Source organism: Marivita sp. S6314, assembly GCF_023015985.1.
Lineage (GTDB): Bacteria > Pseudomonadota > Alphaproteobacteria > Rhodobacterales > Rhodobacteraceae > Marivita.
The window spans coordinates 57,672-114,023 of sequence record NZ_JALKAO010000004.1; the positions used below are offsets into that span (position 1 = coordinate 57,672).

General features: G+C 60.9%; 56 protein-coding genes (2 of these 56 running past the window's edge). 30 read left to right on the plus strand and 26 right to left on the minus strand.

What is annotated here, in order from left to right; all coding sequences use genetic code 11:
* Positions 1-1,357: the 3' portion of a M20 family metallopeptidase gene (locus tag MWU54_RS12490; RefSeq protein WP_247084231.1), read on the plus strand. Its footprint begins 35 nt before the window's first position; 1,357 of the gene's 1,392 nt are visible here — the last part of the coding sequence; its start codon lies beyond the left edge, outside the window; the stop codon is at positions 1,355-1,357.
* 225 nt (positions 1,358-1,582) lie between these two features.
* Here the strand turns inward: MWU54_RS12490 and MWU54_RS12495 are convergent, their stop codons facing one another.
* Positions 1,583-2,416 (minus strand): arginine deiminase family protein, encoded by an 834-nt coding sequence (locus MWU54_RS12495; RefSeq protein ID WP_247084233.1) that lies wholly within the window; start codon positions 2,414-2,416, stop codon positions 1,583-1,585.
* Positions 2,417-2,460: 44 nt separating this feature from the next.
* Positions 2,461-3,081, minus strand: a complete 621-nt coding sequence (locus MWU54_RS12500; RefSeq protein ID WP_247084235.1) for an isochorismatase family protein — start codon at positions 3,079-3,081, stop codon at positions 2,461-2,463.
* Positions 3,082-3,161: 80 nt separating this feature from the next.
* Between MWU54_RS12500 and MWU54_RS12505 the strand changes: the two genes are divergently transcribed.
* From MWU54_RS12505 to MWU54_RS12535, 7 genes are all read left to right on the plus strand, one after another.
* Positions 3,162-3,761, plus strand: a complete 600-nt coding sequence (locus MWU54_RS12505) for a TetR/AcrR family transcriptional regulator (RefSeq protein WP_247084237.1) — start codon at positions 3,162-3,164, stop codon at positions 3,759-3,761.
* Between the two features lie 211 nt (positions 3,762-3,972).
* Complete coding sequence (locus MWU54_RS12510; RefSeq protein ID WP_247084239.1) at positions 3,973-4,770, plus strand: alpha/beta hydrolase; 798 nt, start codon at positions 3,973-3,975, stop codon at positions 4,768-4,770.
* Between the two features lie 5 nt (positions 4,771-4,775).
* On the plus strand, positions 4,776-5,915 hold the full coding sequence (locus MWU54_RS12515; protein ID WP_247084241.1) for an FAD-dependent monooxygenase: 1,140 nt from the start codon (positions 4,776-4,778) through the stop codon (positions 5,913-5,915).
* Positions 5,916-5,956: 41 nt separating this feature from the next.
* A complete protein-coding gene (locus MWU54_RS12520) occupies positions 5,957-7,054 on the plus strand; it encodes a hypothetical protein (RefSeq protein WP_247084243.1) in 1,098 nt (365 codons plus the stop codon).
* 6 nt (positions 7,055-7,060) lie between these two features.
* Positions 7,061-7,810 carry an ABC transporter permease subunit gene (locus MWU54_RS12525; protein WP_247084245.1) on the plus strand — a complete coding sequence of 250 codons (750 nt, stop codon included), beginning with the start codon at positions 7,061-7,063 and terminating at the stop codon, positions 7,808-7,810.
* Positions 7,807-8,580, plus strand: a complete 774-nt coding sequence (locus tag MWU54_RS12530) for an ABC transporter ATP-binding protein (RefSeq protein WP_247084247.1) — start codon at positions 7,807-7,809, stop codon at positions 8,578-8,580. Before MWU54_RS12525 ends, MWU54_RS12530 begins: the two co-directional genes overlap by 4 nt.
* Positions 8,581-8,630: 50 nt before the next feature.
* Complete coding sequence (locus tag MWU54_RS12535; protein WP_247084257.1) at positions 8,631-9,602, plus strand: PhnD/SsuA/transferrin family substrate-binding protein; 972 nt, start codon at positions 8,631-8,633, stop codon at positions 9,600-9,602.
* Positions 9,603-9,744: 142 nt separating this feature from the next.
* Here the strand turns inward: MWU54_RS12535 and MWU54_RS12540 are convergent, their stop codons facing one another.
* From MWU54_RS12540 to MWU54_RS12560, 5 genes are read right to left on the minus strand one after another with little or no spacing between them, the layout of a single operon-like run.
* Positions 9,745-10,419, minus strand: coding sequence for a flavin reductase family protein (locus MWU54_RS12540; protein WP_247084259.1), 675 nt, complete (start codon positions 10,417-10,419; stop codon positions 9,745-9,747).
* Positions 10,420-10,455: 36 nt separating this feature from the next.
* Positions 10,456-11,424 (minus strand): nitronate monooxygenase, encoded by a 969-nt coding sequence (locus MWU54_RS12545; protein ID WP_247084261.1) that lies wholly within the window; start codon positions 11,422-11,424, stop codon positions 10,456-10,458.
* Positions 11,425-11,440: 16 nt separating this feature from the next.
* Positions 11,441-12,640 (minus strand): CoA transferase, encoded by a 1,200-nt coding sequence (locus tag MWU54_RS12550; RefSeq protein WP_247084263.1) that lies wholly within the window; start codon positions 12,638-12,640, stop codon positions 11,441-11,443.
* Between the two features lie 53 nt (positions 12,641-12,693).
* A complete protein-coding gene (locus MWU54_RS12555) occupies positions 12,694-13,476 on the minus strand; it encodes an alpha/beta hydrolase (RefSeq protein ID WP_247084265.1) in 783 nt (260 codons plus the stop codon).
* 1 nt (position 13,477) lies between these two features.
* Complete coding sequence (locus MWU54_RS12560) at positions 13,478-14,188, minus strand: alpha/beta hydrolase (protein ID WP_247084267.1); 711 nt, start codon at positions 14,186-14,188, stop codon at positions 13,478-13,480.
* 526 nt (positions 14,189-14,714) lie between these two features.
* Here MWU54_RS12560 and MWU54_RS12565 point away from each other — a divergent pair.
* The 8 genes from MWU54_RS12565 (at position 14,715) to MWU54_RS12600 (ending at position 23,426) form a co-directional block, all read left to right on the plus strand.
* Positions 14,715-16,208 carry a carotenoid oxygenase family protein gene (locus MWU54_RS12565; RefSeq protein ID WP_247084269.1) on the plus strand — a complete coding sequence of 498 codons (1,494 nt, stop codon included), beginning with the start codon at positions 14,715-14,717 and terminating at the stop codon, positions 16,206-16,208.
* Positions 16,209-16,311: 103 nt separating this feature from the next.
* On the plus strand, positions 16,312-17,718 hold the full coding sequence (locus MWU54_RS12570; protein ID WP_247084271.1) for an aldehyde dehydrogenase family protein: 1,407 nt from the start codon (positions 16,312-16,314) through the stop codon (positions 17,716-17,718).
* Positions 17,711-18,502: an SDR family NAD(P)-dependent oxidoreductase gene (locus tag MWU54_RS12575; RefSeq protein WP_247084273.1), complete on the plus strand. Its 792-nt coding sequence runs from the start codon at positions 17,711-17,713 to the stop codon at positions 18,500-18,502. Before MWU54_RS12570 ends, MWU54_RS12575 begins: the two co-directional genes overlap by 8 nt.
* Before the next feature lie 35 nt (positions 18,503-18,537).
* Positions 18,538-19,494: a tripartite tricarboxylate transporter substrate binding protein gene (locus tag MWU54_RS12580; protein WP_247084276.1), complete on the plus strand. Its 957-nt coding sequence runs from the start codon at positions 18,538-18,540 to the stop codon at positions 19,492-19,494.
* 72 nt (positions 19,495-19,566) lie between these two features.
* Positions 19,567-20,019: a hypothetical protein gene (locus MWU54_RS12585; RefSeq protein WP_247084278.1), complete on the plus strand. Its 453-nt coding sequence runs from the start codon at positions 19,567-19,569 to the stop codon at positions 20,017-20,019.
* 11 nt (positions 20,020-20,030) lie between these two features.
* A complete protein-coding gene (locus MWU54_RS12590; RefSeq protein WP_247084280.1) occupies positions 20,031-21,542 on the plus strand; it encodes a tripartite tricarboxylate transporter permease in 1,512 nt (503 codons plus the stop codon).
* Positions 21,539-22,168, plus strand: a complete 630-nt coding sequence (locus tag MWU54_RS12595) for a PadR family transcriptional regulator (RefSeq protein WP_247084282.1) — start codon at positions 21,539-21,541, stop codon at positions 22,166-22,168. Before MWU54_RS12590 ends, MWU54_RS12595 begins: the two co-directional genes overlap by 4 nt.
* Positions 22,161-23,426: a cytochrome P450 gene (locus MWU54_RS12600; protein ID WP_247084284.1), complete on the plus strand. Its 1,266-nt coding sequence runs from the start codon at positions 22,161-22,163 to the stop codon at positions 23,424-23,426. Before MWU54_RS12595 ends, MWU54_RS12600 begins: the two co-directional genes overlap by 8 nt.
* 14 nt (positions 23,427-23,440) lie before the next feature.
* On the opposite strand, the gene MWU54_RS12605 is transcribed toward MWU54_RS12600, so the two are convergent.
* The 8 genes from MWU54_RS12605 to MWU54_RS12640 are packed head-to-tail and all read right to left on the minus strand — an operon-like array spanning position 23,441 to position 32,500.
* Positions 23,441-24,340, minus strand: a complete 900-nt coding sequence (locus MWU54_RS12605) for an alpha/beta hydrolase (protein ID WP_247084286.1) — start codon at positions 24,338-24,340, stop codon at positions 23,441-23,443.
* 22 nt (positions 24,341-24,362) lie between these two features.
* Positions 24,363-25,805 carry an aldehyde dehydrogenase family protein gene (locus MWU54_RS12610; RefSeq protein ID WP_247084288.1) on the minus strand — a complete coding sequence of 481 codons (1,443 nt, stop codon included), beginning with the start codon at positions 25,803-25,805 and terminating at the stop codon, positions 24,363-24,365.
* Entirely contained in the window at positions 25,802-27,913 is a 2,112-nt protein-coding gene (locus MWU54_RS12615) for an acetate--CoA ligase family protein (RefSeq protein WP_247084290.1), read from the minus strand. The genes MWU54_RS12610 and MWU54_RS12615 overlap by 4 nt, the downstream gene beginning before the upstream one ends.
* Before the next feature lie 36 nt (positions 27,914-27,949).
* Positions 27,950-28,369 carry an OB-fold domain-containing protein gene (locus tag MWU54_RS12620; protein ID WP_247084297.1) on the minus strand — a complete coding sequence of 140 codons (420 nt, stop codon included), beginning with the start codon at positions 28,367-28,369 and terminating at the stop codon, positions 27,950-27,952.
* Between the two features lie 3 nt (positions 28,370-28,372).
* The gene (locus MWU54_RS12625; protein ID WP_247084299.1) at positions 28,373-29,545 is read right to left on the minus strand and encodes a thiolase family protein; all 1,173 of its coding nucleotides are present in this window, start codon (positions 29,543-29,545) and stop codon (positions 28,373-28,375) included.
* A 3-nt stretch (positions 29,546-29,548) separates the two neighbouring features.
* A complete protein-coding gene (locus MWU54_RS12630) occupies positions 29,549-30,325 on the minus strand; it encodes a crotonase/enoyl-CoA hydratase family protein (protein ID WP_247084301.1) in 777 nt (258 codons plus the stop codon).
* 32 nt (positions 30,326-30,357) lie between these two features.
* Positions 30,358-31,356 (minus strand): acyl-CoA dehydrogenase family protein, encoded by a 999-nt coding sequence (locus MWU54_RS12635; protein ID WP_247084303.1) that lies wholly within the window; start codon positions 31,354-31,356, stop codon positions 30,358-30,360.
* A 7-nt stretch (positions 31,357-31,363) separates the two neighbouring features.
* Positions 31,364-32,500 (minus strand): acyl-CoA dehydrogenase family protein, encoded by a 1,137-nt coding sequence (locus MWU54_RS12640; protein WP_247084305.1) that lies wholly within the window; start codon positions 32,498-32,500, stop codon positions 31,364-31,366.
* 174 nt (positions 32,501-32,674) lie between these two features.
* Here MWU54_RS12640 and MWU54_RS12645 point away from each other — a divergent pair, with 174 nt between their 5' ends.
* From MWU54_RS12645 to MWU54_RS12665, 5 genes are all read left to right on the plus strand, one after another.
* Positions 32,675-33,460: an IclR family transcriptional regulator gene (locus MWU54_RS12645; RefSeq protein ID WP_247084306.1), complete on the plus strand. Its 786-nt coding sequence runs from the start codon at positions 32,675-32,677 to the stop codon at positions 33,458-33,460.
* Positions 33,461-34,049: 589 nt separating this feature from the next.
* Positions 34,050-35,039, plus strand: a complete 990-nt coding sequence (dusA, locus tag MWU54_RS12650; protein WP_247084313.1) for a tRNA dihydrouridine(20/20a) synthase DusA — start codon at positions 34,050-34,052, stop codon at positions 35,037-35,039.
* Entirely contained in the window at positions 35,002-35,820 is an 819-nt protein-coding gene (locus MWU54_RS12655) for a hypothetical protein (protein ID WP_247084315.1), read from the plus strand. The genes dusA and MWU54_RS12655 overlap by 38 nt, the downstream gene beginning before the upstream one ends.
* A gap of 220 nt (positions 35,821-36,040) precedes the next feature.
* Positions 36,041-37,372, plus strand: a complete 1,332-nt coding sequence (locus tag MWU54_RS12660; RefSeq protein WP_247084317.1) for a calcium-binding protein — start codon at positions 36,041-36,043, stop codon at positions 37,370-37,372.
* A 100-nt stretch (positions 37,373-37,472) separates the two neighbouring features.
* Positions 37,473-37,979 (plus strand): hypothetical protein, encoded by a 507-nt coding sequence (locus tag MWU54_RS12665; protein WP_247084319.1) that lies wholly within the window; start codon positions 37,473-37,475, stop codon positions 37,977-37,979.
* Between the two features lie 286 nt (positions 37,980-38,265).
* Here MWU54_RS12665 and MWU54_RS12670 read toward each other — a convergent pair whose 3' ends face one another.
* The 3 genes from MWU54_RS12670 to ccmI are packed head-to-tail and all read right to left on the minus strand — an operon-like array spanning position 38,266 to position 40,214.
* Positions 38,266-38,499: a DUF1289 domain-containing protein gene (locus MWU54_RS12670; protein WP_247084321.1), complete on the minus strand. Its 234-nt coding sequence runs from the start codon at positions 38,497-38,499 to the stop codon at positions 38,266-38,268.
* Between the two features lie 7 nt (positions 38,500-38,506).
* Positions 38,507-38,980, minus strand: coding sequence for a Holliday junction resolvase RuvX (gene ruvX / locus MWU54_RS12675; RefSeq protein WP_247084331.1), 474 nt, complete (start codon positions 38,978-38,980; stop codon positions 38,507-38,509).
* A gap of 4 nt (positions 38,981-38,984) precedes the next feature.
* On the minus strand, positions 38,985-40,214 hold the full coding sequence (gene ccmI, locus MWU54_RS12680) for a c-type cytochrome biogenesis protein CcmI (RefSeq protein ID WP_247084343.1): 1,230 nt from the start codon (positions 40,212-40,214) through the stop codon (positions 38,985-38,987).
* Positions 40,215-40,396: 182 nt separating this feature from the next.
* Here ccmI and MWU54_RS12685 point away from each other — a divergent pair, with 182 nt between their 5' ends.
* From MWU54_RS12685 to rarD, 7 genes are all read left to right on the plus strand, one after another.
* The gene (locus MWU54_RS12685) at positions 40,397-41,641 is read left to right on the plus strand and encodes a sarcosine oxidase subunit beta family protein (protein WP_247084344.1); all 1,245 of its coding nucleotides are present in this window, start codon (positions 40,397-40,399) and stop codon (positions 41,639-41,641) included.
* 148 nt (positions 41,642-41,789) lie between these two features.
* Complete coding sequence (locus MWU54_RS12690) at positions 41,790-42,119, plus strand: sarcosine oxidase subunit delta (protein WP_247084346.1); 330 nt, start codon at positions 41,790-41,792, stop codon at positions 42,117-42,119.
* Between the two features lie 64 nt (positions 42,120-42,183).
* Positions 42,184-45,198, plus strand: coding sequence for a sarcosine oxidase subunit alpha family protein (locus MWU54_RS12695; RefSeq protein WP_247084348.1), 3,015 nt, complete (start codon positions 42,184-42,186; stop codon positions 45,196-45,198).
* A complete protein-coding gene (locus MWU54_RS12700; protein WP_247084350.1) occupies positions 45,191-45,757 on the plus strand; it encodes a sarcosine oxidase subunit gamma family protein in 567 nt (188 codons plus the stop codon). The genes MWU54_RS12695 and MWU54_RS12700 overlap by 8 nt, the downstream gene beginning before the upstream one ends.
* A gap of 151 nt (positions 45,758-45,908) precedes the next feature.
* Positions 45,909-46,328: a hypothetical protein gene (locus MWU54_RS12705; RefSeq protein ID WP_247084352.1), complete on the plus strand. Its 420-nt coding sequence runs from the start codon at positions 45,909-45,911 to the stop codon at positions 46,326-46,328.
* Positions 46,329-46,466: 138 nt separating this feature from the next.
* Positions 46,467-47,075, plus strand: coding sequence for a superoxide dismutase (locus MWU54_RS12710; protein WP_247084354.1), 609 nt, complete (start codon positions 46,467-46,469; stop codon positions 47,073-47,075).
* Positions 47,076-47,253: 178 nt separating this feature from the next.
* Entirely contained in the window at positions 47,254-48,189 is a 936-nt protein-coding gene (rarD, locus tag MWU54_RS12715) for an EamA family transporter RarD (protein ID WP_247084356.1), read from the plus strand.
* Here the strand turns inward: rarD and MWU54_RS12720 are convergent.
* Complete coding sequence (locus MWU54_RS12720) at positions 48,111-48,662, minus strand: TIGR00730 family Rossman fold protein (protein WP_247084358.1); 552 nt, start codon at positions 48,660-48,662, stop codon at positions 48,111-48,113. The genes rarD and MWU54_RS12720 overlap by 79 nt on opposite strands.
* A gap of 111 nt (positions 48,663-48,773) precedes the next feature.
* On the opposite strand from MWU54_RS12720, the gene MWU54_RS12725 reads away from it, so the two are divergent.
* Positions 48,774-50,279, plus strand: coding sequence for a LysM peptidoglycan-binding domain-containing protein (locus MWU54_RS12725; RefSeq protein WP_247084360.1), 1,506 nt, complete (start codon positions 48,774-48,776; stop codon positions 50,277-50,279).
* A 168-nt stretch (positions 50,280-50,447) separates the two neighbouring features.
* Positions 50,448-51,032 carry an HNH endonuclease gene (locus MWU54_RS12730; protein WP_247084362.1) on the plus strand — a complete coding sequence of 195 codons (585 nt, stop codon included), beginning with the start codon at positions 50,448-50,450 and terminating at the stop codon, positions 51,030-51,032.
* A gap of 69 nt (positions 51,033-51,101) precedes the next feature.
* On the opposite strand, the gene MWU54_RS12735 is transcribed toward MWU54_RS12730, so the two are convergent.
* The 7 genes in view from MWU54_RS12735 to MWU54_RS12765 are tightly spaced (each overlapping or abutting the next) and all read right to left on the minus strand, a layout consistent with a single transcriptional unit that may run on beyond the window.
* Positions 51,102-51,869 (minus strand): TIM barrel protein, encoded by a 768-nt coding sequence (locus MWU54_RS12735; RefSeq protein ID WP_247084364.1) that lies wholly within the window; start codon positions 51,867-51,869, stop codon positions 51,102-51,104.
* Positions 51,866-52,516: an aldolase gene (locus tag MWU54_RS12740; RefSeq protein WP_247084366.1), complete on the minus strand. Its 651-nt coding sequence runs from the start codon at positions 52,514-52,516 to the stop codon at positions 51,866-51,868. The genes MWU54_RS12735 and MWU54_RS12740 overlap by 4 nt, the downstream gene beginning before the upstream one ends.
* The gene (gene otnK, locus MWU54_RS12745; protein WP_247084369.1) at positions 52,513-53,787 is read right to left on the minus strand and encodes a 3-oxo-tetronate kinase; all 1,275 of its coding nucleotides are present in this window, start codon (positions 53,785-53,787) and stop codon (positions 52,513-52,515) included. Before otnK ends, MWU54_RS12740 begins: the two co-directional genes overlap by 4 nt.
* Positions 53,784-54,494 (minus strand): RraA family protein, encoded by a 711-nt coding sequence (locus tag MWU54_RS12750; RefSeq protein ID WP_247084371.1) that lies wholly within the window; start codon positions 54,492-54,494, stop codon positions 53,784-53,786. Before MWU54_RS12750 ends, otnK begins: the two co-directional genes overlap by 4 nt.
* Complete coding sequence (locus MWU54_RS12755) at positions 54,475-55,188, minus strand: alpha/beta hydrolase (RefSeq protein WP_247084373.1); 714 nt, start codon at positions 55,186-55,188, stop codon at positions 54,475-54,477. Before MWU54_RS12755 ends, MWU54_RS12750 begins: the two co-directional genes overlap by 20 nt.
* Positions 55,178-55,966 (minus strand): aldolase/citrate lyase family protein, encoded by a 789-nt coding sequence (locus MWU54_RS12760; protein WP_247084376.1) that lies wholly within the window; start codon positions 55,964-55,966, stop codon positions 55,178-55,180. The genes MWU54_RS12755 and MWU54_RS12760 overlap by 11 nt, the downstream gene beginning before the upstream one ends.
* Positions 55,966-56,352 carry the final stretch of a hypothetical protein gene (locus MWU54_RS12765; protein WP_247084378.1) on the minus strand. The gene runs 738 nt beyond the window's last position, so only the last 387 of its 1,125 coding nucleotides appear in the window; its start codon lies off the right edge, out of view; the stop codon is at positions 55,966-55,968. The genes MWU54_RS12760 and MWU54_RS12765 overlap by 1 nt, the downstream gene beginning before the upstream one ends.

Here is a 56,352-nt window from a genome sequence, read left to right on the forward strand (position 1 = left end):
CTATTTCGACGCCGGCCAGTTCGTGTCCGATTTGGCCGAGCTTGTTGCGCATGAGACCGAAAGCCAGACGCCGGAACAGGCAAAGGCGCTTCCGCGTTACTTGGCAAAAGCGCTCGTTCCACGGCTTGAGGCGCTGGGGTTTGATTGTACGATCCACGCAAATCCGGTTGTGGGCGCTGGTCCCATTTTGGTGGCCGAGCGGATCGAAGATGATGCATTGCCCACACTCCTGTCCTACGGCCACGGCGACGTCATCCGCGCGCAGACCTATCAGTGGCGGGACGGCTTGCATCCGTTCCGGCTGGTCGAAGAAGGCGACCGCCTCTATGGGCGCGGCACGGCGGACAATAAGGGCCAGCACCTGATCAATATCGCAGCGCTCACGTCGGTGTTGCAGACAAGGGGCGCCTTGGGATTCAACTGTCGGTTTCTGGTTGAGATGGGCGAAGAAATGGGCTCTCCGGGCCTCGCTGCGTTTTGCGAAGCTCACAAAGACGCGCTTGCCGCCGACGTCCTGATCGCGTCGGATGGCCCGCGCCTGCAACCGGACACGCCAACACTGTTCATGGGCGCGCGCGGCGGGGTGTCCTTCGATCTGGTGGTTGATTTGCGCGACGGCGCGCACCATTCGGGAAACTGGGGCGGCTTGCTGGCAGATCCGGCGATGATCCTTGCCCAAGCTTTGTCTGTCATCACAGATGCACGCGGCCAAATTCGGGTGCCGGAATGGCGGCCCACCAGCCTGACCGATGACATTCGCGCAGCCCTGCGCGACCTGCCTGTCGACGGGGAGACCGGTCCAAGCATTGACCCCGATTGGGGCGAAGAAGATCTGACCCCGGCAGAGCGCGTGTTCGGCTGGAACAGTTTTGCCGTTCTCGCGATGAAAAGCGGCGTGCCCGAAGCACCGGTCAACGCCATCTCTGCGCGCGCGGTCGCGGCGTGCCAGCTCCGCTATGTTGTGGGCACCGATCAGGCTGACATCCTGCCATCCCTGCGCCGTCATCTGGATGCGCACGGGTTCACAGCCGTTGAGATTGCTCCGCATGACCGCGGTTTTTTCGATGCAACCCGTCTGCCACCGGGTCACACTTGGGTGACGTTTGTGGCGCGGTCAATACAGGAAACCTCGGGCAAAGCCCCGCATATCCTGCCCAATCTGGCAGGCTCTCTGCCAAACGAAGTTTTCGCCGATATTCTGGGACTGCCCACCGTTTGGGTGCCGCACTCCTACCGCGCCTGTTCGCAGCATGCGCCCAACGAGCACCTGTTGAAACCTGTGGCGCGGGACGCGCTCAGGCTGATGGCAGGGCTGTTCTGGGACATCGGTGCGGGGAAAACCCCTGTTCGAGGGTAGGGAATAACCAATGCATCGCCGACGGGCGACGGCATTCTGCAGCGCCGCAGATTGATCGCCACACGTGTTCAGATCAGGCGGCGCTACTAACGAAAACCATGTTCTTAAATCGGGGCAGGGATAATCTTAGTCTCGTGCCCTGATCCAGAAGACAATCCCAACGGCCAAAGCGCAGGCAACAAGCCCGTGCTGCGAGAGGTGGTCCTAGGTTCTAGACCACTTCGGTCAGACCGCGATAGGCTCTCGCAACAGCGGGCGTGTCAGGCACGTGGGGCCTCCTTCACACCCGATGCAAAGTGCATCGCCGCGAAACAGACGGACATTGATACCCGCGTCCACAAGTGCGGCGTGTGTTTCGGGCAGACCGTCTAGCATGATGCATTCGCCAGGGGCGGTGGCCAGAACATTTGTGCTGAGCGCTCCGCTTTGCTCAAACTCGGCAAACGGGGCCTCGATAAGGTCAAAGCCCTTGTCGTTGAGCAACTCAAGCAATCCGACAGGCAACAACGGCATGCACACCAACGCGGTTTTTGTATCAACCAGACTGATCAGTGACATCAGATGCAGGCAGGCTTCGGCGCCCGTATACACAGGCAAATCAAAGACATGCGTATCGATTTTGAGGTCCGCCATGATGTCCCGGATCTGGCCTGCGCCCACAGTGTTGGTCCGAAACCCGCGGCCGATGATCAGCGTCTCGTCATCCAGCCACAGGGTATCGCCCGCCTCAGCGCGCCCGGTGCCGGTGATGGCCCCAACAATCGGAATGTCATGCGCGTCGTAAAAGGCACGGTGCAGGTGTTGTTCGCCTGCGCGCAGCACTTTGCCGGGGGACATCAGGATCGCGCCTGCCGGCGTCACCAAGGACGCATCATAGGTGAACACGGCATCCGCAATGCCGCCGTCATCCTCTGCCATCCAGAAAATTTCAACCCCTGCATCGGTCAACGTTTTCACAAAAGCCGCATGGTTTTCTGCGACCAGATCGGACTTGAACTCCGGACCATAGTGCCAAACCGCAGGGTCCGCGTTGATCAGGGATGCACTTGGCTTTCTCACCGCAACTTTCCGCAGCGGCGCTGTCATGGAAGAGACACGATACATCATTCGTTGCCCTGAACCCGATCAAGATGATCGGCGTCCACGTCGCACAAGCCAAGCGCATCTTTCGTGCTGATCGCCGTGCAGAATTCGCCGTGCAGACTTGCGATGGCCATGTTGTGGACCAGGTCAGGATCATAGTCCTGACCGTCATGGCCGATGCTGTTCATCGTGGCGCAGGCGTCGTGCACCAGGTAGGTGTCGAACCCCATATTGCCTGCCATGCGCACCGTTGTTTCGACACAGATATTCGTGAAATATCCCACAACAACAAGGCGTTGGATGCGCGCGCGGCGCAGATCAAGCTCTAGCGATGTTCCGATAAATCCACTGTTCACGGACTTTTCGACAACGATGTCACCGGCTTGGGTTTCCATACCGTCAAGCTGCTGACCGCTTTCCAGTGACAGTTTGAGAGGCGAGCCGTCTTCGATTGAATCGTGCTTTGTAAAGGCCACCTGCCGACCGGAGGGGCGCCATTTGTTCAGGATCGAGATGATGTTGGATTCGGCGTCCAGATTGTTCCGTCTGCCGGTTGGGCCACCGTAATACGCGGTGTCATTGATGCCCTTCTGGACGTCGATCAAAAGCAGTGCGGTGGACGCGTCAAATTTCGAAATCATGTTTCTCTCCTCGTTGCGTTTCTGTACGTGCTATACACATGTATAGTCAATGCAATCTTGCGGTAGAAAGACACCGGCACATGGTTCAACAAACCCCACGCGACATGCCTTTGGGCCGCGCCAAACTGATCGACGCGGCACTGTCGTGCATGGCCAATTTCGGTCAGGACGGCACAACCGTGCGCGTGATTGCCGATCATGCCGGTGTGACACCCGGGCTGGTCAAACACCACTTTGGCAGCAAAGAAGGTCTGCTGGTCGAAACCTATCGCCATCTGAATGAACGCACGGTGACCCGCATTTCGAACGCGCTGCACCTTTATCCCAACGACGTTGGTGCCGCCTTGGAAAGCGTGATCCAGGCTCTGTTCCCAAGCGATTTGTCAGATGTGCGAAAAATGCGGGTTCTGGTGGCGTTTTGGGGACTTGTTCTGACCAACCCGCGATTTGCAGAGGTGCAGGCCGAAACCAATGCACAAACGCGGCGGCTGCTTTGTGACCTCATCGCCCAACATAGCAGCGATCCCGATGCGACAGACGATGTTGCGGACGGGATCATCGCGATAACGGACGGTTTATGGCTTGAATGCTGCATGAATCCCGGGCGGATGACGCCGGAAAAAGCTGTGCAAATCGCCACCAAACTGGCCCGGGGCATCTTGCGAATTGATCGCGCCTAAGACCGTCTTACCCAGGTGACGATCTGGTGTAGGTCCTGACGTCACCCACTGTTTTTCGCCCGACGACCAAACCGACCATGGCCGCGCCGATCCCCCGCTTCAGGCCTGCTTGCGGACAGATTTTGTATTTGTTGACAGAATCGAGAAACTCCATATTGTTTCATATAAAGATATTTGCGTTCCGTAAAACGATACAACTGGATAGAAAGCCATGACTTTGGCCGCCCGACATCTGGCCTATGATTGCACCGGCACCGGTGCGCGCGTGGTTCTGCTTCATCCCATCGGGCTGGATCGTCGATTTTGGGCGCGGATGGCGGACGAACTGAAGGGTGAGCTTGAGCTGTGCGCCTTCGATCTTCCGGGACACGGCACCAGTCCAATCACGGATGGGTCCGTCAGTATTGAGGGGCTGGCCGCAGCGGTTGAGGATACGATGCGCACCGATGGGCTTGGCCCCGCGATTGTGGTCGGATGCTCTCTTGGCGGCATGATTGCGCAGGCATTGGCAACCCGCGCGCCCGACCTTGTGCGGGGCCTCGTTCTGGCCAACACAAATTTCACCCAGACAGAACAGGGACGCGCTGCCATGCGCCAGCGCGCAGCAGAGGCGCGCAAGGGGATGAACGCCGTTGTGGACACCTGTCTGGAACGGTGGTTTGCGCCGGACGTCGCTGCGGCGGATCCCAAGGGTATGGCCCTGATCCGCGAGATGCTTCTGGCCGGTGATCCGGACGTTCATGCACGCTGCTGGGAGGCGATTGGTAATCTCGATCTTGGCGCGGTGCTGCCGACGATTACAGTGCCGTGCCTTGTCGTTGCAGGTGGTGACGACCGCTCCATTCCCGCCGAAAAATCCCGTGCCTTGGCCGGACTTTTGCCGCGCGCAACCCTGCACACAATTGAAGGTGCGGGTCATTTGACGCCGTTCGAACGCCCGGCGGACTTTGCCGAATTGCTCCGGCACTTCGCCCTGAAGCTTGCCGATGAACAAATGGAGGAGACCTGAAAAACATGGCTGAGAAACCTCTCTCCGTGGCGCTGATCGGCGCTGGAATGGGTGGCCTTGCAGCCGCTGCAATGCTGTTGCGCAAGGGGCAGGATGTCACTGTCTATGAACAGGCACCGGCCTTTACACGGCTTGGCGCGGGCATCCAGCAGGGGCCAAACACCGTCAAGGCGCTGCGCGGTATCGGGCTTGAGCAACGGCTGCGCGATGTGTCCTTTCGCCCGGAGATGACGCGCTACCGGGATGCGGCAGACGGGACAATCCGCTGGGAGCGGCTTCAAGGCGATACGTATGAGGAGAAATACGGCGCGCCGCAGCTGCTGTTACACCGGGCCGAGCTGCACAGCGCGCTCGCCTCGAAGGTACCCGAGACGTATATCAAGCTGGGCAAGACCCTGACCGGGTTTGCACAGGGTGACGATGGCGTACGGATGGACTTCGCCGATGGCACCAGCGCCGAGGCGGATGTGATGATCGCGGCAGACGGGGTGCATTCTGTTGTGCGCGATGCGGTCGCTGGCCCCGGCGAGCAGCGCTATACCGGGCGCGTCGCATATCGCACCACCTTTCCCGCCAGCCTGATGAACGGGCGCGAGATTGAGGCCTCGACCAAGTGGATGGCCGACGACCGCCATATCGTCATCTATTACCTGAACGAGGCGCGCGACGAGATCTATTTCGTCACCAGCACACCCGAGCCGGATTACAGCATCGAGTCTTGGTCAACCACCGGCGATATGGACGAGCTGCGCCGCACCTATGCGGGGTTCCACGAGGAAGTGCGCGCCGTGCTCGACGCGTGTCCGTCGGCGCATAAATGGGCGCTGGTGTCACGTGAACCGCTGCCCACATGGCACAAAGGACGCGTCGCGCTTTTGGGCGACGCCTGCCATCCGATGACCCCCTACATGGCGCAGGGCGCGGGCATGGCCATCGAGGACGCGGCGATCCTCGCGCGCTGTCTTGAGGGCGCCGGGCAGGGTGACATCACACCTGCGCTGGCAAAATACGAAGCGATCCGCAAGCCGCGCGCCAGCTGGATTCAGGCCGCATCCGGCACCAACGATATCGACCAGTTCCGGCGCGAACAGGACAAGGTGTTTTCCTATGACGCCTGGACCGCGCCGCTTGACATACCGGGCTGAGCCACAGCCACCCCCAGACGTTTTCCGAAAAGGACCGACACATGAGCTTTAATTCCATGATGACAGGCACGCTGGAATATCTCCGCCGTCCCATCCTCGCCAATGTGACCGAAGGCATGAAAGTGCTTGTCGTGACCGACACGGCCCATGATCCGCGCGTCTGGCAGGCGATCATGTCGATCCTGTCGGAACTCAAAGCCGACGCCACGCTCGCGCTGTTTGATCCGCGCCCGGCGGATTATTACGACCCGCCCGCCGCTGTCTGCGAGGCAATGCAGAAGGTCGATCTGAACATCCTGCTGGCTTCAACGGGGATGCTGCACGCCCATGCCAATTCCGATGCGATGAACGCCGGTGTTCCGGTGCTGTGCATGGACGGTGGCATGACGCTTGAAATGTTCCAGTCGGGTGCGGTGACCGAGGATCAGAAAGAAATGGCGATGCGGCAGTACTACGTCGCCAACAACATCTTCGGCAAAGACGCGAAGACCTGTCGTGTGACGTCGAAATACGGCACCGATTTCACCTATTCAGTGGAAAACCGCATCTTCATTCCCAACCCTCCGGGCGACGATTTTGTGCCTTACAAGATCCAGAATGTGTCGAAGGTGCAGAACCGCAAATCCAACATGCTGCGGTTTCTTTTCCCCAACGGCGAATTCAACGTGCCGCCGGTCGAGTTCACCGCCGAAGGCAAGCTGGTTTTCGATCTGTGTATGCACCAAACGGGGCGGCTGTATGACCCGATTGAACTGACGGTCGAAAAGGGCCGCATCGTGGGAATCGATGGCGGGGCAGAGGCGCATTTCCTGCGCAATTATCTTGCCGAATACGGCGATGAGAACGCCTATATCTGCCCGGCAGAGGCGTCTGTCGGGATCAACTCCAAGGCACTGGTGCGCGGCATCCAGCGCGAGGACAAGAATGTGCTTGGCACCATGCATTTCGGGCTGGGCACCAATGTGGATGTGGGTGGTTCGATCCTGTCGAACATTCACCTCGACGGCGTCATCCTTGAACCAACGCTGTATGTCGATGGCGACAAGCGGATGGAGCGGGGGCAGTTCCTGCGCCCCATCGACCGTCTGATGGACGACCCCGCGCCTGCCAAGACCCTTGCGACGGCGGAAGGGGAGTAGAGGTCGATGGCAAGATACTGGCCCGTTCTGTCAGCATCGGCGCTGATGCTTGCGATCATGTGGATCGCCTCGCAAAGCTTTGATCCGTTCGTCTTTCCACCCTTGCCCGCGATTGCTGCGGCGTTCTGGAAGATCATTACCACGCAATATGATGAGGTTGCGGTCACGCTTCTGCGGTACCTTGTTGCCTTTGCAATGGCGATCTTTTGCGGCTGGCTTGTCGGGCTATTGATGGGCGCGTTTCGGCAAACCTTCGGGCGCTTCATGCAGGCGTTCATTTCCATTGTTCAGGCGGTTCCAGCCCTGGCCTGGATCCTGTTTGCCGTGCTGTGGATGCAATCGGTCGAGGCACGGATCGGCTTTGTCACCTTCATCATCGCATTCCCGTTCTTCGTGATCGCCGTTTACGAAGGCGTGCGGGATATGGATCGCGATATTCTTGAAGCCATTGAGCAGTTTCGCCCGAACCGGATGCAGACCCTGCGCATTCTGCTGCTGCCGCAATCGGTGACACACCTCATCATCGCCATGCGCTCAACGGCGGCAATGACTCTCAAGCTTATGGTGTTGGCCGAAGTGCTGGCCGCCAATAACGGTATTGGCCGGGCGATGGCCACCGCACAGTCGAATTTCAGCATCGACGCGCTGTTTGCCTGGGCATTCCTTCTGGTTCTTCTCAACTTTGTGCTGATCCGCATCATCAGCCAGATTGAAAAACGCGCCCTGCGCTGGCGTGCGGAGGCGGTTGTCCGATGACCGGTTCAAATACGATTGTCGATTTCGACACGGTGCATCACGCGTTCGGCGACAATATCGCGATCGAGCGGTTCAACTTCAAGATCCACCGGGGTGAACGGGTCGCCATTCTGGGCCGAACGGGCGCCGGAAAATCGACCATTCTTAATCTGCTTGTCGGAAATTTCGCGCCAACGTCGGGGACCGTGCGGATCGACGGGATTGACCCGTTTGTCCAGCACAAAAGCCTGCGGGGCGTGATCGGTATGGCCTACCAGGCACCCCGCCTTCTGCCCTGGCGCACCGCCGTGCAAAACGTGGCCGTGGGACAGGAAATTGCAGGTGTGGCGAAGGAAAAGCGCGAGGCGAATGCCCGCCTCTGGCTCGACAAGATGCATCTTGAGGATGCGTATGATCTTGTTCCAAGCCAGCTTTCCGGCGGGATGCGCCAGCGTGTGTCGCTGGCCCGTGCCTTTGCCATCGACCCCGCGCTGGTGCTGCTGGATGAAAGCTTTTCGGCGCTTGATGAAGTGACCGCGCGCGTATTGCGAGAGGATTTCATCAAGGTTGCCGAGGAAGAAAGCAAGACGGCGATGATCGTGACCCACAATATCGAAGAGGCCTTTCAAATGGCCCATCGGGTCATTCTTCTGGGGCGACCCGCGCGCATTCTTGCGGAATATCACACCGCAAACGAGCCAAAAGTCGGCACCACGGAGTTCACCGTCCTGCGAGAGCAGATCCGCGATCTGATGCTGTCGCCCGAGGGCGGCATCTCTGCCTATGACTGATGCCAGACGGGCACAAAAAACCAATCAAAGTCCAACCTGAGGAGATTACAATGCTGAAATCAATCCTTCGCAAGGCCGCCATCCCAATGGCCGCCGCCGCGCTGCTGGCCGGATCGCTATCAAGCGTCCAGGCCGCCGATGCGGTGAACGTCACCATCGGGGAATACATCCCTTCAAGCACACCGTCGGTGGTGTCGATGCCACTGTCGCTTCTGGGGGAACGCGCGGATCTTCAGGAGAAACACGGGATCAATGTGGACCTCGTCGAGTATTCAAACCTCAGCGCGCTTTATTCCGATCTGGCGCTCGGTCGGGTCGAAGTGTCGCTGACCGGACCGGCAACGCTTGCCACGCTCTCTGCCAAAGGCGCGCCGCTTGCGCTTGCGGGCACCATCGGGCGTGCGACGAATGCGATCCTGAGCAACGGCAAATCCTGGGATGCCGAAACCCTCAAGGGAAGCCGTCTGGTTGCACAGACAAGTTCGTCAAGCTGGACCGTTGTTCAGGCGATCATCGAACGGAACTTCGGCCTGAAAGCCGGCGAGGATTATGAAGTGATCAACAGCGACAGCACCGCTGCAGCCGCACTTCAGGTGGCCGCAGAAAAGGCGGATTTCGCCATTGTCCGGGCCGAGCAGGTTCTGCTGGCGCTGAGCAAGTTTGACAACCTTCAGATGGTGGCCGACCCCAAGGCGCTTGGCCGCGAAGAAGGTGTTGCGGATTGGGGCTATATCCTGAGCTACAACCACGAACAGCAGGACGCCGCGACCATGGAAAAACTGATGGCGGCCTTGGCTGAAGTCGGTGACTGGATGGATGCCAACCCAGCCGAAGTCGAGACACGCGCCGTTGCCGCAGGGCGGGAGCCCGGCATCGCGGAGGCGTTCCTGACCACCGGTCTGTTCCAGCTTGACGTGCGCACGGCCGCAGAGGCCAAGGAAAGCCTTATGGCGGATTACGATCTGCTGAAGAGCGTCGGCTATCTTGCAGGCGACCTGCCGGATACCGTTTTCCCGAAGTAACTACCTGACAGGCCCGATGGTCTGACAAAAATACGGAGCGGGCCCGCGATGCGTGGCCCGCTCCTTTTTCGTTTCCAATGATACCAGGCTGATCGTGCTTGCCGGGCGGCAGGATGTGCGGCCCGGCAGCGGTCGATAGAGTTCAGGAGTTCCCGCCCGCAGGGGCGGTTTCCTGAAGGTGCGGGATATTCTGCGCCTCACGGCCGGTAAATTCGCTCAGCTCGTAAATATGGCGGATATCGGTGTAGTCGCGATAACCCATCCGCGCGAGCGGTTGCAGACGCAGGATGTCGATGCGGCCATCGTCAGTGATAACGTCGTCGTCGATATGGATGCCGATCACTTCACCAATCAGCACATCAGCCCGCGCGCTTGGCGCGTTGCCCGGCACTTCGGTATGCTGGATCAAACGGCATTCGAACTGGACCGGGGACCCAACCACGCGACGCGGGCGCACATGCACTGCATCGGTGTAGTCGATGCCGATCTCGTCGAACTCGTCAATTTCCGGCGGCAGGTCGCGCGAAGACCCGACGACAAGCTCGCGTTGGGCAAAGGTCGCCATGTTCCAGACGAACTCTTTCGTTTCCAGAATATTGGCGGCAGTGTCGCGCGGCTTGCCGTTGTCCTGGCTGTTGACCGCAATCATGATGGTGGGCGGATCCCAGGTGATGTTCTGAAACTGGCTGAACGGCGCAAGATTATGGATGCCATCCGCGCTGATCGACGACACCCAGCCGATAGGGCGGGGGACGCAGCATGACTTGAACGGGTTGAAAGGAAGCCCCGACGTTTCGGTGTCCGGCGAGTAGAACATATGTTGACCTCTTTGTAGGCGTGGCGTGCGTTGGGATTATTCGGCGGCGTGGCCCCGGCCTGTCAGACGCGCAACCGACTGGCGGTATTCCGTCTCAAGCCCGTCCACGACTTCGGCGACCGACGTGACGTCCTTGATCGCCCCGACCCCTTGGCCGCTGGCCCAGGTGTCGACCCAGTTGCGGTTCTTGAGCGACCGGTTGCTGTCATAGTTGCGTTTCGGAGTCGTGGGCAGGTTGTCGGGATCAAACCCGGCGGCGACAAGCGATGGTTTGAGCCAGCTTGCCGGTGTTCCGGTGATACCGCTGCTGACCACGATGTCGTCGATGGTGCAGTCAACAAGCATCTGCTTGTATTCGGGTTGCGCCTTGCTTTCGGCGGTCGGAATGAAACGGGTGCCCATATAGACAAGATCGGCACCCGCCGCGATGGCGCCTGCAACGCCGTAGCCATCAGCAATGCCGCCCCCCAGCACAATGATGCCGTCGAAAAATTCGCGGATCGCGCTGACAAAGGCAAAAGGCGACAGCGTGCCAGTATGCCCACCCGCGCCGCTGCTGACGCAGGCCAGCCCATCCGCCCCGGCGGCCACCGCCTTTTTCGCCAGCGTCAGGTTGATCACATCGGCCAGCACGATTCCGCCATAGCTGTGCACCACTTCGATCACTGGTTTGGGGCTGCCCAGTGCGGTGATGACGATGGGGGGCTGGTACTTTTCGACCAGCGCAAGATCTTCGGGCAATCGCGTGTTGGTCGAATGGGTCATCAGGTTAGCAGCCCACGGTCCAATCACCGCATCAGGATCAGCAGCGCGTGCCTCGGCCAGACCGTCTGTGATGGTGCGCATCCAGTCATCCAGCACGTCAATCGGGCGGGCATTCGGGGTTGGAAAGGCACCGATGATCCCGGCCTTGCAGGCGGCCAACACCATTTCCGGGCCCGAGATCAAGAACATCGGCGCAGCAACAACAGGGATGCGCAGGTCGGTCAGTAGTTTGTGGGACATGGAATACCCTTTGGCTTCAAGGTGTTTTTGCGGCTCTGATGCAGCCATCTGTCAAGAGGTGGTCGATCTCGGCTGTGGTCAGGCCGGTTTCGCGCAGGATTTCTGCGCTGTGCTGGCCAATGTCCGGCATCTGGAGCGCCCCTTCCCGGTCTGACCACGGGGCGGCTCCGGGCAGTCGGACCAGTGGGCATGTTCCGAATTCGGGAAGATCGACTTTCTGAACAAGGTCCAGAGCGACGGTTTGCGGTGTGTCGATAAACGCGCCGATGTCGCGTACGGCGCTGGCCATCGTCCCGCCATCCGACAGCACACCCTCCCATTCAAGCGCGGTGCGGCCTTTCAAGCTGCGCGCGATCTCGGCCCGAAGCGCTTCTGCATGCTCGGCCCGCGCCGCAGGTGTGGCGAACCGCGCGTCTTGGGGCAGGTCGTCGCGCTTAAGGTTCTTGCACAGCCGCTCGAACTCTCCCGGCTTGAACACGGCGAGCATGAGCAACCCGTCATCTGTTGGATATTCCCCCGTAGGCGGGGCAAATTGCGCGGCAGAGGCCTGACCATCGCTCAGGACATGGCCGGTGATGCGCGGCGACAGAAACGCGGCCATTGCTCCAAGAAGCGAAATGTCGATATGCGCGCCGCGATTGAACCGTAGCCGCCCGATGATCGCGCTACTGATCGCCTGATAGGCGTAAAGGCCGGTGATCTGGTCGGCAAGAACCACGTTACGGGTTCTTTGTGGTGTGCCATCCTCAGAAGCGTTCAATGTCATCCAGCCGGAAAATGCCTGCATGATCTGGTCTATGACGCCGCGCTTGCCCAAAGGTCCGGTGCTGCCAAAGCCAGAGATTGACGCATAGATCAGGTCAGGGCGGTCGGCCGACAGTGTTGCGTGATCAAGGCCGAATTTTGTCACAACGCCGGGGCGAAAGCTTTCGATGACGATATCGCAGCTGGCGGCGATGCGGCGGGCAAGGGCGGCACCGTCGGGATGCTTGAGATCAATCGCCAGCGACCGCTTTCCGATATTTACCGTGATCGACGCAGGCGTATGGCCCCGAAAGCGATTGCGTCCCGCGCGCAGCCAATCGCCCTCCGGTGGCTCGACCTTGATGACATCGGCCCCCTGCGCGGCAAGCATCATGGTGCAGTAGGGGCCGGCAACGCCTTGGCTCAGATCGAAAACCCGCAGTCCGGACAGCGGTTGTTCGGTGGTGCTCATGGGGGCTCCGTTGATTGGGTTGATAGAGGGGTTTGGGTGGGCACAATGCGCGGTTACGCGTCGGTCCCGGCCAGAAAATCAAGAACCAACCGGCGGTATTCCTCGGGCTTTTCCGCAAAGGCGTAATGCCCGGCATCCTCGATCACGTGCAGCGTGCTGCCCGCCACCATTTCCTGCATCAGCTTCATCCCGTCCGCCGTACAGGCGGGGTCCTCGCGTCCGGCGATCATCAGGGTTGGTGTCTTGAGCTCTGCAAGGGCAGGGCGGCCGTCATAGCTGCCGATCGCACGGATCGATGTGGCGAAGGTTTCGGTCTTCATCGACAGAACAACCTCGAACACCTTGTCGACCAAGGGGCCAGAGGCATTCTTGCCCATCATGCTGGCGATCATCGGCATGGCGTAGTCACGCACGCTCATGCCATTTTCAATCGGGGCCAGACGCTCTTTCATGTAGCGTTTCTGGTCTTCGGGTGTCCGGGCAGCAAAGCCGCGTGATCCGGCGGACAGGATCAACCCATCAATCAGCGGTTCGCGATTGGCAAGATACGGCCCGATCAACGCGCCCATCGAATGCCCAAGCAGATAGTTCTTTGGCCCGGCTTCCTTTTGAACCATGGCCTGCGCGGCTTCGGCGAACCGTTCGATTGTGGCCGGTTCAACCGGGGCAGAGGTGCCGTAACCGGGGCAATCCCACACCACGACCCGGTATCCGGCCTTTGCAATATGGTCAGCGAAGTCTTCAAAATACCGTCCGTCACCATACGCGCCGTGAAGCACGAAAAGGGTTTTCTCACCAGATCCGGAGATGCGGTAATGGGGAAGTTCGGATGTCATGTCAGGCTCCTTCGGAAACGGGAAATTGTGCAGCGGCCCAGTCTGTCAGGGCGGTGGCAAGGCTTTGGGGTTGTTCAGCGGGCAGCATGTGACCTGCCTGCGCGACGATCACCTGAGCGGCCCCAAGACGTTCGGCCATCTGGGTCTGACGCTCTGTCGGGATCACAACGTCATGGTCGCCGGTCACGATCAGAACCGGCTTGCCGCATGACGCCAGCAGTGCGCCACGGTCGGGTCGCGCGGCGCTGGCGCGTTGATGGGCGGCGAACCGCGCGGCGCCGTAGCCGGTCAGCGCGGCGGCGCGCTCTGCCATCAGGTCGGGGCGGCCTGCGTTGTCGGGGTGATAGGCGCGGGCCGAGGCCTTGTCGGCCAGGTCTGCATATGCGCCCGCTTCGGCCTGCTGCGCCTTGTCTTCGCGGCCTGCGGCGGCGGTTGCGCTATCGGACCAATCATTTGAATTGACCAGTACGACCCCGTTAACCCGCTCGGGCGCGGCGGCCAAAATGGCCAGCGCGACGTAGCCGCCGAAGGAATGGCCGACGACAACGAAACGCTCTGGCGCGTCGGCAAGGACGGCCTGTGCGATCTGGTCGACATCGGGCAGCGCCGGAAGGTCTACCGCCTTTGCCGCGTGTGCGGAGGGCATGTGGCGGCGCGTGCCATCGAACGTGGCGGCGGTATTATTGATGCCGGGCAGAAGCAGAAAGTGCATGGCGTCCCTCCGATGTAAGCAAAAGTCCAGTTTGGGCTACATCATTGGGTGTTTAATGTCAAAAGTTACATATAGCGCCATCTACCAAGTGTCATTGAGGCCTCTGACGGCGTGATGCGGGCTTTCCGGCGCGCTTTGCTCAATGTTCTTGCGTCGACATTTGCGGGCTCACTGGCGGGGTGGGAAGCGATTCTCTGTGGTGCGAAAGGGGGATTTCGTTATATAAAATTGGTGAAGGTCAGGGTATATCACGCTCACTTTAGTTCAATTTTTTGAGCATCGACTCGGCGCTTTTGCGAGGAGATCCGCTGGTAATCTGCTCATGTGCCCCTGCTATTGTGCGTCTGGTATCGCCCGCTTCCCATGCGGTATCACATTGAATTTATACAAATTTGGTAGTGGGTAGGGGCGCGTTCCTTTAGGCGTTCGTCTCATTAGATGTCGGCTATATATATAATTATTGATACATAAATCCCAGCTTCAGTATGGTGCGTGCAAGTTTCATATGCCATCGAGAAGGGCTGTCATGTTAGAAATTCATGCCAAACTGAACGTCACCGTGCCGGAAGACACCGATAATCCATATCTCAAGGGATTGTTCACGCCGGTGGACACCGAATACACGGCGGACACCGACAGTCTTCAGGTCATCGGTGAGATCCCCAAAGATCTCGAAGGCATGTATGTGCGCAACAGCCACAACCAGATGCACGCGCCAATGGGCACCTACCACCCGTTCGATGGCGACGGGATGGTGCATGCGATCCGCTTTGAAAATGGCAAGGCCACGTATCGCAACCGCGTGATCAAGACCGTTGGCTACCTGGCCGAACAGGCGATGGGTGGCAAATCCCTCTGGCCCGGGATGCTGGAGCCGCACAAAGCGGAATTCCGCGGCTGGGGTGCGATGGGCACGATGAAGGACAATGCGGGCGTTGATGTGATGGCGCACGCGGGTAAGCTGGTGGCCTCGATGTCGCAATGCGGTGAGCCCTATCACCTGGACATGGACACGCTTGAAACCAAGGGTGTGCATTCCTGGGGCAAACTGCTTCAGCCCTTTGGCATCTGCTCGCATTTCAAGGTCGACAATGACACCGGCGAAATGATGTTCTTCAACTTCGGCGAGACGTATCCGTATATGCATTACGGCGTTGTTGGCCGCGACGGTCAGCTGGCGCATTTTGAACCCATCGAACTGCCGGGGCCGCGTTGGCCGCATGACATGGGGATCACCAAGAACTACTCGATCCTGCATGATCTGCCCTACCACTTTGACCCCGAGCTGTTGGCCAAGGGCCAGCGCAAACTGACCTTCTTCAAGGAACAGCCCGCCCGCTTTGGCATCGTTCCGCGTTACGGCAACAACACCACGATCCGCTGGTTCGAGGCCAAGCCGTGCTTCCTGCTGCATCTGTCGAACTGTTTCGAAGACGGCGACGAGGTGGTCATGGATGGGTGTATCCAGCGAAAGCCGGGCAAGCCCGAGGTGGGTGAGCAGGGTGAGGATGCACATGACCGCATCCGCAAGCATCTCGACAAGCACCGGACGGGGACGCACATGTATCGCTGGAGGTTCAACCTCAAGACCGGGCAAACCACCGAGGAAAACCTTGACGACGAAGTCTCGGAATTCCCGGTTGTCGCAAATGATATCGTTGGAAAGCCGTACAAATACAGCTTTAACACCCTGTTCAAACCCGGTGACTGGCACATGGCGGGGATCAAGAAATACGACCTGCAAAGCGGCAGTGACCAGCGCTATGAATACGGTGAAAACCGGTTCGGCAGCGAACCTGTCATCGCCCTGCGTCCCGGCGCAACTGAAGAGGATGATGGCTATCTGCTGACCTTCCTCACGGATATGAATGAAAATCGTTCTGAATGCCTGATCATGGATGCCCGCGATATTGCGGCGGGTCCGATTGCGCGGGTGTTCCTGCCTGCGCGCATCACCAACGGCACCCATGCGACCTGGGTGGAGGCCGACCGCATGGAAGGCGAACGCGAGATCGCCTGACGGTTTCCCGCACCGCCAGGGGTTCCTTTGGCGGCGCGGTGATCTGGATGCTTTATTTCGATCAATAGGATGACAGCCTGTGCCAACAGATGAGCCGATACGCGTGCGCAACCCCCGGACCGGAGAGGTTGACTATACGTTCCAACCGACCCCCGTCTCCGAACTTGCTGAAATCGCGCAAAACGCCCGTGCAGCACAGGTCGGGTGGCAAGACCTTGGGCTGGAAGGCCGGATCGCTGTTCTGCAGCGCTGGAGCGCGGAAATCGACGCCGCGCAAGACGCGCTGATCAAGGCCGTGACACTGGATACCGGGCGGCGGCGAGAGTCGTTGCGCGAGGCGGGCAATCTTGGCAAATGGATCAGCCGCTGGTCGGGTGTGGCCCGCAGCGCTTTGGCCACCGACCCGACCGAGACAGCCAATCCTGACATCGGCTCGATTGCCGATTATTCGCCTTATCCGGTGCTTGGCGTGATCAGCCCCTGGAACTTTCCACTGTCGCTGTCGCTAATGGATGCGATCCCTGCGTTGCTTGCGGGCTGCGCGGTGATCATCAAACCGTCCGAAGTGACGCCGCGCTTCATTGATCCACTGGAAAAGACCATTGCGGCGGTGCCAGAGCTGGCCGCTGTGCTGCATTATGTCCGCGGCGCAGGCGATGTGGGCGCGGCGTTGGTTGATGAGGCGGACATGATCTGTTTCACCGGGTCAACCGCGACGGGGCAAAAGGTTGCTGCCCGCGCCGCTGCGCGCTTCATTCCCTGCTTTACCGAATTAGGTGGCAAGGACCCGGCGGTCTTGCTGGAAGGCACCGATATTGATCGCGCGACAACGGCGCTTTTGACCGGATCGTGCCTTGCGTCCGGGCAGCAATGCTATTCGATTGAACGGATTTACGTGCATCGCTCTTTGCACGATGCCTTTGTCGAAAAGCTGACGGAAAAGGCCGAGGCGATCAAACTGGCCTATCCAGAACCGGATGACGGCGTGATTGGCCCGCTGACCTTTGCCCCACAGGCCGACATCCTGTCGCGCCATTTCGAGGATGCCCGCGCCAAGGGGGCGGTGTTCCACACTGGTGGCCAGATCGAAACGCATGGCGGTGGGCTTTGGTGTGCGCCGACCGTGATTTCAAATGTCGATCATTCGATGCAGGTCATGACTGAAGAAAGCTTTGGCCCACTGATGCCGGTCATGGCGTTCGATACGGTGGATGAGGCGGTAGCGCTGGCCAATGACAGCCATTACGGCCTGAGCGGTGCGGTCTTCGGCCCCGAAGAAGAGGCGATTGCCGTGGCGCGGCGTCTCGATCTCGGTGGCATCTCGATCAACGATGCGGGCCTCGCGCCCTTTTTCATCGGAGAAAGCGCCGTGGCCGAGAAAACCGCGTTCAAGGCGTCGGGCCTGGGCGGGTCTCGGCTCGGGGCGGAATCAATCAAGCGGTTCGTGCGGAAAAAGGCGCTTCTCGTGAACCGATCCAATACAGCGTCCGCATGGTGGTTCGATGTCTGATACCGTTACTACAAACCCGCAATCCCCTTTTGATATGTCGGGCCGGACCGTTTGGGTCACAGGCTCCGGGTCCGGGATCGGCACCGCAGTTGCACGTCTGTTCGCCCAGCATGGCGCCAATGTTGTCGTGCATGGGTTGAACCAGCAGGAGACCTGCGCCGCCCTTCAGGCCGAGTTCGAGGCGATGGGGCGCAAATCCTGCGCGGTCGATGGCGACCTGACCCAAAGCGCTGCCGTCGCGGACATGGTCAAGAAGATCAGCGCCGACATGGGAACGCTTGATATTCTGGTCAATTGCGCCGGTGGCTCGCCCAAGAAATCCAAGATCGCCGAGATGGCCGAAGACAGCTGGGACCTGATCATCGAGAAGAACCTCAAGTCAGTCTTTTTGACCACGCAGGCGGCACTGCCACTTCTGCGCGACAGCAGCGATGCCTGTATCGTCAACGTCAGTTCCTGCGTGACCCGCTCAGGCGGGGTTCCGGGTGGGGCGGCCTATGCCACGGCCAAAGGCGGTGTCGATGTGCTGACCCGCGCGCTGGCCAAGGAACTGGCCCCGGAAAAAATTCGCGTCAATGCAGTGTCGCCCGGCCTTGTCGACAGCCCGTTTCACAACGCGGACGCCAAAGAAATCTACGCCCATCTGGTCGAGCGTATTCCACTCAGGCGCATCGCGGACCCGGTCGATCTTGCTGGTCCCATTCTGTTTCTTGCCTCAAAGGCGGCGGCCTACGTCACCGGAGAGATCATCGAAGTCAGCGGAGGCACGCGCCTCGTCAGCTAAAAAATTCGCTAAAAATGTCATCAGGGAGGATAACCATGACTTTCACCAAAACACTTGCGGCGACCTTTGCCGCGCTTAGCCTGACCGTCGGTGCTGCCGTCGCGCAGGACTTTCCGACAAAACCCATTGAACTTGTCGTTCCCTACGGCGCGGGCGGTCTGACAGATGCGTTTGCCCGCGGTGTCGCACAGGCAGCCGAAGAAGAACTGGGCCAGAAGATCGTTGTCGTGAACCGCCCCGGCGGCGGTGCCACCATCGGTCTGACCTCGGTCTTTGCCGCCGAACCCGATGGCTATACGGTTGCCTTCACGACGTCCTCGCCGCTTGTGATCCAACCACTCTATGGCAAAACCGCCTACAAGACGACTGATTTCCAGCCCATTCTGCGCCTCTATGACATTCCCGTCGCGATCAACGTGCAGCGGGACTCTGAATTGCAGGGCTACGAAGACTGGCTCGAATGGGTCAAAGCCAACCCCGGTGAATTCACCTATGGAACATCGGGTGGCACGGGCAGCGGCGGACACATCGCCACCGAACAATTGGGCAAAGTGCTTGACGTTGATATCCGTCACATCCCGTTTGAGGGCTCTGCCGCACTGGCAGCCGCCGTTATGGGGGGCCAGATCAAAGGCTCGAACCAGCTTCCGAACATCCACCGCGACGGCGAAATCCGTCCGCTCTTCTTCATGAGCCCGTCACGCCCGACCGATGCGGTCTACGATTCCGTGCCGACCGTGGCTGAACTGGGGATCGACGCCGAAGTGGTCTTCTTCTCGGGCATCATCGCCCACAAGGATGTTCCTGCCGACCGGATCTCCATTCTGAACGACGCTTTCCGTGCGGCGATGGATGCGCCCAATGTGCAGGAACTGTTCGAGCGCGATCAGATCATGCCTGATCCTGCCGGCCCCGAAGCCTTTGCTGAAATCATCGCAGCCGCGTCCAAAAGCAACGAGACCACGATGCGCGAGATCGGCCTGATCGAATAAGATCTCCATCCACCTGTCCGGCGGCTTCCTCAAGGGGCGGCCGGACACATTTCCAAGCACAGGATGAGTCCCATGTTGTCCACCAGAGTAGTAAACCTGCTTGTCTATGCGGCTCTGTCCGCGCTTTCCGCCCTCGTTATCTGGTCGGTCTCTGGGCTTCCTGTGACGCTGCCGGGCGATGTCGGAACACATTTCTTTCCGACAATCCTCGCTTGGGGCGTCATCATTCTTTGCGCGATAGGGGCCATCCGATCCCTTCTAAGCGGCGCGGGCGAGGCTTTTCGCATCGACTACCTGCCGCGTGTGCTGCTGACCATCGGCATGATCGCCGGGTTCTTCGTCAGCTGGAGCCAATTTGGGGCCTTTTACCTGCAGGCCTTTGTTTTTCTGTTCGTCCTCTTCACCTACTACCGCCTTCCCGTTGGCCTAAGCGCCAAGCTCATCGGGGTAAATGCTGCCGTGGCACTGGGCATCACCGCCTTTTGCTACGTCGCCTTCAATTTCTTGATTTACGTGGACCTCTGAGGATCTGATTGATGGACCTTCTTGCCAATATTGACTTCATGTCCGTTGTGTCGGCCTTCGGCGCAATCATGCTGGGGCTGTTCGTCGGGATGCTCTTTGGCGCATTGCCGGGCTTGGGTCTGATCATCGGCGTGACCCTTTTGCTACCGCTGTCCTATGCGATGGGGCCGGTTGAATCGATCCTCATGCTGCTGGCCTGTTACCAGGGGGCGGAATATGGAGGGTCCATTTCGGCCATTGTGCTGGGGATACCCGGCACGGCTATGGCAGCACCCATCGTGCTGGACGGTCGTGAGATGGCCAAAACCACTTCGCCGGGCAAAGCGCTTGCGTTCTCCCTTTATGGCTCGACCTTCGGCGGTATCTTCGGGGGGCTTGTTCTAATCTTCTTTGCCGAACCGGTGGCGCGATTTGCGCTGGGGTTGGCGGACCCCGAGTTCTTTTTACTTGGCATCATCGGCCTGTTGGCCGTGGCGACCTTTGGGGCCAAGGATTTCGTCAAGGCGATGATCTCGGTCTTTTTGGGGCTGATCGCGGGGACGATCGGCATCGACCTCTTTACGGGCATGCCCCGGCTCACCGGCGGATATTTCGAGGTTTATGAAGGGCTAAACCTGATTTCGGTCGCGGTCGGCCTGTTTGCCCTTTCCGAAGTGTTCATGATGCTGGGGAACCGGATGAACAAGGCTTATTCGTTTGACGCCTCGGACATGAAGATCTCGCTGACGATGAAGGAATTCTGGGCGTCTCTCAAAGCGATGATCACGGGATCGGCGATTGGTTCGTTCATGGGGGTCTTGCCCGGTGTCGGCTCTACCGTGTCCGGCTGGCTGGCCTATTCGGGGGCCAAGGGCCTTTCCAAGACGCCAGAGAAATTCGGCAAAGGCAGCCCCGAAGGCATTGCCGCACCTGATGCGGCCAACAACGCGACGGTGGGCGGCGCGCTTTTGCCGTTTATCGCGCTTGGCATTCCCGGTTCGGCCTCTATCGCGATCATCGCGGGGGCATTCATCATCCACGGGATCACGCCGGGGCCGCAGATGATCCGCAATGATCCGGGCCTGATCCAGGCGATCTTTCTGGGCTTCATGGCCACGACGGTCTGCATGTTCTTCATGGGCAAGGCGTTGACCACCGTGTTCGCCCGTGCGCTGATCACGCCCAATTCCTTTCTGGTGCCCGCGATCCTGATCTCGTCCATGATCGGCATCTATTCCTCTGGCGGGCATTTCTTTGACCTTTGGGTCGCTCTGGGTCTTGGGGTGGCGGCTTACATCATGCGCCGCCTTGATTATTCGGTCGCGGCCTTCGTGCTTGCGATGGTGCTGGCCCCGATCATTGAAAAGAGCTTTCGGCGCGCGCTGGTCATTTCCGAGGGCGACTACATGACCTTCATCGACCGGACCTATTCACAGGTCATCATGATGGCGATCGTTGCCACGCTTGCCTATGCTGTTGTGAAATCAGTGCAGGGGCGTCGACGTCTGCGCGAACCCACAGCGGCGGAATCGAGGTCTGAATGACGCAGAAAGCCGGTCAGCCTGAAGCAGAGTCAGGCGATCTGAAACTCAACACGTTATGCTATCAGATCCTTGGTGTTCTGCTGCGCCGTCCGCGTTCGGGATATGACATCGTCAAACAGCTGGAAAACATCCGGCCCGTCAAGACAAGCCAGGTATATCCAACGCTGGCCCGGCTTGAAAAAATCGGACTGGTCCGGTCTGAAGAAGTTCACCAGACCAGCCGCCCGAACAAACGGATCTATTCGGTTCTGGAAAAGGGCGAGATCGTCTTGATGGACTGGGTGGGAACCGAGCCGGAACCGCCGGTCTGGAAAGATGATTTCCTGACGATGATTTATTCCGCCTGGACGAAAGACCCAGAAGATGTGCTGGCCATGTTCGAACGGCGCCTGACCTATCTGACCAGCGTCATGGAGATGATGCGGGACCTGCTGGCCGAGCATCGCAACAAATATCCCGAAGAAATATTCGATCCGCGCGACTGGCGCTTTTCACGCGATATCCTGCTGAACCGACGCCTCATGAGTTACGAGCAAGAGGTCGTCTGGAGCAAGGGCGTGATGTTTAGACTGACGGAAGCTATGAAGAACGACGCTTCCAATAAGGAGGAGTTGAAACATGAATGAACCGGTATCGGGCTGCCCCATGTCGGGCGCCACATCCGAGGGATGGGACCATTTCCGCCCGTTTGAACATATCGGCATGACCGAGTTTTTCGCAGGCAAACGGGCGGAACAGCCTGTGTTCTGGGACGATGGCCTGCAATGCTGGATCGTGACCCGCCGCGATGACGTGCGTGAGGTGTTGTCCAACGCAGATCGGTTTTCGGCGGAAAACGTGCATGATCCGATCACGCCGTTTCCGCCCGAATTGGTCGCCTATCTAAGCCAGAACCGCTTTACCCGCGAAAAGACCCAGGCCAATTGCGACCGCCCCAAGCACACGCGCATCCGTAAATCGGCGCAGGCGTTTCTCAACATGCGCAATTTCCGCGCGCTTGAGCCGCGCGTTCGTGAATTGACCCTTGTTGCGATTGACCAGATCAAGGGCAAGCCCCGCGTCGATCTGGTTGACGATTTTGCGTACGAACTGCCCGCTCGCGTGATCTTTCAGCTTCTGGGTGTGCCAGAGATTGAAGCCCGCCAGATCAAGGTCTGGGCGGACAGCCGTTTCAACATGATCTCGGGCACAGCGACCTTTGAGGAAAAGATGGAGGCCGGTCGTCAGATGATCGACTTCTGGACGTTCTGCGAAAACATCGTCGCTGAACGGTTGGAAAATCCCGGTGAAGACTACCCAAGCCACCTGCTGGCAATCCACAAGCAAGACCCCGACGTGCTGTCGATCAATGAGATTAAGAACCTGATCTTCGGCATTCTACTGGCCGGTCACGAGACGACGACAAACTCCATCGGCACCACGATGCATTTCCTGCTCACGAACCGCGATCAATGGCAACAGATCGTCGATGACCCCTCGCTGATCCCCAATGCGGTAGAGGAGGGGCTGCGTATTGGCCCGCCGGTGGTCGCATGGCGGCGCAAGGCCAAGGAAGACGTGGAACTGGGTGGCGTCAGCATCCCCGCAGGCGCACCTTTGCTGATGTCAATTGCATCCGCCAACCGCGACGAGGGCCATTATGACGGCCCTGACGCGTTCGATGTGACCCGCGAAAATGCCCGTGATCATGTCAGCTTTGGCTATGGGTGGCACTTCTGTCTAGGCGCGCCATTGGCACGGCTGGAACTGAAGGTTGTGTTGGAAGAGCTGACCCGCGCCTTTCCCAACATGGCCTTGGTTCCGGATCAGGACCCGTCATGGCAAAAAACCATTCTGGTGCGCGGCCCCGGTACATTGCTTGTCGATCTGAACGAGGGGGCCTAAGCCCCCGCGTCTCATCACATCAGGTGTTCGCTGAACCAGCGTTGCGCAGCGGACGAGGTTTCGGCAAAGGCCTCGACATAGGCCGCGAAATGCCCGCCATCAATCTCCAGAAGCTGCTTGACATCTGGCGCAGTGGCGTAGGCCGCGAGGGCCAGATCGGCAGGTGTCACCACATCCTCGCGCGCCACGATCATCAAGAGTGGACAGTCCGAGATCAGTGGCACCCAGGCGCCTGGCTCATAAGCCCGGCTGTATTCGATTGAACGCAGCGTGACGCGGTTTTCCCAATGTCCACCGCGCTTTGCGGCGCTCTGATACCAGTCCACCGCCTCGGCTGCGGCATAGACCGGGGCGTCGGCAGGATCGTGGCTGACCAGCGTGCGCATCTCGGGGCCTGCGCCGTCCATCCGGGCCTTCCTGTCGCGGTGAAACGCCTCAAGCAGCGGTGCCAGTGTTTCGGGCGTGAAGCGCCGCTTGCCGACAGCGTTTCCGCTGATCGTGGGCACTTGAGAAACCACGCATTTCACCCGTGGGTCGGTCGCGGCCAGCACAAGGACATGCCCGCCGCTATAGCTTGTGCCCCACAGGCCGATACGCTTGGCATCGACATCGGGTTGCGCGCTCATCCACGAAATTGCGTTGCGATAATCCTCGATCTGGGCGGCAGGGTCTATTTCCTGACGCGGCGTGCCGTCGCTGGCCCCAAGCCTGCGATAGTCAAACACCAGAACTGCGAAACCGGCGGCGGCGAAGGTTTCGGCGTAGCGGTCCAGATACATCTCTTTCACCGCGCCAAAGCCATGCGCCATGATGATCGCGGGGCAGGGCGCGTGTGATCCTTCGCCCGGATAGAACCAGCCGCGTACGGCATCGCCTTCGGAACTGAACTCGATGTCACGGCGGGAAGGGGTCACGGCCTGTCCTTTGTCTTTTGGCTCATCCAGGCATTTCGGGCACCTGCACAACCTGTGCCTCCATATGCGCCTTGAGGCCCAGTATGGATTTCGCCCGTCCGATACCAGACGTTTTGACGCCGCCAAAGGGAAAGTCCACGGCCAGCCCAAGATGATGATTGACCCACGCCACCCCGGTCTCCATCCGCTGGGCCAGCGCTGTGCCGCGCGCGATGTCGGCAGTCCAGACCGACCCGCCAAGACCGAAGGGGCTGTCATTGGCCCGCATCAGCGCATCTTCGGCAGAGGCGCATCGGATCACTGGCAGGATCGGGCCGAATTGTTCTTCATCCACCAACCGCGTACCCTCTGCGATGTCGGCGACTATGGTGGGCGCGATGAAATATCCCGCGCGGTTCAGCGCATGGCCACCCGTCGTGATCCGCACTTCCGGCAGGGCGCGGGTTTCGTCTTGAAGTGCTTTGAGCCGGTCAAACTGCATCTGGTTCTGGATCGGGCCGATATCGACGCCGGGTTCTGTCCCCGCGCCGATTTTCAAGGCCTCGGTCGCTTTGGTCAGCGCCGCGACCATCGGTTCGTAAATCGCGTCCTCGACATAAAGCCGCTTGATCGCCTGACAGATCTGGCCGCTGTTCTTGAAGGCGGCATTGATCAGACGCGGGGCAAACGCGTCGATATCCGCATCGGCCAGCACGATGGCCGCATCATTGCCGCCAAGCTCTAGCGTCAGCCGTTTGAGCGTCGGCGCGGCAGAGGCCATGATCTTTTGTCCGGTCGCGACAGAGCCGGTAAAGTTGATCTTGGCAATCCCCGGATGGGTGCTCATCCACGCGCCGAAATCGGCCTCGCCCGCGATGATATTGACGATCCCCGGCGGAAAGATCTCTGCCGCGATTTCGCCCAGAAGCAGCGTTGTCAGGGGCGTCAACGGCGAGGGTTTGAGCACAATGGCATTGCCGCAATAGAGCGCTGACACAAGTTTGGGGATCGCAAGAAGGAACGGCACATTCCAGAGCGTGATCGCCCCGATGACGCCAAGCGGGCGATAGACAAGTTCGGTGCGCTTGTCCCCCGAGACGTCCAGCAGTTCAGGCTCAATCTTGAGCGCGGTCATCTTCGCGATGGCCTCGGCCCCGCGGGTGATCTCGTCGCGCGCCTGTACCAGCGGCTTACCCTGTTCGGCGGTCAGGAGGGTGGCAAGATCTTCGGCCCGCGCCTCGATCGCGGCCTTGAGCGTCAGAAGTGCGTCGCGCCGCGCGTCAAAACCCTGTGCTTGCCAACCGGGCAGGGCGGCCTGCGCTGCCGCGACCGCACGGTCCAACATGATGTGATCCGCGCCCGGTGCATCCGCCAGATTCGTGCCGGTGGCTGGATTGATCACCGGATAGACATGCGTCCCGGCAACAAGCTCTCCGGCGATCAGGTGCCGGAACGTGTGACCTGCCCAATGTGTCGCGCCGGTCATGTCGCGTCGCGCGTCACGATCAGCGCGTCGACCGCTGTGACACCATCGGCGCGGGCAAAGATCGGATTGACGTCAATCTCTTCGATTTCGGGGCGCGACAGGATCAACTGGCCGATCTTTGACGCGGTTTCGGCGATGGAGCGCAGATCGACGGCGGGCATGCCCCGGAAACCATCGAACATCTTGGCCATCCGCAAGCAGCGCAGTTCGGCCTCGATATCCTCAATCGCCGCGTCGGGCGCGATCAGTCGCACATCGCCCAGAGCCTCGACCAAGATACCGCCCATACCCACCAGAACCACCGGCCCCCAGTTCGGATCACGCTTTGCGCCGATCACGATTTCCAGCCCCGGTTCCGCCATTTTCTCGACGAGGATTCCGTCCAGTGCCGTGCCGGGCTGTGCAGCCTCGACATTGGTGTGCAGGGTTGTCCACGCTTCAATGACCCCGTCTGCATCGTGAATATTGAGCAGCACCGCCCCCGCCTCGGTCTTGTGCGCCAGCGCACCCGCCTGCGCCTTCATCACCACCGGAAAACCAATCTGCGCGGCGATGTCCTGCGCTTGCGTAAGGTCTGTCGCCAGCCCGCCTTCGGGAACCGCAACACCGACTGTGCGCAGAACCTGCTTGCCCAGCCATTCCGGCTGTGGTCCCGACGAAAGCGGGGGCAATTCTCCGAAGCTTTGTGCAGAGGCGCTGCGAGCAGAGATTTCGATCTGACGGCCATAGTCCGTCACCAATTTCATCGCCCTCAGCGCCCGATCAACCGAGCGCGAGACGATCATGCCCGCGCTTCGCGCCAGTTCGTCAAACACCGGGGCCAGGGGCGTGCGGTCTCCCAAAACCGTAAAGGCGACAGGTTTGTCGCTGTCCTTCACCGCGTCGATCACGCCCTGCATATAGGCGCGCGCGTGGCGTTCGCTGCTGATCGGCACCGAAAGCACGAGAGAGCCGAGGTTTGCATCCTCAATCATCGCCTTGGGACCGGTATGCATCAATTCGGGCTTGAACGCGGGCACGGTGGCAAGGTCCAGCGGGTTGCGCGGGGTCAGAAAGTCAGGCAATTCGGCGCGCATCGTTTCTTCGGTCGCTGCCGACAAAGGTGGAAGATCCAGATCAATATCTTCGCAGAAATCATGCGCAATGGCGCAATACGCGCCCGAGAATGTCACCACGCCGGGGCCTTTCACTGCGCCACGCGGGTAGCGGGCAAGGATCTCGGCCGTGTCGATCAGTTCGTCCATGGTTTCCGCCAGAACAACACCTGCGCGTGACACTTGCGTCTTCATGACCGCGTAGTCGCCTGCAAGTGCGCCGGTATGCGAACTGGTGGCTGCTTGTGCCCGGGCGCTGCGACCCGGATGCAGCATGATCACCGGCTTTCCAGCGTCGCGCGCCCGCGCAGCGGCGGCAAGAAAGTCGGGTGCGTTGCGGACCTGTTCGGCGTAAATGACGATGGCCGACGTGCCGGGATCGCCCGCCAGAAAATCAACGAAATCCGACAGCGTCAGCCCGGCCTCGTTGCCGGTGGATATCGAATAGGAAAGCTGCAAACCTCGCCCGGTAAAGCTGTTGCGGAAATGGGCCAGCAGTCCGCCGCTTTGTGACACGATGGCAACTGCCGGATCGCCGCTCGTGTCGAACGGGGCAAGCTCTTGCGCGTTGACGAAATTGATGCGGAGCCGCGTGATGTGATTGACGAAGCCAAGGCAATTCGGCCCCAAAAGCGCCAGCCCACCTGCGCGGGCCTTTTCGGTGATGCGATCCTGCAAGGCCTCTTCGCCGACCTCGGCAAAGCCCGACGCATAGATGACCGCCGCCTTGACGCCACGGCGTACACAGCCCTCAACGGCCTCTTCGATCCCGGCGGCGGGCAGCGCGAAGATGGCAAGGTCAACACCTTCGGGCAGCGCATCAATGCTGTCCAGAACGGGGCGGCCATCAATCTCGCCCGCCTGGCGGCCCACCAGATGAATGTCGCCCGCAAAACCATTGGCATCGAGGTTTTGCAGAATGCGGCGACTGGGTGACACCTCGCGCGAGGACATGCCGATGATGGCAATGGAACCGGGCGTGAGCAACGCTTTCATATCAGCAGAGAGGGTCATGGCATATCCTTTGCGGGCGCGCCAAAGCGGCACGGGTCAATCGGTGGCAGGCTTGAAGATGGGTAGATGTGTGCCGTCGGGCAGCGGGCACCAGTCCAGCGTCACGGCCATTCCGATAGCAACGTCTTCTGGCGCGCAGCCGACAAGATTGGCCATCACATTCACGCCTTCCTCCAACGTGATCAGCGCGATGGTGAAGGGCGTTGCGTCGTTGAACGGGCCACGGCTGCGGCGGGCGATTGTGTGGCTGAATACCGTCCCACGCCCGCTGGCTTCGCGCCAATCCAGATCGCGGGCACCGTCTGACAGGGCGGCCGCACGGGGGAAGAACTGGAACCGCTCGGCGCGCTTGTCATATTGCAGCAGGAAGCGGCGTTCGCGTGTTGCGTCCCAAAAGGGTTGGGAGAAACTGCGCGGGGCAGAGGGCTTGCGTTCGAGATCAAGGAAATCCACCATCGTCTACCCCTCACCGCTTAGGATCAGCGCATTGCTGGACGCCCAGTTGCGGCCATAAGGAATGCCGCCGATGCCGGTCACCAGCGCATGACGCGTATCGCGCACCTGCCTTTTGTCGCCTTCGCCGAAAATCTGGCGAACCGCTTCGACCAGATTGGTGCCACCACCGGCAAGCCCGACCTGACCAGCAGAAATCTGACCACCGCCGGTGTTCAGAGGCAGGTCGCCGTCGAAATGAAAATCACGCTCTGCAATGAAATCGCAGCCCTGACCCTGTTTGCAGAAGCCCAGCATTTCCATCTGGATCATCATGGCGATGATGAAATCGTCATAAAGATGGAGTGATCCCATATCCGCAGGGGTCAACCCCGCCTGAGCAAAAGCCCGCGCCCCGGCGATGCGATGCCCGGTGTCCGTCGGATCCACGATGGGGTCTGTCGCGCGGTAATTGGTGCGTTCGCCGTAACCCACCGGAACGGCCATACGCGTCACACCGCGCCGTTCTGCCGATTTGCGGCTGGTGACAAGCACTCCGCTGCCACCGTCGCAGGCCATGACGCAATCCAAAAGGCGCACCGGGTCCGAGATCATGCGTGACGACAGATAGTCATCCAACGTGATCGGTTTTTGCAGCGTCGGCACTGCATTGGGGTTCAAAAGCGCATGGGCGCGCTGGGTCACCGCCAGCTTCCCAAGGCAGGCCGGGTCCAGCCCAAACTGGTGCGCGTAGCGGGTCGAGAGCAGGCCAAAAGCCGTCACCGGTCCAAGATAGCCTAGCGGGTTCGTCCATTCATCGGCAAAGGCGCGCATCTTGCGATTGTCTTCGGCCACCTGCGTGTCCGTAAACAGGCACAGCACCGTTTCACAAAGCCCCGCATCTATCGCCATGGACGCCCGCGCAATCGACGCCACAGGAGAGCACCCACCAATATCGACGCTTTGGCAGAAATCCAGCTCCAGCCCCAACTGATCCGCAGTGGTCTGGGACCAGAAGATATTGCCCGCCCCGGTGGAGCAGGAAGACAGGATCATGCCGTCGATCTGGGCCTTTTCAACACCTGTCGAGGCGATCAGGCTTTCAACGATCTCTGCGCCGATGTCCCAGACATCGCGGGTGCTGCGCCGCACTGTCGGCACTTCGGCATATCCGATGATGGCGCTGTCATGCAGGGCCATGGGTCAGTTTTCTTTCGGCTTCACGCGGTCGACCTTTTTCTCGACGAAGTCTATGACGCGCGACTTGTCTTCGTTGACCGCGATCGAGGCACCGATCAGGCTTTCGATGAACAACCCGTCCTCGTGGCTGACATCGTTGACACGGGGCAGACCCGCACAGATGGCCCAATTGACCAGCCCCGCATTTTTCGCAATGCGTTCCGCCAGTTCAACCGCTTTGCTAAGGCTTTCCCCTTCTTCCACAACATACTGGCACAGGTTGGCGCGCTCGCCTTCGTCAGCGTTAAGCACACGGCCCGTGAGCATCATGTCCGCCATCCGCGCGTATCCCATCAGCCGCTGGGTGCGCACCGCACCGCCCCCGCCCACAAAGATGCCGCGGGTGGCTTCCGGCAGGGCGAAAAAGGTCGTCTTGTCAGCCACACGGATCTGCGCGGCAGAGGCAAGCTCCAACCCGCCGCCGATACACGCGCCGTTAAGCGCCGCAACGAAAGGCACCTCGCTGCGCGCGATCATCTCGAACGTTGGATGCCAGGAACCGCGTTTGCGCCGCTCGCCGCGCTTCATCTTTTCGGCCAGCTGCGCCAGATCTAGACCGGCGCAGAAATGGTCGCTGGTGCTGTGGATCACGCCCGCCTTGGCCTCCTGATGTGCCTGCGTTACGGCCGCGTTCAATTGACGGATCAAGGGGTCACTCAGCGCATTGCGCTTTGTAGGCCGGTCCAGCCCGATAATCGCCACATCGTTCTTGAGTTCATAGGTTACGAGTGTCTCGGTCATGGGGTGTTCTCCCGGTCAGTGAATTTCGAAAATCAGGTCAGGTGATAGCGGCTGTCCCCGAACATGCTGCGCCCGGCGGTGAGCCTGCGAAACAATAGCCCGATGCGGTGTTCTTCGGTGATGCCAATTGCGCCGTGCAATTGCACAGCACCTTCGCCGACAATCAATGCGGCCTTGTCTGACAGGACTTTCGCGGCAGACACCGAGGCCGGGTCAGGCGCATCCAATGCGGCCATCAACCCAGAACGGGCCTGTTCCAATGCGATGGCCATATCGGCACAGCGGGCTTGCAGAACCTGAAACTTGGACAGCGGTTTGCCGAATTGATGCCGCGTCTTCAGATGCTCGATGGTTATGTCAAGCGCGGCAGTCATGATGCCTTGCGCCTCGCTTGCGACGGCCAGCGCGCCCCGATCTGCTGCATCCCGGATCTGAGCAGCCGCATCCAGGTCCAGCCGCTCTGCAACCGCGGTCTCAAAACGGATATCCGCCGCGCCGCGCGCGTCGGTCATGGCGTAGCTGTGCCGGGTGAGGCCGGGTGCCGTCGCAGACAGAAGAAAAAGGGCAGGTGCTCCAATCTCGTCGCATGCCGTGACAATGAAATCGCTGGCGTCATCGCCCCCGATGACCGCGCATTTTGAGCCGCTCAGGGTTGTGCCTTCCGCCCGCACGGCTTCGGGCGTCGTTTGGTAGCCGTGACCCGGCTCATATAAGGCAAAGGCGACATGCCGTGTGCCTGCAATAATGCCGTCCAGCAGATCAGCGCGACCCGCCGCTTCCAACAGCGGCGCGCAGATCACCGCGTTCAGAACGGTGGTTTCGCACACATCGCCGCGTCCGAACTCTTCCAGAATGACGGACGCATCGGCCATATCGCCGCCAAAGCCACTGTGCTTTTCCGAAACGGTCACGGCGCGAAAGCCTGCGTCATGTATGGCGTGGTCAAGCGCATCGCCGTGCTGCGCTGCTTTTGCAAGGCGGCTGGCGGAATGGGCCAGCATGGCCTGTGTCTCTGTCGGTTCAAATCGCATCGGTCATCTACATCCCAAGCGCGCGCGCAAGGATGCCGCGCTGGATTTCATCGCTGCCGCCAAGGATCGACGCGCTGCGGGAAAACAGGTAGTTTGACGCCGGAGCGCCTGCCGCTTCGGGCAAGCTGTGATCACCCGCAAAAGCCAACCCCTCCGGTCCCATCACGTCAAGCAAGCGTCGGGCGATACGCTGTTGAATCTCATTGCCGCGCAGCTTGAGAAGGTTTGGACCGGTCCGCGCAAATCGTTTGTCGCCGTTCAGATGCCGCAAAACTGACACTTCAAGCGCGCGCAATTCGATCTCGATGCTGGCGATGTCCATGTCAGACCCGGCAAGCGCCTTGAGACGTGCCAGTTCACGGCGCGATTGCCCGATCCGCGCATGGCCCGCACGTTCATGGCCAAGCAAGAGCCTTGCATACTCCCAGCCTTTGTTCGCTTCCCCAATCAACGCGTCGCCTGCGATGCGCACGTTGTCAAAGATCACCTCATTGAATACCGCGCCGCCATCAATCGTGCGGATCGGGCGGACAGTGATGCCCGGCAGGTCCATTGGGAAGACAAACATCGAAATGCCTGCCTGTTTGCGTTCGGCTGTCGGATCGGTCCGCAGCAGGCAGAAGATCATGTTGGCAAGATGGGCCGAGGTGGTCCAGATCTTCGCGCCATTGACGACCCACCCATCACCATCGGGCACCGCACGAGAGGTCAGCGCAGCAAGGTCAGACCCGGCACCCGGTTCTGAGAACCCCTGGCAAAACCACGCATCAAGCGTGCGAATGCGCGGCAGCCACGCGGTCTTTTGCGCTTTGGTGCCAATCTCGAACAGGATCGGTGCAATCATATCCTCGCCAAACCGGATCGCGGGCGGCGCGCCTTCTTCGGCACTCACCACGTCAAAGATATGACGTTGCATCGGCGTCCAGCCGGGACCGCCATGTTCAGACGGCCAGCCCGGACAGGCATAGCCCGCGCGCACCAGTTTTGACTGCCATGCGATCTGTGCGTCGCGTCCAATCCGGCCATGCGCCATCACTGTCTGCCGCGTCTCGCGTGGGATCTCGGCTCGCATGAAGCTCCGCAATTCGGCCTCGAACTCCGCGTCTGCGGGGTCGGGACTGATCATTGAAAGCTCGGCAGACATGTCAGTATTCCCAGTGTGTCGTTTAACGGAACATATGTTCCATAAAACAAGATGATGGCATTTCACTGTCTGGCTGTCAACGCGCGTGGTAGGGGTCTGCCATTGTCTTGCCTCGGTTCATGAGATGTGACACGTTTCGCCCAACGAAATTCAGGTTGCGTAAGGCGAAACGATATGGCGCCAACATCTCGAAACCCGCTTTCCAAGGCGCTTGGCATTCTTCGGTGGTTGCTCGACAGCGGCGTGGACTCCTTTGGCGTGCGTGAAGTCGCCGCCGCGCTCAACATGACCCCTAGCGCCGCCCACCGTGCCATATCCGCCTTGGTGGAGGAAGGGATCCTGCGCCGCATGCCCGACAGCAGCCGATATGGTCTGGGGCTTGAGCTGTTTCGACTGGTCAATCAGGCTGCGGACAAATTCCCGATACGCCAACTGGCCATGCCCCCCATGGAGCGGTTGCGGGATCTGTGCGGCGAGGCGGTGTTTCTCAACCTCTATGACCCTGACCGGCAAGAGATCATCGGCGTCGCGGCAGCGGAATCGAAACAGCCGCTGCGCTATGTCGTTGTGCTTCAGGAATGGAAATCCCTGCACTCCGGTGCATCTGGTCAGGCCGTCCTTGCCTTTCTGCCGCCAGCGGACCGAGAGGCGGTCTACGCAAAAACCGGCCTTCGGGCCGAAACCGCGGCAACCATCACCGATCGTGCCCAGATGGAAGCGCAGTTGGAACAGATCCGCACCGATGGATATGCCCTGACCAAGGGCCAGCGGATTACCGGTGCAATTGGCATGGCGGCCCCCATCCGTGGCGCAGGCGGTGGCTTGATCGGCTCGCTGGGTATCTCCATTCCCGAACCCCGTTACCAAGAAAGCTTTGCCGAAACCTACGCCGCGCAGCTGTGTGCAACAGCGGCCGAAATCAGCCTCATCGCAGGCGCACCCCGCCAAGAACCATCGTAAGACAGGAGGCGGAGATAGTGACGGGTGCCGTTCTGGTGAGCGCTTGTCGTGCTTTCGAAGTGTCGTTTGATGATTTGGTGCGCGAGCCTGAGTTCCTGAGTGGCAAACACACTTTGTCGTTCTTACTCTTGCGCCGCGCTCGGCTGCTGCCGTGGCCAGATATCCTCGAGTACGGCATAGAAACTAGACAGAATCACGTTGTTCCCAATGACCCCCACGACCCCCACGCGCGGGGCCACCTCGACCAGTGAAGGCATCGCGATGTTGAAGTCCGTTAAGGCAACACGTCAGATGACGCCCAGAAATGCCAGCGAGATGGTGATCATCCCGAACAGCGGTTCAAGACAGCTGCGGAGCTGAAAACCAACGACGAAATGCATATCGGACAACCTGATCAGCAATCCAGAAGGTGGAGCCGTCTTTCCGCCTCGGCTTGATAATGTTACCCAACGGGTCACAACACGAGGCCTGTTTTAAAACAACTGTTCTAAACCATGCCAAAGAATGGGCGCGAATTACAGCTCATGAGACAAGGACGGGACTGATCGCTGGGTAGAAAATGGCGGATAAAGAAAAAAGACTTCATGCTATGAACGCGTCCCGATTGTCCGTCGCCCCCATGATGGACTGGACCGACCGTCACTGCCGCTTTTTCCACCGGCAGATCAGTCGTCATGCGCTGCTCTATACCGAGATGGTGACATCCCCCGCGCTGGTGCGGGGTGGGGCGCAGCATTTGTTGGCGTATTCCGATGAAGAACACCCCGTCGCCCTGCAGCTTGGCGGCTCTGACCCCGAAGAGCTGGCCGAAGCCGCGCGGATGGGGGCGGCTGCGGGGTACGACGAGATCAACCTGAATGTCGGGTGTCCATCGGACCGGGTGCAATCGGGGACATTTGGCGCGGTTTTGATGAAATCGCCGGATCTCGTGGCCTGCTGCGTGGCGGCGATGAAGCGGGTGGTGGACGTGCCTGTCACGGTCAAATGCCGGATCGGGGTTGATGATCAGGAGCCGGAAAAGATCCTGCCGGATTTCATCACCCGGGTATCCGAGGCTGGCTGCGATTACCTGATTATCCATGCGCGAAAGGCGTGGCTTCAGGGGCTGTCGCCGAAAGAGAACCGCGATATCCCGCCGCTGGATTATGGACTGGTGCAGGACATGAAAGCCCGGTTTCCGGCGCTGGGCATTTCAATCAATGGCGGTGTCGAGACGCTGGCCGAGGCCGAAGCGCTGATTGCCCAAGGATTGGACGGCGTGATGATCGGGCGCGCGGCCTATCACCGGCCGTGGGACATCCTATCGGAGGTGGATGTCCGGCTGTTTGGTGCGTCCCCGGCGGCGTCCAGCCGTGCGCAGGTCCTGGATGCGATGCGCCCCTATATCGCGGCCCATGTCGCCGAGGGTGGCAAGGTGCATCACGTCACGCGCCACATGCTGGGGCTGTATGCAGGCCAACCGGGCGCGCGGCTGTGGCGCCGCGTGTTGTCTGAACGGGCCAACCAGCCTGGTGTCGGGGCAGAGCTGATCGACGAGGCGCTTGAGGCCATGGACCAGCCAGACCGGCTGGCGGGCTGATCCCGTGGCGATCACATGGCCTGACGCGGGATATATCAGATATCCGTGGACCCCTGACACGTACCGTTGGTCACAAACGGCCCGCGCCATCGGGCGTGACGTTGCGCGCGATCCGGAGATGGTCAAGACCTGGCTGCAATGCGAGGGCACGTGGTTTGTCGGGGTCGATGCGCTGCCCACCGATCCGGAAGGCACAATTGGCGGCGTGCCATTGCAAGGCCCCTTCACCGACGCCATCGGACCGCGCGACGACCTGCATCCGGCGCAATTGTCGATCACCTTTCCCGGGTATCCGCGTCCCCGTGCGGGTGAAACAGACGCGGCATTCCGCTATCGCCAACGGCGCGACGCGGCTCATATGGACGGAGTCCGGGCCGAAGGCTCTCCCAAACGTCGGTTCTTTCAGGAACGCCACGACTGGATCCTGGGGCTGCCGCTGACCGAAACCAGCCCGGGGGCCAGCCCGCTGGTGGTGTGGGAGGGGAGCCATCATATCCTGCAAGCGGCCATGTCGCAGGCGCTGTCGCCGCATCCAAAAGACACCTGGCACAAGATCGACGTCACCGAGGTGTATGTCGCCGCGCGTAAGACCGTGTTCGAGACCTGCGCCCGCGTTCCGGTATTTGCGCGCCCGGGAGAGGCGATCCTGCTGCATCCCTACCTGTTGCATGGCGTGGCCCCCTGGCAGGCCGCTGCATCTGCCCCGAAAGACGGTCGTATGATCGCGTATTTCCGACCAGAATCAACCGAGTCGGACGCCTTTATAACAAGGCAAAAATAAGGCACCGCCACATTCCACTTGCAAGTTTGCGACAATGCCGGGCCTGCAAATTCGACTGTTCTGCAATTGCGGACAATACAGCGAAAATTGTCGATTTCTTTATGAACCCGCACCACGCCAACGGTACTTTAGCGTCTGTTCGGTACTTTTGGGATCAGGTGTGATGGAATATGCAGCGCTTTTGGCACTAACTCTTTTGGGGATTACCGCGAGCATTTTCGTGGACTCCGACGATGACGACGACTCCGACAGCGGTGACGATACCGTAGATGTCGGTGATGGCGGTGACGACGGCGCTGGCGGTGGTTCCGGTGATGACGGTGCTGACGGTGGCACAGATGGCGGAACAGGTGGCACCGACGGCGGAACGGGTGGCACGGACGGATCAGACGGCGGCACTGGTGGTGACACCGGTGGTGGCGATGGACCGACCATGTCTGACGGTGTCCTGTTTGGCACCGACGGCGCAGATAACCTGACCGGGACCGAAGGGGTCGACACGATTGTCGGCGCTGGTGGCGATGATGTGATCGACGGCCTTGGCGGTTCGGACATCCTCGATGGTCAACTTGGAAATGATACCGTTACCGGGGGTGCCGACAGCGATCAGGTCTTCGGCAGTGCTGGTGACGACAGCGTCAGCGGCGGCGGTGGCAATGATCTTGCCGCTGGCGGTGCCGGGGCTGATACGGTGTCCGGCGGCGATGGCGATGACTCGCTGTTCGGTGACGCGGGCAATGACTTGATCCGCGGTGACGGCGGTGCCGACCAGATTGTTGGTGGAGAAGGCGACGATACATTGGGCGGCGGCGCGGGGGATGACTCGCTCTTCGGCAATGACGGCGCAGACGAACTGACAGGCGACGAAGGTGCCGACACGCTGGTTGGTCAAGGCGGTGCTGACACCTTGGATGGCGGTGCCGGCAATGACCAGCTCTTCGGGATCTACAACGGCACCAGCAGCAATGTGATAGCGGATCAGGATGAGAATGATCCCGACATGCTGATCGGTGGCGCAGGTGCGGACGATATCCAGCTGGGCACTGGCGACATGGCCTTTGGCGGTGAAGGATCCGATGTGTTCCTGACCGGCACATGGGTCGATCCGTCCGCAGCACCTGTCATATTTGATCTGGAAGCAGATGAAGTGGTGATCGTGTCTGTGCCCGAAGGGACGTCTTCGGATACGACGATCACGGTGGAAACGGATGGTGCCACGGGCGACTCGCTTGTTCAGGCAAATGGCCAGACAGTTGCTGTGGTGGCGGCCGGAACAGGCTCCGTGTCTGTCGATCAGATCATTCTGGTTGAAAGCATTGACGGGTCCGCCGCAATGACACCTGCCGATGTTAATGGCGACGATGGCGGAAGCGCATCTCCCGAAATCGCTGAAGAGGGTAATGACGTTGTAGCCGACGAGGGCGATGATGTTGTGGCCGACGAAGACGACGATGTTGTTGCTGACGAAGGTGGGGATGTCGGGTCCGAGGACGACATGATCGTTTCTGACGAGGCGGTCGATGACGAGGAAACACCTGTCGCTGTCGCATAAAACGCTATGAAAATGCGCGCTGCACTGAAACACTGAAGACGTGCAGCACGCATATGGTAACGACGTCCGCAAAGTATCGCGGTCCCATAAGGGGAAAAACATGAAACTTGCCCTGCTTATATTTGCTTTGATCGCGACACCCGCGCTGGCACGAGATTTGCCACCGGATGAGCCGACATACGAAAAGCCGGAATTCGAGAAACCCGACGAGCCTACACCGCCCGAGCCACCTGAGCCGCCAACACCCCCGGAGCCGCCGGTGACTCCACCGGAGCCACCGAAGCCGCCGCAGCCACCGGAAGAGGAGCGCGAGCGCCCGATCCCTCCGGTTGTGGTTGCACCGCCCAAGGTGTCTGAACCGGGTCTGCGCTGCTACTTTGACGAAGACGGTGTGCGCAAGGTGAGCTTCAACAAGCTGGTCGATCCCGAGTTCTACAAGATGGGTCGCAAGTTCTGCGCGAAGGTGCCGTACAAGGTCATGGATGTGTCGGTGCATTGCGTCGAGAAGAACGGCAAATACCAGGTCCAGTTCTCGCAGCACCTGCACAGCAAAAAGGCCGTCAAGCGCGGACAAGAGTTCTGCATTTGCGTGTTTGGTCTGGACTGATCACACCAAAACGATCGAATAGAAAAGCCGGGGCCTCACGCCCCGGCTTTTTGCTGTTGGTTGGCCCTTTCTACGGGTTCACGATCGAAAGATCGTCGTTTGTCAAAGTCGATTGGAACGCGTCTTTTGGCAACAACTGGAAATGCGGTCCTGTCAATCTTGCCGCAAGTATTCGGTCGCAGCGAAACGTCCTTGGGCTTTTCCTAAGCTGTCCCATTGGCGCTGACGTCAGACACGATGCGACACACCACTGGTGTCAAACGTCGCAACATCCGGTTCAGGATCATCATGACCGCTGCAACCGGGCCGCGCGGCCGCCGCGGCGTTTGGTCAGCTGACCTTGGCGCGCGGGCAATTCCGCCATCACGACGCGCCGCGCCTCGGGGGACATCTTGGACCACGCGCCGATCTCGTCAATTGTGCGCAGGCAGCCGGTGCACAGACGGCTTTCGGGATGCACGACACAGATCTTTACGCAGGGGCTTTCGATCTCGTCGCGGCTCCAAATGTCGTCTTTCATAAAGGTCTCACCCGGTTTGAAGATGGCGCAGGCGATCCAGCGCCCCTTGCAGGATATAGGACGCCGCCACGTGGTCGATCACCTCTGCGCGACGCTTTCGGGTCGTATCCGCCTCCAATAGTGCTCTTTCTGCCGCAACCGTGGACAGACGTTCATCCCAGAACCCGATCGGGCCACCCCACAAGGCGCTGAAATTGCGTGCAAAGGCGCGGGTCGACTGGCAGCGGGGGCCTTCGCTGCCATCCATGTTGCGCGGAAGACCCAGAACAAGGCCCGCAATATCGCGGTTTTTCAGGATCGCCAGCAGCGCCTCTGCATCCTGTCCGAACTTGCGCCGCTTGATGGTCTCCAGCGGCGTGGCGACGGATCGCAACCCGTCGGACACGGCAACGCCGATGGTCTTGGTGCCCAGATCGAGCCCAGCCACGGCCCGCATCGGGGGCAGGGCCGTGTGAAAATCAGAGATATCGTCGTAAATCAAAGCCTTACAACACCAGGCCTGCGGCGCGGGCGCCATCCCGCACGATCTCAAGCGCGTCGGGGTTGTCGGCAAACACTTCTTGCGCGTTGTTCCAGATCGCGATGGCCTGCGCCTCGTCCCCCAGCACGCCGAGCGACGAAATCAGACGCGCCCAATCCTCGGGCGGGCCGCCTTCAGTGGCCAGACGGTCAGACAGCCGCGCCACCATGCCCCGGATCATCTCCTGCCGCTCTTCGGCGCTTAGCTCTCCGGCCGCCTCGACATCCTCGGCGCTGGGGCCCGGCAATCCTTCGATCTGCGGCACCTGATAGTCACCAACCCCAGCGCGGAACGCCATTTCCTCGATCTGCGCCAGGATCGGCGGCAACCAGACCGAGTCCGGTGGGCTTTGCCGCAGCAAACGGTCCCACAACCGGAACGCAATGTCGGGACGCCCGGTCTGGGCCAGCATCAGACCCATGTAATATTGCGCCACGCCGTTTTGAGGATCCCGGTTCAGCGTCGCTTCCAGCACGCGCTCGGCTTCCGGGGACACGTAGCCACCAGCCGCAAGCACCATCATATCTGCCAGATCCGCGTAATCCTTGGCCGTTGCCGCATCGCCCTTGAGCGACAGAACCCGTTCCTGCGCCTTGTAGGCCGCGATGTAATTTCCCAGCCCGGCTTCTGACCGCACCAGCAGGATATGCCCCTGAAGATCATCTGGGCGTTCGGCCACGGCAGCGCGCAGTCGCTGCACCAGATCTTCGTATTCCTGCGCAATGGCCGGATCACTCGCGGTGGGCAGCTGGCTTTCGGCTTCGGCCTGTGACGGGCGCGACTCGCGGGCCTGTTCGGCCATTTCCATCCGGGTCTTCAGACCCAGATCGCCGTACCCCGGCGCACCAAGGGCCGAGTAGAACCAGAACGTCCCCCCAATCAGCGTCACCGCAATGACCGCTGCCATTGCCAGCCCCAACGCTTTCGGCTGGTCGCTGCCTGCACCGCTGTCCTGCATCTTGGCGTCCGCTGCCAAAATGCGGCGCGAAATCTCGGTGCGCAACCGGGTGGCGTCGTCTTCGGAAATCACACCGCGTTGCAGGTCACGGTCCACCTCGGTCAACTGATCGCGGTAGACCTGCACGTCGAACACTTCGGACGGGCCGGTATGCCGGTGTCCCCGCAAAAGGGCCAGAACCAAAAGCCCCGTCATGGCCACTGCCAACACGCCGGTCGCAATCCAGAAAAGCGTCATTATCCGCATCATCCATTCGCTGTTTGGGAACATGTATAGCCGCGACCGCCCTGAAAAAAGGGCAAACACCCGTGACAAACCGCCATGTCGCAAATTCACGAAAATATGACGTTGTCACGCCCTCGGCGGATGCGCATTCTGGTCGAATATCTTTCAGATCACCCCTAGTCCGAGTCGCATCCATGAAACGCTATTCTGCCTTTGCCGTTGCCCGTGAAGCGGTCCGATACCACACCGGTTGGGAGCGCGCTTGGCGCAAAGCGCAGCCGCGGAAGAAATACGACGTTGTCATCGTGGGGGCAGGCGGGCATGGCCTTGCGACGGCCTATTACCTTGGCAAGAACTTTGGCATCACCAATGTCGCGGTGATCGAAAAAGGCTGGCTGGGCGGCGGCAACACCGGGCGCAACACCACCATCATCCGGTCGAACTACCTGCAGGATCCCTCTGCCGCGATCTACGAAAAGGCGCGCTCGCTCTACGAAGACCTGAGCCAGGACTTCAACTACAACGTCATGTTCAGCCCGCGTGGCGTGATGATGCTGGCGCAGACCGAACACGAGGTCCGGGGCTACCAGCGCACCGCCCATGCCAACAGCCTGCAAGGCGTCGAGACCCGCTTCATCGGTCCCGCCGAGGTCAAGAAACTCTGCCCGATCATGGAGATCAACGGACCGCGCTATCCCGTTCTGGGCGCGCTCTGGCAGGAACGCGGCGGCACCGCGCGACACGATGCCGTGGCCTGGGGCTATGCGCGGGCGTGCTCGGACATGGGCATGGACATCATCCAGAAATGCGAAGTCACCGCCGTGCGCCAAAACGCGGGCAAAGTCACGGGTGTCACCACCACGATGGGCGACATCGACTGTGACAAACTGGGGATTGTCGTTGCAGGCCATTCCGGCGTGTTGGCCGAGATGGCGGGCTTCCGTCTGCCGATTGAATCCGTGGCGCTACAGGCGCTGGTGTCCGAGCCGATCAAACCCTGCATGGACGTGGTTGTGATGGCCAACACCGTGCACGGCTACATGAGCCAGTCCGACAAGGGCGAAATGGTCATCGGCGGCGGCACAGACGGCTACAACAATTACACACAGCGCGGGTCCTTCCACCATATCGAGGAAACGGTCCGCGCGCTGATCGAAACCTTCCCGATGATCTCCCGTCTCAAGATGCTGCGCCAATGGGGCGGCATCGTGGACGTGACCGGGGACCGCTCTCCGATCCTGTCCAAAACGCCACTGGAAAACTGCTTCATCAACTGCGGCTGGGGCACCGGCGGCTTCAAGGCGATCCCCGGCTCGGGCTGGGGCATGGCGGAACTGATGGCCAAGGGGCACTCTCCGCTGACGGCCGAGTTCGGATTGGACCGGTTTGTTGAAGGGCGGTTCATTGATGAGAGCGTCGCAGCGGGGGTGGCGCATTGAAAAAGGTCAATCAACTGTCACGCCCGGCGGCACGCCGGGCAGCCCCCGACCGCCCCCATGGGCGGGGGCTTCACCCCCACCCGCGGTCGGCGGCTGCCCGAGGCACATCCATGCAACCATCAATCAACACATTTGCGGAGGCTACGCCATGCTCCTCCTGACCTGCCCCTATTGCGGCGTCGCCGCTGAAGAAACCGAACTGCACGGCGGTGGCGAGGCGCATCTGAAGCGCTTTGGCCCCGGCTCCAGTGATGACGATTTCTCGGAATACCTGTTCCACCGCGAAAACCCGCGTGGCGTGCATTTCGAACGCTGGCGGCACGTGAATGGCTGCGGCAAGTGGTTCCACGCGGCGCGTTGCACCAATACGCTTGAAGTGTTCGGCACCTACAGCGCGCAAACAACCGAACCGCCGAACGACCTGCTCGACACCATCCGCGCCAAACGCCCCGGCTTTAGCTGGAGAAACCTCGCATGACCCGTCCTCTTGCCAAAAATACCTCCGCGGGCTCCAACGCCGCCACACGCCCCGAGGTCCACCCATGAGCGCCCGCATCGCAACCCAAGGCCGCCTGATCAACCGCGACACGTCGGTTCAGTTCAAGTTCAACGGCAAGCTGATGTCCGGGGTCCGGGGCGATACGCTGGCCTCGGCACTGCTGGCCAATGGGCAAACCCTGATGGGGCGCAGCTTCAAATACCACCGCCCGCGCGGCGTGGTTGCCAGCGGTGCAGAGGAACCCAACGCGCTCGTCAATCTGGGTGAGGGCGACCGCGTCGAACCCAACCAGCGCGCCACCACAACCGAGATTTTCCACGGCCTCAGCGCCACCAGCCAGAACCATTTCCCATCGCTTGAATATGACGTGGGTGTGGTCAACAACGTGCTGTCGCGGTTCCTGCCTGCGGGCTTTTACTACAAGATGTTTATCCATCCGCGGCCGTTCTGGAAACATGTCTACGAACCCTTCATCCGGCAATCCGCCGGTCTGGGCAAAGCCCCCGACACCGAAGCGCGAGACCCGGACCGCTATGAACATTTCTACGCCTTCACCGATGTTCTGATCATTGGTGGTGGCGTCGCGGGCCTGCAGGCGGCGCTGACAGCCGGGCAATCCGGGGCCAAGGTTCTGCTGCTGGAACAGACCGCCCATTGGGGCGGGCGCGCGCCAGTGGATGGCGGCACCATCGACGGTCTTGATCCGGAAAGCTGGGTTGACCGGACCGTGGCCGCGCTGCAAGCGATGCCCAATGTCACCCTGCGCAATCGCTGCATGGGGGCAGGGGTCTATGACCACGGCTATGTGCTGGGCTATGAGCGCCTGACTGACCACACCCCCGACACCCCCGGCCCGCGCCACCGCCTGTGGCGCATCCGTGCGGCCCAAACGATCACGGCCACCGGCGCCATCGAACGCCCGTTGTCCTTTGCGGGAAACGATATTCCCGGCGTGATGCTGGCCTCGGCGGTGCGGGACTATCTGGTGAATTACGGCGTCAGCCCGGGCGACCGCACGGTTGTTGTCACCAACAATGACGACGCTTACCGCACAGCGATTGCCTTGGTGCAGGCGGGTCTCAAAGTGCCCGCGATCCTTGATGCCCGCCCGGACGGCGGCGGCGCGTTGATGGACGAGGCCAAGGCGCTGGGCATCTCCGTTCAGACCGGCGCGGCGGTTGCCAAGGTCAAAGGCTCCAAGGAAGTACATTCCGTGCTGTTCACCGCGCAGGACAGCGACGGGTCCGAGACAACCGAGATCTTCTGCGACGCGGTCGCCATGTCCGGTGGCTGGTCTCCGGTGGTGCACCTGTGGTCGCACTGCGGAGGCAAGCTGCAATGGGACGAGGCGCAGGCGGCGTTTGTCCCGGACCCGGATCGCGCGCCCGTCGGTCATGACGGCACCGCGTTCGTGGCAACCGCAGGCGCGGCGTCCGGTATGATGACACTGCAAGAGGCCCTGATGGACGCCACGCAGATCGGCATGACCGTCGTCAAACGGCTGGGCCATGATGTGACAGCCACCGAACCCGATGTCGTGCAGGTGGACGAGGCGCAATTGATGCCGGTCTGGATGATGCCCGCGCACGCGCCCAAGAAACTGCGCATGAAGGCATGGCTGGATTACCAGAACGACGTGAAAGTGTCGGACGTGCAGCTGGCCGCGCAGGAAGGGTTCGAAAGTGTCGAACACACCAAGCGGTACACCACGCTGGGCATGGCAACGGATCAGGGGAAATTGAGCAATATCAACGGCCTTGCGACCCTTGCGACAGCGTTGGGTGAAGACATCCCGCAGGTCGGCACCACCACGTTCCGCCCGCCTTACACGCCGATCTCGCTGGCCGCGATTGCAGGCGAAGCGCGCGGCGACCTGTTCCAGCCGATTCGCAAGACCCCGATGCATGACTGGCACGACGCCAATGGCGCGCATTGGGAGCCGGTCGGCCACTGGCGGCGGCCCTACACGTTCCAGAAACCCGGCGAGAGCGTCAAGGACGCGGTCCACCGCGAAGTGCGGGCCACGCGCAACAGCCTTGGCTTGCTCGACGCCTCCACTCTGGGCAAGATCATCGTCAACGGCCCGGACGCGGGCAAGTTTCTCGACATGCTCTACACCAATATGATGAGCACCCTGAAACCGGGCAAATGCCGCTACGGGCTGATGTGCACCGAAAACGGGTTCCTGACCGATGACGGCGTGGTGGCGCGGATCGACGAGGACACGTTCCTCTGCCACACCACAACCGGCGGCGCGGATCGCATCCATGCGCATATGGAAGAGTGGCTGCAAACCGAATGGTGGGACTGGAAGGTCTGGACCGTCAACGCAACCGAACAATTCGCGCAGGTCGCGGTGGTGGGCCCGAATGCCCGCAAGCTGCTGGAAAAGCTGGGCGGCATGGATGTCAGCAAAGATACTTTGCCCTTCATGGGTTGGGCCGATGGCGAACTGGACGGTTTCCCGGTGCGGGTCTACCGGATTTCGTTCTCGGGTGAGCTGAGCTTTGAAATCTCGACCCCGGCCAATCGCGGCCGGGCGTTCTGGGATGCGTTGCTGGAAGCTGGCAAGGAGTGGGACATCACCCCCTACGGCACCGAAGCGCTGCACATCATGCGCGCCGAAAAGGGCTTCATCATGATCGGCGATGAAACCGACGGAACGGTGATTCCGCAGGACCTTGGCCTCAATTGGGCGATTTCGAAGAAGAAAGAGGATTACATCGGCAAGCGCGCACAGGCGCGGTCGCACATGACCGATCCCAGCCGCTGGAAACTGGTGGGTCTGGAAACGCTGGACGGGTCGGTCCTCAAGGATGGGGCCTATGCCGTGGCCGATGGCGAAAACGAAAACGGCCAGCGCAACACCCAGGGCCGCGTGACCTCGACCTATATGAGCCCGACGCTGGGCAAGGGGATTGCGATGGGTCTGGTGCTGAACGGTCCGGACCGCATGGGCGAGGTGATCACCTTCACCAATAGCGGCGACGGCGCAAAGAAGGCGCGGATCGTGGATCCGGTGTTCTTTGACCCGGAGGGGGAGAAGCAGAATGTCTGATGTTCAACTGGCCCTCGGCGGCGCGTCCTTTCAGGGGCTTGCCAAGATCGAAGAACTGCCCGGTCAGGGCATGGTAACGCTACGCGCCGATCTGGATGACAAGGCTGTCGTAGCGGCGGTCAAGGACGTCTTTGACGTCGATATGCCCGGATTGCGCGGCACGTCGCTGGACGGTGCCAATGGCGCGCTGTGGATGTCGCCTGACGAAGCCCTGCTTCTGTGCAGCTATGACGAGGCCCAGGCCAAGGCGGATGCGCTGGCCGACAAGCTGTCCGGCGCGCATGCGCTTGTGGTCAACGTGTCGGACGCGCGGTCCGTGTTCAAACTGACCGGCGGGTTGCTGCGCGAAGTGCTGGCCAAGCTGGCCCCGGTGGACATGGCACCCGGTGCATTCGAGCCGGGGCAGGTGCGCCGGACACGACTGGCACAGGTTGCCGCCGCGTTCTGGATGGATGACGCCTATTCCGCGCGGGTTGTGTGCTTCCGCTCGGTGGCCGACTACATGTTCGGCATCCTCAGCAATGCGGCAGATGAAAACGCACAGGTCCGCTATTTCTGATGCCGTGCGCGCCGCGTGACGCGCCGCGGCGTTAACCAAGGTTAACGAAACATACCCAATTCGACGCGTCTTCAGATGAAATTTGCGTCGAATTTGACTAAACTCCTTCGCGTGGGGCGGCACCTGCGGGTGCGGTTTAGGGAGTAAGGGTATGTGGTACGGTCTTCGCAGGTTGGCGGGTGTTCTGGGTGTTGGAATGATGGTTGCAGGCAGTGCAGCGGCGCAGGTGACATATACCTGTGAACTCACGTCACCCCAGCGCAAGGCATGGATTCCGGACATTCTGTTCATCGGGCACGATGCTGAAAAGGGCAGGGTGGTGATCTCGGACCCGATCGTGCTGCACTTCAATGACCGTCGCCCCATCGAAGGCCGGGTGTCCATCGACAATGCCAAGCGCATTACGTTCGCGTGGAATTACACGGCCACAGATTCAAAAGGCAAACGCGCGAAAATGCTGTTTCGGGCCACCTGGCTCAAGGCTGATCAGGAAATGCGCATCACCGCCATGCCCGCCGGGTATCACACGGGTTTCAATGGGGTTGGAACCTGTGACCGGCAGCAGCGTTAAACTGATACGTGATCACAGCGCCAACACCGAACCGGCGCTTTTCTGAGCATTCGCAGGGTGCCAAGCCTTGACCTTAGGGTCCACTGGCATCAGGTAGTGCTGTGTATAAATTGCCGCACCTACTACGAGGGGACCACCATGGCTTTCGAACTTCCCGATCTTCCCTACGCCCACGACGCGCTTGCCTCCAAGGGCATGTCCAAGGAAACGTTGGAATATCACCACGATCTTCACCATAGGGCCTATGTCGACAACGGCAACAAGGCGATTGCCGGCACCGAATGGGAGGGCAAGTCCCTTGAGGAGATCATCAAGGGCACCTACGACGCCAACGCCGTCGCGCAAAGCGGGATCTTCAACAACATCAGCCAGCTTTGGAACCACAACCAGTTCTGGGAAATGATGGGCCCGGGCGACAATTCCATGCCGGGTGAACTGGAATCCCGCATCAAGGACGCGTTCGGAACCGTTGAAAAGTTCAAGGACGACTTCAGCGCTGCAGGCGCGGGTCAGTTCGGCTCGGGCTGGGCATGGCTGGTTGTCGACACCGATGGCACGCTCAAGGTTACCAAGACCGAAAACGGCGTGAACCCGGTCTGCTTTGGTCAGACAGCGCTGCTGGGCTGCGATGTGTGGGAGCATTCCTACTACATCGACTTCCGCAACAAGCGTCCGGCCTACCTGGCCAACTTCCTCGACAATCTGGTCAACTGGGAAAACGTGGCAGAGCGTCTGTCGAACGCCTGATCACCGCGCAGTTTTTTCGGAAAAGCCTCGCCATCTGGCGGGGCTTTTTTCATGTCTGGCGTCCGGGGCGCTGCGCGGTCGCTTCAGGGATCGCGGTCATTTGTCGTCCCGTCTGGCAGTTGGTCATGCCTTGCCCTTGCCGGTGCGTCCCGCTACCGCTGCGGGTGAAGGAGCCACCATGACTGACACCCGCAAAGGCGTATTGGCGCTGCTTGCCGCCTGTACCATCTGGGGGCTGTCGCCGCTGTTTTACAAAGCACTCAGCGCCGTTCCCCCCGCCGAAGTGCTGGCGCATCGCACGGTCTGGTCGCTGGTGTTCTTTGCCACACTGCTTGCGGTTCAGAAACGCCTGCCGGTGCTCTGGGGGGCCGTGACCCGCTGGGCGTCCGTGCGGGTGATCCTGTTCGCCGCGTCGATGATTTCGGTGAACTGGTTTCTGTTTATCTGGGCCATTCAAGTGGGCCGCGCCACCGAAGCGTCGATGGGCTACTACATCTTCCCGCTGGTGGCTGTCCTGATTGGCCGGCTGCTGCTGGGGGAAAAGCTGTCGACCGCCCAGTGGAGCGCCGTGGCCATGGCCGGGTTTGCGGTGGTGTCCCTGACCATCGGTCTGCAGATCCTGCCGTGGATCCCGCTGGTGCTGGCCACCACCTTTGGCATTTACGGGCTGGTGAAAAAGCAGCTGGACCTTGGGCCCGTGGTGTCGGTCACGGCCGAGGTGCTGATGCTGACGCCTCTGGCGGTGGCGTGGCTGCTATATCTGCACACCGGATCGGGCGGTGCGTTTGGTGACGAGATCGGGCAAAGCCTCTTTCTGATTGCCGCAGGACCCATGACCGCCATGCCGCTGATCCTGTTTTCCTATGGCGCACGGCGGCTCACCATGTCGACGGTGGGGATCGTGCAATACCTGAACCCGACGCTGCAATTCCTGTGCGCGGTGGTGATTTTTGGCGAACCGTTCGGACCGGTGCACCTGTTTGCCTTTGCCCTGATCTGGACCGCGCTGGCGGTGTATTCCACCAGCGCCCTGCGTCAGGACAAGGCCCGCCGCAACGCCAGGATCGTGTCCGAGGCCGACGTGGTGGTTTCGACAAAGTCGAGCAAGGACTGATCGGCGAACCCGTCCGCCACCACATGTGACATCAGAGCGGTCAGCGGGGCCCAGTAGTCTTCAACGCTGAGCAGGAAAATCGGCTTGTCATGCAGGCCAAGCTGCCGCCAGGTGAGTGCCTCGAAGAATTCGTCCAGCGATCCGGCCCCGCCGGGCAGAACGACAATCGCGTCGGCATTCATCACCATGACCTTTTTGCGTTCATGCATCGTTTCGGTGACGATGAAGCGGGTGAGGTCGGTCTTGCCCACTTCGAGGTCAAGCAGATGGGTCGGGATCACCCCGAACGTGTCGCCGCCCGCGTCCTGTGCCGCGCGCGCGGTCAGGCCCATCAGCCCCACATCGCCCGCACCATAGACCAGCCGCCAGCCCGCATCGGCGATCCCGCGCCCCAGCGCATCCGCCTCGCGGGCATAGGCGGGGTTCTGACCGGCACGTGCGCCGCAATAGACACAGATTGATTTGGTGTTCATAAGGGACGTCCTTCGCAAGGGCATGTGAGTTGCCTCGTGATACCTGCGTTGATAGATACGCTCAACTGCAGCAATGGCGATGGACCAGCTCTTGCAAACACTTGGGGAACGATGGGCAAATTTGCTTTGACACAAGGCGCGTCCGGTCTCGCTCTGGGGGGCGCGGCAGCGGTCGCGGCCGTTGTGATTGGCCTCTATGCCAGCGGGTCCCTGTTCCCGAGTTCCGAACCCGAAGCGGCCGGTGCAGAACGACCCGCACCAGCGGCAGACCCTGTCGTCGAAACACCCGACACGCAGGTCGCAGTCCTGCCCGATCCGGTAAGCGAACCGTCCCAACCAAATGCGCCGGCCCCCGACGTTCCGGAAACCCCGGACGCGGCGGCCCCGTCAGATGTCGATGACGCCGACAGGGCCGCGCCCGAAAACACCGACGCCGCGACCACCGAACCCGAAGCACCTGTGCCGGATGTGGCCGCGCCCGATCCGGTGCCGCCCGCGTTTGACATCGTGCGCGTGGCTCCGGACGGTCAGACATTGGTGGCCGGGTCCGCCCCCGGCGCGCGCGACGTGCGCGTGCTGGTTGATGGGGTCGAAGCCGGGTCTGCGGTGGTTGACCGCACCGGCAAGTTCGTCGCGTTCCTTGATCTGCCACCCAGCGCCACGCCGCGCGTGGTCGGGCTGGTGGCCGAGGGGGATGCCGGACGCATCGAAAGCCCCGATCAGGTGATCCTTGCCCCGTCGGTGCAAATCGCCGAAGCCCCGGTGCCGGACGTGCCAGAGGCCACGTCGACCGACTTGGCCGCAGCCCCCGAAACACCGCAATCCGACCCCGCGTCGGATGCCGGGCCTGTGAAAAAACCGGACGTCACCAGCGACACAGAGGTGGAAGAGCGCGCGCCGGAGGACACGGAAACTGAAGTGGTCGCCGACACGCAGCCCGAGACGCCGACTGCACAAGTGGAGGTCGCCGAGGCGACTGCTGACCCGGTGCAACAGCCGATCACGACTGCCGACCCGGTCGAAACAAGTGCCGCAGCGTCAGCACCCGTCGCCGAAACCATTGCAGAGACACCAAGCGCCCCGGCGGTGATCCTGTCAACGCAAGCGGGGGTCGAGGTGCTCCAGCCATCCGGCCAGACGCCTGACGTGCTGGACCAGATCGCGCTGGATGCCATCACCTATGAAACAGCCGGGGACGTGGCCCTGTCCGGGCGCGGCACCGTGGATGAATTTGTGCGGGTGTATATCGACAACGAGCCGGTTCTGACCACCGAGGTCGGTGAAGACGGCCGCTGGCGCGCGGACCTGCCCGAGATCGACAGCGGGACCTACACCTTGCGTGTCGATGCGGTGGACGTAACGGGTGAGGTTGTATCGCGGGTCGAAAGCCCGTTCCGGCGTGAAGACCCTGCGGCCCTGGCTGCCGTGGTCGTTGACGCGCCCGGAGCCTCTGTCGTCAAAGTGGTGACGGTCCAGCCGGGCAACACGCTTTGGGCCATCGCACGGGACCGCTACGGCGAAGGCCCGGCCTATGTGAAGGTGTTTGAAGCCAACCGCGACCGCATCCGCAATCCGGACCTGATCTATCCCGGTCAGGTCTTTGCGATCCCCGACTGATCACGCGCTGCCAGCCTGCCCATCATGCGACGTTTGTCTGCGGCGACCAGTGCACATTTGGGGGGGTTGCCGATCAAGATCACCGAGATATAGTGCTGATACTTGATCGGGGCGGGCTCCCGTCCTGGTGCTGAATAGAGGCAGACTGGGCAGGAGACGAGTCCCCCGATGGATGGCACTTTCAGAACAGCTTTTGTACGCGAACCGGGCGCGTTGCGACATCACCCGGCACTGGTGCTGAATGCCGATTATCGGCCGCTCAGCTATTACCCGCTGTCGCTGTGGTCCTGGCAGGATGCGGTCAAGGCGGCGTTTCTCGACAGGGTGGATATCGTGGCCGAATATGACGAGGTGGTCCGCAGCCCGTCGATGACGCTTCGAATACCGAGCGTCGTGGTGCTCAAAGACTATGTCAAACCGCAAAAGCGCGTGGCCTTCACGCGCTTTAATCTTTTTTTAAGGGACGAATTCCGCTGCCAGTATTGCGGGGCCAAGGGCGATCTGACCTTTGACCACGTGGTGCCACGCGCCTCTGGCGGCATCACGTCCTGGGAAAACGTGGTTGCGGCCTGTGCGCCGTGCAACCTGCGCAAGGGATCGAAAAGCCTGCGTCAGGTTGGGTTGTCGCTGCGCAAGCCGCCCCGACAGCCGGGCGCGCAGGAGCTGTTGAACATGGGCCGCAAGTTCCCGCCCAATCACCTGCACGACAGCTGGATGGACTTCCTCTACTGGGATGCAGAGCTGGAGGCGTAAGCCACCGGCCCTCAGGTCTATGCGACCGAACACGCGCGTCGCAGAGCGAAGCCGTCCCGTACCCGACGGCTATCGCGCTTTCGCAGCTGGAAGCCAATCCAGTGTCTCACCCGTCGGCGCGGTGGACTTGTATTCTGCCCCTAGGGGTGCCGTGTACCCCAAGGTGGCGATATGGCGGAAGATGTGGTCATAGTTAACCTCGCCAGCACCGGGCGGTCCGCGCTCGGGCACTGACGCGAACTGGAAGTGCCCGATCTGCGGAAGAAGGGACGTGATCCGATGGGTCAGGTCGCCCTCCATCAACTGAACATGATAGCAATCGAACATCAGTTTGAGGTTCGGCGCATCCACCTCGGTCATCAACCCCAGCGCCTGTGTTGTCGTGCTCAGAAAATAACCCGGCGCGTCATACCGGTTGAGCGGTTCGATCAGGATCGTGATGTCGTGGGGGGCGGCTTTGGCACAGGCGTAGGTCAGATTTGCGACAAAGGTGTCGTGCGCGTCTGTCCCATCGGAAAATCCCGCCATGACATGCACGGATCTGCACCCGATTGCGCGGGCATAATCAATGGCTTCGTCAATCGCCGCGCGCGCCTCTGCGGTGCGGTCGGGCAGGGCGGCAAGGCCGTTGTCGCCCGCCGCCACATCGCCGCGACGGGTGTTCAGGCCCAGCATGGCAAGGCCCGTGTCCTCCAATGCCGCCACAACATCACCTGTCGGCGTGTCATAAGGCCAATGGCATTCCACCGCATCGAAACCCGCCGCCTTGGCCGCGCGAATGGCGTCGGGCAGCGGTCGGTCCGTCCACAGAAACCCAAGGTTGGCCGAAAACTTCATGCGTCCCACTCCACGTTAAAGGTTGTGATCAGGCGGTGCACGTCCGTGTCTGACAATCCGCGCGGGGACATCCCCCGTGTCATCATCGCCAGCCGTGCCGTATCTTCAAGCTCTTCAATGGCGTTACACGCGGCTTCGATATCCGCGCCCGCAACGACGGGACCGTGATTGGCAAGCATGACCGCAGATCGTTTGCCGGCCAATCCCCGCACCGCGTCGCCCATGGCCGGATCGCCGGGCAGGAAGAACGGCAGCAGTTTCACACGGCCCAGCTTCATGATGGCATAGGGCGTCAGGCGGGGAAGAAAATCATCGTCGTTCGCGTCGGGCATCATCGACAGGGCGACCGAATGGCAGGAGTGCAAATGCACCACGGCGCCAGCGGTTGACCGCGTGTCATAAAAGGCCGTGTGCAGCGGCATCTCCTTGGTGGGCGGATCCCCGTCGATCAAGGTGCCCTGCGTGTCAAACCGGCTCAGCCGGGCCGGATCCAACCGACCGAAACTCGTGCCGGTGGGACTCACCAGCAGCCCGCCATCCGGGGTGCGGGCAGAAATGTTGCCTGTGCTGCCCCCGGTCAAGCCGCGATCAAACATCGACTTGGCAAGCAGGCAGATCAGCTCACGCAGTTCGGCTTCAGCGCTCATGGCGTTTCCAATTGTGTTTGCGCGCGTGTGAAAAAATCCTCGGACCCGAAATTGCCCGACTTCAGGGCAAGGGCAATCTGGTGGCCCTCCGACTTGCAATAGGTCCACGGCACGCCGGGTACGATTTCCGCACCGATATCAAGCTGCGCAACGGAAAGCGCCTTGGTCACGGCCCCGGACGTTTCACCACCCGCCACAATGACCCGCCGTGCCCCGGCATCGCGCGCGCCAAGGGCACAGGCCGCAAGGGTGTCTTCAATCAACGCGCCGGTTTCGGCGACGCCAAGTTTCTTCTGTGCGGCTTTGACACTGGCCGGGTCGGCCGTCGCGTAAATCAGTGGCGCCTGTGCCAGATCCTGCGCCGCCAACCATTCAAGAACCGGCGCTTGGCCGGTGTTGACGAGCGTCAGCGGATCAAGCTGATAACACGGCGCGCCCGTGGCCCGGTAGGCTGCGACCTGCGCATTGGTCATGGCAGAGCAACTGCCCGACAGGATGATCGTGTCGGCGGCTGTCTGCGGAGCGGTCATCCTTGGTGCATCCGCCGTTAACAGCCCGTCAGACTGGTAAAGCGCCGGCAACGGCATGGCGACCGCAGACCCACCGGTCATCAGCGGCAGGTCCCGGCAGGCCGCAGCGATGTCCCGAAGATCCTCGTTGGCAACGGCGTCGACGACGATATGGGCGTTGCCTTGTGATGTGTGTTCTGCCAGGGCCGCGCGGATCGCGTCCGGGCCTTTGGCAACGCTCAAACGGTCAATCAGGCCAACCGGGCGTGTGACCTGCGGGGTCAGCAATCGCATCAGATTGCTGTCGCGCATGGGTGTCAGGGGGTGATCCTTCATCGGGCTTTCGGCAAGCGGCTGTTGCCCCACGAAAAGATTGCCCATGAAGATCGACCGCCCATTTTCCGGGAAGGCCGGGCAGTAGATCGTCTGGTCTGCGCCTAGAGCGTCCATCAAGGCCTCGGCGACCGGTCCGATATTGCCCTCTGCGGTGCAGTCAAAGGTGGAGCAATATTTCCAGAAAAAACGGGTGGCACCTGCGGCTTGCAGCCAGCGCAGGGCAGACAGGGCTTGCGCGACCGCATCCTCCACCGGGGCGGTGCGTGATTTCAGGGCGATGACCTCGAACGGGCTGGTGTCCGACGGGGGTGCTTGCGGCATGCCGATGCGCAACGAAACGCGCACTCCACTGCGTGCAAGAAGCCCTGCAAGGTCGGTTGCGCCGGTAAAATCATCTGCGATGCAGCCAAGACGTGTTCCGGTCATGTGCGTGCCTTTTCAAACTCGCCCCAAAGGCGTTCGAAGGTTTCGAAATCGGTTGAACCGGTCTTGAGCGGCTCCAGGACAATGGCTTCGGCGGCAAACAGGCGATCAAGTGCGGCGTTCAGATGCGGGATCACATCGGGCGGGATGCAGACAGCGCCGTGGCGATCGGCGTGGATCAGGTCACCTTGCGCAACCGTCATGCCAAAGATCGTGACCGGGGTGCCGATATCATGCACATGGACAAAGCCATGGCTTGGGCCAACAGAGCCTGCAAGCACGGGAAAGCCCTCGGGCATATCGCCCAGATCACGGACCACCCCGTTGGTCACCGCGCCGTTCATTCCAAACACGTTTTTGTGGACCTGCGCGTGGACTTCGCCCCACCACGCCCCAAGGGCGGCGTCTCCATCAATGTCCTCGATCACCGCAACGCCGGGGCGGGGGCCATCGGCCATGGCACGAAAATAGGCCATCCGGCGCGCGCGGATCTCCTCCGCAGGGTCCGTCGGCGGCGTGCGGCCTGCGATACGCGCGGTGCGGGCAAAGCCGACCATGCGCGCGTCCGGCGATCCGGCCCATTGCATGGTCTGTTGCGTGAATCCGGAAAACCCGCGCCGCCCCTGGGCGACTTCGATGGCATTGCACACCGTCGGCGTGTCACAGCCGCGCAGGCGGTCAAGCAGGTGTTCAAGTTGGGATGGGGTCATGGATGGCATCATTCATTCTGGTCAGGGCAATGGCGCAGGCCTTGGGATCTTCGAGAAGCGCGAAATGCCCAAGTCCGGCAAGGGGTAAAAACTGTCCATTCGGCGCGGCATCCGCAGCAGCACGCCCTTGGGCGGGTGGTGCTGCGATATCTTCGGCCCCGGTGAGCGACAGCACCGGCATTCGCGCCTGTGACAACGCCTTAAGCGCCCCCGGCCTGCTGAGCGCGAGTTGGGTCTGGGCATCAATCATATGAGCGGTTTGATCGGCCATTTCGAGGATCGCTTCCCGCGCAACGTCAGGCGTCGCGCCCGACAAAGGCGGAAGACGAGACCCCATCGCCACGGCACCCCCCCGCGTTGCCACGTCGTGGGCCAGATCATGCCGGCCTTTTGCTTTGGACGGGTCATCCGCAAACGGATTGAGGCCAAACAGAACAAGCCGATGGGCCGTCAGGCGATCCGCCCAATGGGCCGCGAGGATAGCGCCAAGGGAAAACCCGCACACCACCGTGTCGGGCCCGGAACGGGCGCAGATGTCATCGTAATCGCGCACATCCGGCCGATCCGGTAAAAGGGTCCGGCACTGGTCTGGCCCAACGCCCAAAGCCTCCAGCACCCCGTCGAACACCATGGATGTGCAAAGCGTGCCGGGCAACAAAAGCCACGGCCTGCCTGCCAGATCGTCAGTAGCCATGCTTTGTTGCAACTTCGATGGCGCTGTCATCCAACGTGATCCGCACCGCGTCCTTCATGCTGCGGGTCAGGTGGGCAAAGTCATTGCCGGGGGTCACCAAACGGAATCCCTGTTCGATCCGCTTGCGGGCCTCTTCGCCCGAGCTGCAGAAAATGCCGGCCGGAATGCCCCGCCGCGTGGCCGCATGAAGCACATCCAGAATGGCGGCTTCGGACTTGGGGCGTGGGAACCCGGAGGAGCCATCCAGTTCGAACGCCAAATCATTTGGTCCGACATAGATCATGTCGACGCCGTCAACCTGCAGGATGGCTTCAATGTTTTCAACAGCTTGTGCCGTTTCGATCATCGGGATGGCCATCACGGTGGCGTCTGCCTGCGCCACATAATCGGCACCGCCATAGAGCAACCCGCGCGACGGTCCGAAACTGCGCGTGCCGGTCGGCGGGTAGCGACATGCGGAAACCAGGGCCGCCGCTTGGTCAGGGGTCGAGATCATCGGGCAGATGACGCCATAGGCGCCCGCGTCCAACAGATGCATGATCTGGGCCGCGTCCAGACCGGGCACGCGCACCATCGGGGTAGCGGGCGTTGCCGAAATGGCCTGCATCATCGCAAGCGCGTCGGAAAATCCCAGCATGCCATGCTGTAGATCAACGGTGACGGCATGGACCCCGCTATGCCCGACGCCTTCGGCGGAATAGGTCGAGGCGATGGACAACCATCCGTTTACAACCACTTCAGAGGCCGCAAGGCGCGTTCGGATTGCGTTCGGGCGCATCAGCCCGCCCGCCGGTAGCTGGGCAACAGCGACGCCTTGGCCACGAAGCCGCCCGCATCAAGGCCAAGCCCTGCATCTTTTGCCGCAGCGATGATGTCAGGCGCAAAGGTCGGGCGCTTGCGGTGATCGCCGCTAAGCACCACAAGAACCTCGACATCCGCATCGCCCGATGCGGTCACCGTGCGCATCGCCCCGGCAGGGACGGAATAGGTGTCCCATGCGTTCACATCAACAGAGGCACCCCCGTCTGCATAGTCGATCCGGGCGCGGCCCTTGTGCATCATCATCACCATCTTTTCGTCCGTTGCGAAGGGCCCGACGGACTGGCCGGGCGACAGCCGCAGCCATTCGGCGGAAAATCCGTGCGGGTTGGTGATGGGGGCCAC

Excerpts from the sequence above, each read along its gene's own strand:
- MWU54_RS12500 (WP_247084235.1), bottom strand. The coding sequence starts at position 3,081 with ATGATTTCGAAATTTGACGCGTCCACCGCACTGCTTTTGATCGACGTC.
- MWU54_RS12505 (WP_247084237.1), top strand. The coding sequence starts at position 3,162 with ATGGTTCAACAAACCCCACGCGACATGCCTTTGGGCCGCGCCAAACTG.
- MWU54_RS12510 (WP_247084239.1), top strand. The coding sequence starts at position 3,973 with ATGACTTTGGCCGCCCGACATCTGGCCTATGATTGCACCGGCACCGGT.
- MWU54_RS12515 (WP_247084241.1), top strand. The coding sequence starts at position 4,776 with ATGGCTGAGAAACCTCTCTCCGTGGCGCTGATCGGCGCTGGAATGGGT.
- MWU54_RS12520 (WP_247084243.1), top strand. The coding sequence starts at position 5,957 with ATGAGCTTTAATTCCATGATGACAGGCACGCTGGAATATCTCCGCCGT.
- MWU54_RS12525 (WP_247084245.1), top strand. The coding sequence starts at position 7,061 with ATGGCAAGATACTGGCCCGTTCTGTCAGCATCGGCGCTGATGCTTGCG.
- MWU54_RS12530 (WP_247084247.1), top strand. The coding sequence starts at position 7,807 with ATGACCGGTTCAAATACGATTGTCGATTTCGACACGGTGCATCACGCG.
- MWU54_RS12535 (WP_247084257.1), top strand. The coding sequence starts at position 8,631 with ATGCTGAAATCAATCCTTCGCAAGGCCGCCATCCCAATGGCCGCCGCC.
- MWU54_RS12540 (WP_247084259.1), bottom strand. The coding sequence starts at position 10,419 with ATGTTCTACTCGCCGGACACCGAAACGTCGGGGCTTCCTTTCAACCCG.
- MWU54_RS12545 (WP_247084261.1), bottom strand. The coding sequence starts at position 11,424 with ATGTCCCACAAACTACTGACCGACCTGCGCATCCCTGTTGTTGCTGCG.
- MWU54_RS12550 (WP_247084263.1), bottom strand. The coding sequence starts at position 12,640 with ATGAGCACCACCGAACAACCGCTGTCCGGACTGCGGGTTTTCGATCTG.
- MWU54_RS12555 (WP_247084265.1), bottom strand. The coding sequence starts at position 13,476 with ATGACATCCGAACTTCCCCATTACCGCATCTCCGGATCTGGTGAGAAA.
- MWU54_RS12560 (WP_247084267.1), bottom strand. The coding sequence starts at position 14,188 with ATGCACTTTCTGCTTCTGCCCGGCATCAATAATACCGCCGCCACGTTC.
- MWU54_RS12565 (WP_247084269.1), top strand. The coding sequence starts at position 14,715 with ATGTTAGAAATTCATGCCAAACTGAACGTCACCGTGCCGGAAGACACC.
- MWU54_RS12575 (WP_247084273.1), top strand. The coding sequence starts at position 17,711 with ATGTCTGATACCGTTACTACAAACCCGCAATCCCCTTTTGATATGTCG.
- MWU54_RS12580 (WP_247084276.1), top strand. The coding sequence starts at position 18,538 with ATGACTTTCACCAAAACACTTGCGGCGACCTTTGCCGCGCTTAGCCTG.
- MWU54_RS12585 (WP_247084278.1), top strand. The coding sequence starts at position 19,567 with ATGTTGTCCACCAGAGTAGTAAACCTGCTTGTCTATGCGGCTCTGTCC.
- MWU54_RS12590 (WP_247084280.1), top strand. The coding sequence starts at position 20,031 with ATGGACCTTCTTGCCAATATTGACTTCATGTCCGTTGTGTCGGCCTTC.
- MWU54_RS12595 (WP_247084282.1), top strand. The coding sequence starts at position 21,539 with ATGACGCAGAAAGCCGGTCAGCCTGAAGCAGAGTCAGGCGATCTGAAA.
- MWU54_RS12600 (WP_247084284.1), top strand. The coding sequence starts at position 22,161 with ATGAATGAACCGGTATCGGGCTGCCCCATGTCGGGCGCCACATCCGAG.
- MWU54_RS12610 (WP_247084288.1), bottom strand. The coding sequence starts at position 25,805 with ATGACCGGCGCGACACATTGGGCAGGTCACACGTTCCGGCACCTGATC.
- MWU54_RS12615 (WP_247084290.1), bottom strand. The coding sequence starts at position 27,913 with ATGACCCTCTCTGCTGATATGAAAGCGTTGCTCACGCCCGGTTCCATT.
- MWU54_RS12620 (WP_247084297.1), bottom strand. The coding sequence starts at position 28,369 with ATGGTGGATTTCCTTGATCTCGAACGCAAGCCCTCTGCCCCGCGCAGT.
- MWU54_RS12625 (WP_247084299.1), bottom strand. The coding sequence starts at position 29,545 with ATGGCCCTGCATGACAGCGCCATCATCGGATATGCCGAAGTGCCGACA.
- MWU54_RS12630 (WP_247084301.1), bottom strand. The coding sequence starts at position 30,325 with ATGACCGAGACACTCGTAACCTATGAACTCAAGAACGATGTGGCGATT.
- MWU54_RS12635 (WP_247084303.1), bottom strand. The coding sequence starts at position 31,356 with ATGCGATTTGAACCGACAGAGACACAGGCCATGCTGGCCCATTCCGCC.
- MWU54_RS12640 (WP_247084305.1), bottom strand. The coding sequence starts at position 32,500 with ATGTCTGCCGAGCTTTCAATGATCAGTCCCGACCCCGCAGACGCGGAG.
- MWU54_RS12645 (WP_247084306.1), top strand. The coding sequence starts at position 32,675 with ATGGCGCCAACATCTCGAAACCCGCTTTCCAAGGCGCTTGGCATTCTT.
- dusA (WP_247084313.1), top strand. The coding sequence starts at position 34,050 with ATGAACGCGTCCCGATTGTCCGTCGCCCCCATGATGGACTGGACCGAC.
- MWU54_RS12665 (WP_247084319.1), top strand. The coding sequence starts at position 37,473 with ATGAAACTTGCCCTGCTTATATTTGCTTTGATCGCGACACCCGCGCTG.
- MWU54_RS12670 (WP_247084321.1), bottom strand. The coding sequence starts at position 38,499 with ATGAAAGACGACATTTGGAGCCGCGACGAGATCGAAAGCCCCTGCGTA.
- ccmI (WP_247084343.1), bottom strand. The coding sequence starts at position 40,214 with ATGACGCTTTTCTGGATTGCGACCGGCGTGTTGGCAGTGGCCATGACG.
- MWU54_RS12685 (WP_247084344.1), top strand. The coding sequence starts at position 40,397 with ATGAAACGCTATTCTGCCTTTGCCGTTGCCCGTGAAGCGGTCCGATAC.
- MWU54_RS12690 (WP_247084346.1), top strand. The coding sequence starts at position 41,790 with ATGCTCCTCCTGACCTGCCCCTATTGCGGCGTCGCCGCTGAAGAAACC.
- MWU54_RS12695 (WP_247084348.1), top strand. The coding sequence starts at position 42,184 with ATGAGCGCCCGCATCGCAACCCAAGGCCGCCTGATCAACCGCGACACG.
- MWU54_RS12700 (WP_247084350.1), top strand. The coding sequence starts at position 45,191 with ATGTCTGATGTTCAACTGGCCCTCGGCGGCGCGTCCTTTCAGGGGCTT.
- MWU54_RS12705 (WP_247084352.1), top strand. The coding sequence starts at position 45,909 with ATGTGGTACGGTCTTCGCAGGTTGGCGGGTGTTCTGGGTGTTGGAATG.
- MWU54_RS12710 (WP_247084354.1), top strand. The coding sequence starts at position 46,467 with ATGGCTTTCGAACTTCCCGATCTTCCCTACGCCCACGACGCGCTTGCC.
- rarD (WP_247084356.1), top strand. The coding sequence starts at position 47,254 with ATGACTGACACCCGCAAAGGCGTATTGGCGCTGCTTGCCGCCTGTACC.
- MWU54_RS12720 (WP_247084358.1), bottom strand. The coding sequence starts at position 48,662 with ATGAACACCAAATCAATCTGTGTCTATTGCGGCGCACGTGCCGGTCAG.
- MWU54_RS12725 (WP_247084360.1), top strand. The coding sequence starts at position 48,774 with ATGGGCAAATTTGCTTTGACACAAGGCGCGTCCGGTCTCGCTCTGGGG.
- MWU54_RS12730 (WP_247084362.1), top strand. The coding sequence starts at position 50,448 with ATGGATGGCACTTTCAGAACAGCTTTTGTACGCGAACCGGGCGCGTTG.
- MWU54_RS12735 (WP_247084364.1), bottom strand. The coding sequence starts at position 51,869 with ATGAAGTTTTCGGCCAACCTTGGGTTTCTGTGGACGGACCGACCGCTG.
- MWU54_RS12740 (WP_247084366.1), bottom strand. The coding sequence starts at position 52,516 with ATGAGCGCTGAAGCCGAACTGCGTGAGCTGATCTGCCTGCTTGCCAAG.
- otnK (WP_247084369.1), bottom strand. The coding sequence starts at position 53,787 with ATGACCGGAACACGTCTTGGCTGCATCGCAGATGATTTTACCGGCGCA.
- MWU54_RS12750 (WP_247084371.1), bottom strand. The coding sequence starts at position 54,494 with ATGACCCCATCCCAACTTGAACACCTGCTTGACCGCCTGCGCGGCTGT.
- MWU54_RS12755 (WP_247084373.1), bottom strand. The coding sequence starts at position 55,188 with ATGGCTACTGACGATCTGGCAGGCAGGCCGTGGCTTTTGTTGCCCGGC.
- MWU54_RS12760 (WP_247084376.1), bottom strand. The coding sequence starts at position 55,966 with ATGCGCCCGAACGCAATCCGAACGCGCCTTGCGGCCTCTGAAGTGGTT.